The sequence below is a fragment of the Pseudomonas sp. TNT2022 ID1044 genome, assembly GCF_028656895.1.
Classification (GTDB): domain Bacteria; phylum Pseudomonadota; class Gammaproteobacteria; order Pseudomonadales; family Pseudomonadaceae; genus Aquipseudomonas; species Aquipseudomonas reinekei.
Genome location: NZ_JAMDHB010000005.1, coordinates 1 through 55980, shown reverse-complemented (window position 1 = coordinate 55980; position 55980 = coordinate 1). Strand labels below are relative to the sequence as shown.

56 protein-coding genes, 2 tRNA genes and 2 pseudogenes (1 of these 60 only partly in view) are annotated in these 55980 nt (G+C 60.1%); 36 read left to right on the top strand and 24 right to left on the bottom strand.

The genetic code is table 11. The features are described from left to right. Nucleotides 1-349, top strand: the 3' portion of a protein-coding gene (locus M5G20_RS08215) for a 1-acyl-sn-glycerol-3-phosphate acyltransferase (RefSeq protein ID WP_273918723.1). The gene continues 818 nt to the left of window position 1, outside the view; only the last 349 of its 1167 coding nucleotides appear in the window; the start codon falls outside the window, past its left edge; it ends in the stop codon at nt 347-349. 58 nt (nt 350-407) lie between these two features. On the opposite strand, the gene M5G20_RS08210 is transcribed toward M5G20_RS08215, so the two are convergent. Further along, nucleotides 408-686: a hypothetical protein gene (locus tag M5G20_RS08210; RefSeq protein ID WP_212626584.1), complete on the bottom strand. Its 279-nt coding sequence runs from the start codon at nt 684-686 to the stop codon at nt 408-410. A gap of 193 nt (nt 687-879) precedes the next feature. Here M5G20_RS08210 and M5G20_RS08205 point away from each other — a divergent pair, with 193 nt between their 5' ends. Then, complete coding sequence (locus tag M5G20_RS08205; protein WP_034149566.1) at nt 880-1086, top strand: hypothetical protein; 207 nt, start codon at nt 880-882, stop codon at nt 1084-1086. A 118-nt stretch (nt 1087-1204) separates the two neighbouring features. On the opposite strand, the gene M5G20_RS08200 is transcribed toward M5G20_RS08205, so the two are convergent. Further along, nucleotides 1205-1789 (bottom strand): YajG family lipoprotein, encoded by a 585-nt coding sequence (locus M5G20_RS08200; protein WP_056726255.1) that lies wholly within the window; start codon nt 1787-1789, stop codon nt 1205-1207. Nucleotides 1790-1993: 204 nt separating this feature from the next. Between M5G20_RS08200 and M5G20_RS08195 the strand changes: the two genes are divergently transcribed. Next, nucleotides 1994-2227: a hypothetical protein gene (locus M5G20_RS08195; protein WP_056853252.1), complete on the top strand. Its 234-nt coding sequence runs from the start codon at nt 1994-1996 to the stop codon at nt 2225-2227. Between the two features lie 737 nt (nt 2228-2964). Continuing rightward, complete coding sequence (mqo, locus tag M5G20_RS08190; protein WP_273918721.1) at nt 2965-4473, top strand: malate dehydrogenase (quinone); 1509 nt, start codon at nt 2965-2967, stop codon at nt 4471-4473. Nucleotides 4474-4647: 174 nt separating this feature from the next. Here mqo and M5G20_RS08185 read toward each other — a convergent pair whose 3' ends face one another. The 4 genes from M5G20_RS08185 to M5G20_RS08170 all read right to left on the bottom strand — a co-directional run bounded on the left by M5G20_RS08185 (nt 4648) and on the right by M5G20_RS08170 (nt 6649). Next, nucleotides 4648-4935 carry a PA4642 family protein gene (locus M5G20_RS08185; protein WP_150733894.1) on the bottom strand — a complete coding sequence of 96 codons (288 nt, stop codon included), beginning with the start codon at nt 4933-4935 and terminating at the stop codon, nt 4648-4650. A gap of 63 nt (nt 4936-4998) precedes the next feature. Beyond that, nucleotides 4999-5484, bottom strand: coding sequence for a hypothetical protein (locus tag M5G20_RS08180; RefSeq protein ID WP_273918719.1), 486 nt, complete (start codon nt 5482-5484; stop codon nt 4999-5001). A gap of 130 nt (nt 5485-5614) precedes the next feature. Beyond that, nucleotides 5615-6088, bottom strand: a complete 474-nt coding sequence (locus M5G20_RS08175; RefSeq protein ID WP_273918718.1) for a WbuC family cupin fold metalloprotein — start codon at nt 6086-6088, stop codon at nt 5615-5617. A gap of 3 nt (nt 6089-6091) precedes the next feature. Beyond that, the gene (locus M5G20_RS08170) at nt 6092-6649 is read right to left on the bottom strand and encodes a hypoxanthine-guanine phosphoribosyltransferase (protein ID WP_056853257.1); all 558 of its coding nucleotides are present in this window, start codon (nt 6647-6649) and stop codon (nt 6092-6094) included. 163 nt (nt 6650-6812) lie between these two features. On the opposite strand from M5G20_RS08170, the gene upp reads away from it, so the two are divergent. Together upp and M5G20_RS08160 are read left to right on the top strand one after the other, a co-directional pair. After that, nucleotides 6813-7451, top strand: a complete 639-nt coding sequence (gene upp / locus M5G20_RS08165) for a uracil phosphoribosyltransferase (protein ID WP_075945675.1) — start codon at nt 6813-6815, stop codon at nt 7449-7451. Nucleotides 7452-7453: 2 nt separating this feature from the next. Then, complete coding sequence (locus M5G20_RS08160; RefSeq protein WP_273918716.1) at nt 7454-8728, top strand: uracil-xanthine permease family protein; 1275 nt, start codon at nt 7454-7456, stop codon at nt 8726-8728. Between the two features lie 135 nt (nt 8729-8863). Here M5G20_RS08160 and hemH read toward each other — a convergent pair whose 3' ends face one another. Both hemH and M5G20_RS08150 read right to left on the bottom strand, forming a co-directional pair. Next, entirely contained in the window at nt 8864-9889 is a 1026-nt protein-coding gene (gene hemH, locus M5G20_RS08155; protein ID WP_273918715.1) for a ferrochelatase, read from the bottom strand. A gap of 13 nt (nt 9890-9902) precedes the next feature. Then, the gene (locus M5G20_RS08150; protein ID WP_273918714.1) at nt 9903-10805 is read right to left on the bottom strand and encodes a TIGR01777 family oxidoreductase; all 903 of its coding nucleotides are present in this window, start codon (nt 10803-10805) and stop codon (nt 9903-9905) included. A 197-nt stretch (nt 10806-11002) separates the two neighbouring features. Between M5G20_RS08150 and M5G20_RS08145 the strand changes: the two genes are divergently transcribed. From M5G20_RS08145 to M5G20_RS08090, 12 genes are all read left to right on the top strand, one after another. Then, entirely contained in the window at nt 11003-11989 is a 987-nt protein-coding gene (locus M5G20_RS08145; RefSeq protein WP_150733899.1) for an NAD(P)/FAD-dependent oxidoreductase, read from the top strand. Continuing rightward, nucleotides 11986-12201 (top strand): TIGR02450 family Trp-rich protein, encoded by a 216-nt coding sequence (locus tag M5G20_RS08140; protein ID WP_150733900.1) that lies wholly within the window; start codon nt 11986-11988, stop codon nt 12199-12201. Before M5G20_RS08145 ends, M5G20_RS08140 begins: the two co-directional genes overlap by 4 nt. A 139-nt stretch (nt 12202-12340) precedes the next feature. Beyond that, complete coding sequence (locus M5G20_RS08135) at nt 12341-13300, top strand: YbgA family protein (protein WP_273918712.1); 960 nt, start codon at nt 12341-12343, stop codon at nt 13298-13300. After that, complete coding sequence (locus M5G20_RS08130; RefSeq protein ID WP_273918711.1) at nt 13300-14241, top strand: MerR family transcriptional regulator; 942 nt, start codon at nt 13300-13302, stop codon at nt 14239-14241. Before M5G20_RS08135 ends, M5G20_RS08130 begins: the two co-directional genes overlap by 1 nt. A 34-nt stretch (nt 14242-14275) precedes the next feature. Continuing rightward, nucleotides 14276-15721, top strand: a complete 1446-nt coding sequence (gene phrB / locus M5G20_RS08125; protein WP_273918710.1) for a deoxyribodipyrimidine photo-lyase — start codon at nt 14276-14278, stop codon at nt 15719-15721. Beyond that, nucleotides 15714-16136 (top strand): nuclear transport factor 2 family protein, encoded by a 423-nt coding sequence (locus tag M5G20_RS08120; RefSeq protein ID WP_273918708.1) that lies wholly within the window; start codon nt 15714-15716, stop codon nt 16134-16136. Before phrB ends, M5G20_RS08120 begins: the two co-directional genes overlap by 8 nt. Then, entirely contained in the window at nt 16133-16915 is a 783-nt protein-coding gene (locus tag M5G20_RS08115; RefSeq protein WP_273918707.1) for an SDR family NAD(P)-dependent oxidoreductase, read from the top strand. Before M5G20_RS08120 ends, M5G20_RS08115 begins: the two co-directional genes overlap by 4 nt. After that, nucleotides 16912-18159 carry an NAD(P)/FAD-dependent oxidoreductase gene (locus M5G20_RS08110; RefSeq protein ID WP_273918706.1) on the top strand — a complete coding sequence of 416 codons (1248 nt, stop codon included), beginning with the start codon at nt 16912-16914 and terminating at the stop codon, nt 18157-18159. The genes M5G20_RS08115 and M5G20_RS08110 overlap by 4 nt, the downstream gene beginning before the upstream one ends. Next, nucleotides 18156-18971 (top strand): DUF1365 domain-containing protein, encoded by an 816-nt coding sequence (locus M5G20_RS08105; protein ID WP_273918705.1) that lies wholly within the window; start codon nt 18156-18158, stop codon nt 18969-18971. Before M5G20_RS08110 ends, M5G20_RS08105 begins: the two co-directional genes overlap by 4 nt. Further along, nucleotides 18958-20229 (top strand): SAM-dependent methyltransferase, encoded by a 1272-nt coding sequence (locus M5G20_RS08100; RefSeq protein WP_273918704.1) that lies wholly within the window; start codon nt 18958-18960, stop codon nt 20227-20229. The genes M5G20_RS08105 and M5G20_RS08100 overlap by 14 nt, the downstream gene beginning before the upstream one ends. Next, nucleotides 20222-20725, top strand: a complete 504-nt coding sequence (locus tag M5G20_RS08095) for a DUF2878 domain-containing protein (protein ID WP_273918703.1) — start codon at nt 20222-20224, stop codon at nt 20723-20725. The genes M5G20_RS08100 and M5G20_RS08095 overlap by 8 nt, the downstream gene beginning before the upstream one ends. A 52-nt stretch (nt 20726-20777) precedes the next feature. Next, complete coding sequence (locus tag M5G20_RS08090; RefSeq protein WP_075945689.1) at nt 20778-21083, top strand: YkgJ family cysteine cluster protein; 306 nt, start codon at nt 20778-20780, stop codon at nt 21081-21083. Between the two features lie 131 nt (nt 21084-21214). Here the strand turns inward: M5G20_RS08090 and M5G20_RS08085 are convergent, their stop codons facing one another. The 6 genes from M5G20_RS08085 to hemA all read right to left on the bottom strand — a co-directional run bounded on the left by M5G20_RS08085 (nt 21215) and on the right by hemA (nt 26585). Beyond that, nucleotides 21215-21733, bottom strand: a complete 519-nt coding sequence (locus M5G20_RS08085) for an acyloxyacyl hydrolase (RefSeq protein WP_273918702.1) — start codon at nt 21731-21733, stop codon at nt 21215-21217. Between the two features lie 119 nt (nt 21734-21852). Continuing rightward, nucleotides 21853-22644, bottom strand: a complete 792-nt coding sequence (gene murI, locus M5G20_RS08080; RefSeq protein WP_150733911.1) for a glutamate racemase — start codon at nt 22642-22644, stop codon at nt 21853-21855. Continuing rightward, nucleotides 22637-23392, bottom strand: coding sequence for a molybdopterin-synthase adenylyltransferase MoeB (locus M5G20_RS08075; protein ID WP_273918701.1), 756 nt, complete (start codon nt 23390-23392; stop codon nt 22637-22639). Before M5G20_RS08075 ends, murI begins: the two co-directional genes overlap by 8 nt. Further along, complete coding sequence (prmC, locus tag M5G20_RS08070) at nt 23386-24216, bottom strand: peptide chain release factor N(5)-glutamine methyltransferase (RefSeq protein WP_273918699.1); 831 nt, start codon at nt 24214-24216, stop codon at nt 23386-23388. The genes M5G20_RS08075 and prmC overlap by 7 nt, the downstream gene beginning before the upstream one ends. Beyond that, on the bottom strand, nt 24217-25299 hold the full coding sequence (gene prfA, locus M5G20_RS08065) for a peptide chain release factor 1 (RefSeq protein WP_047533169.1): 1083 nt from the start codon (nt 25297-25299) through the stop codon (nt 24217-24219). Continuing rightward, nucleotides 25296-26585 (bottom strand): glutamyl-tRNA reductase, encoded by a 1290-nt coding sequence (gene hemA / locus M5G20_RS08060; protein ID WP_075945695.1) that lies wholly within the window; start codon nt 26583-26585, stop codon nt 25296-25298. The genes prfA and hemA overlap by 4 nt, the downstream gene beginning before the upstream one ends. A gap of 265 nt (nt 26586-26850) precedes the next feature. On the opposite strand from hemA, the gene M5G20_RS08055 reads away from it, so the two are divergent. The 8 genes from M5G20_RS08055 to ychF all read left to right on the top strand — a co-directional run bounded on the left by M5G20_RS08055 (nt 26851) and on the right by ychF (nt 33770). Beyond that, nucleotides 26851-28575: a tetratricopeptide repeat protein gene (locus tag M5G20_RS08055; RefSeq protein ID WP_273918697.1), complete on the top strand. Its 1725-nt coding sequence runs from the start codon at nt 26851-26853 to the stop codon at nt 28573-28575. A 4-nt stretch (nt 28576-28579) separates the two neighbouring features. Then, complete coding sequence (lolB, locus tag M5G20_RS08050) at nt 28580-29197, top strand: lipoprotein insertase outer membrane protein LolB (protein ID WP_273918696.1); 618 nt, start codon at nt 28580-28582, stop codon at nt 29195-29197. Nucleotide 29198: 1 nt separating this feature from the next. After that, nucleotides 29199-30050 (top strand): 4-(cytidine 5'-diphospho)-2-C-methyl-D-erythritol kinase, encoded by an 852-nt coding sequence (gene ispE, locus M5G20_RS08045; RefSeq protein ID WP_150733916.1) that lies wholly within the window; start codon nt 29199-29201, stop codon nt 30048-30050. Nucleotides 30051-30086: 36 nt separating this feature from the next. Then, a tRNA-Gln gene (locus tag M5G20_RS08040) sits at nt 30087-30161 on the top strand. Between the two features lie 45 nt (nt 30162-30206). After that, on the top strand, nt 30207-31148 hold the full coding sequence (locus M5G20_RS08035; RefSeq protein WP_003171603.1) for a ribose-phosphate pyrophosphokinase: 942 nt from the start codon (nt 30207-30209) through the stop codon (nt 31146-31148). Nucleotides 31149-31290: 142 nt separating this feature from the next. Further along, nucleotides 31291-31893, top strand: coding sequence for a 50S ribosomal protein L25/general stress protein Ctc (locus M5G20_RS08030; protein WP_130903566.1), 603 nt, complete (start codon nt 31291-31293; stop codon nt 31891-31893). 169 nt (nt 31894-32062) lie between these two features. Further along, on the top strand, nt 32063-32647 hold the full coding sequence (gene pth / locus M5G20_RS08025; RefSeq protein ID WP_273918695.1) for an aminoacyl-tRNA hydrolase: 585 nt from the start codon (nt 32063-32065) through the stop codon (nt 32645-32647). Nucleotides 32648-32669: 22 nt separating this feature from the next. Next, complete coding sequence (gene ychF / locus M5G20_RS08020; protein WP_150733917.1) at nt 32670-33770, top strand: redox-regulated ATPase YchF; 1101 nt, start codon at nt 32670-32672, stop codon at nt 33768-33770. Nucleotides 33771-33922: 152 nt separating this feature from the next. On the opposite strand, the gene M5G20_RS08015 is transcribed toward ychF, so the two are convergent. Beyond that, nucleotides 33923-35140, bottom strand: a complete 1218-nt coding sequence (locus M5G20_RS08015) for an MFS transporter (protein WP_273918693.1) — start codon at nt 35138-35140, stop codon at nt 33923-33925. 331 nt (nt 35141-35471) lie between these two features. Here M5G20_RS08015 and M5G20_RS08010 point away from each other — a divergent pair, with 331 nt between their 5' ends. The 3 genes from M5G20_RS08010 to ggt all read left to right on the top strand — a co-directional run bounded on the left by M5G20_RS08010 (nt 35472) and on the right by ggt (nt 39857). Then, on the top strand, nt 35472-37529 hold the full coding sequence (locus M5G20_RS08010) for a methyl-accepting chemotaxis protein (protein WP_273918692.1): 2058 nt from the start codon (nt 35472-35474) through the stop codon (nt 37527-37529). 116 nt (nt 37530-37645) lie between these two features. Next, a tRNA-Met gene (locus M5G20_RS08005) sits at nt 37646-37722 on the top strand. Nucleotides 37723-38024: 302 nt separating this feature from the next. Next, complete coding sequence (gene ggt, locus M5G20_RS08000) at nt 38025-39857, top strand: gamma-glutamyltransferase (RefSeq protein WP_273918691.1); 1833 nt, start codon at nt 38025-38027, stop codon at nt 39855-39857. 105 nt (nt 39858-39962) lie between these two features. Here ggt and ddlA read toward each other — a convergent pair whose 3' ends face one another. The 5 genes and pseudogenes from ddlA to M5G20_RS07980 all read right to left on the bottom strand — a co-directional run bounded on the left by ddlA (nt 39963) and on the right by M5G20_RS07980 (nt 44613). Continuing rightward, nucleotides 39963-41057 (bottom strand): D-alanine--D-alanine ligase, encoded by a 1095-nt coding sequence (gene ddlA / locus M5G20_RS07995; protein WP_212626566.1) that lies wholly within the window; start codon nt 41055-41057, stop codon nt 39963-39965. Between the two features lie 120 nt (nt 41058-41177). After that, nucleotides 41178-41777 (bottom strand): flavin reductase family protein, encoded by a 600-nt coding sequence (locus tag M5G20_RS07990; RefSeq protein WP_212626565.1) that lies wholly within the window; start codon nt 41775-41777, stop codon nt 41178-41180. 76 nt (nt 41778-41853) lie between these two features. Continuing rightward, nucleotides 41854-42291, bottom strand: a pseudogene (locus M5G20_RS30270) (methyl-accepting chemotaxis protein); the annotation flags it as partial. Nucleotides 42292-42441: 150 nt separating this feature from the next. Then, nucleotides 42442-43080 (bottom strand): annotated as a pseudogene (locus tag M5G20_RS30265) (PAS domain-containing protein); the annotation flags it as partial. A 219-nt stretch (nt 43081-43299) separates the two neighbouring features. Next, on the bottom strand, nt 43300-44613 hold the full coding sequence (locus tag M5G20_RS07980) for an MFS transporter (protein ID WP_273918688.1): 1314 nt from the start codon (nt 44611-44613) through the stop codon (nt 43300-43302). A 198-nt stretch (nt 44614-44811) separates the two neighbouring features. On the opposite strand from M5G20_RS07980, the gene M5G20_RS07975 reads away from it, so the two are divergent. From M5G20_RS07975 to M5G20_RS07965, 3 genes are all read left to right on the top strand, one after another. Beyond that, nucleotides 44812-46230: a short-chain fatty acid transporter gene (locus M5G20_RS07975; protein WP_075945709.1), complete on the top strand. Its 1419-nt coding sequence runs from the start codon at nt 44812-44814 to the stop codon at nt 46228-46230. Nucleotides 46231-46491: 261 nt separating this feature from the next. Next, nucleotides 46492-46812, top strand: a complete 321-nt coding sequence (locus M5G20_RS07970) for a hypothetical protein (protein WP_273918687.1) — start codon at nt 46492-46494, stop codon at nt 46810-46812. 149 nt (nt 46813-46961) lie between these two features. Further along, nucleotides 46962-48134 (top strand): hypothetical protein, encoded by a 1173-nt coding sequence (locus M5G20_RS07965; protein WP_273918686.1) that lies wholly within the window; start codon nt 46962-46964, stop codon nt 48132-48134. 77 nt (nt 48135-48211) lie between these two features. On the opposite strand, the gene can is transcribed toward M5G20_RS07965, so the two are convergent. Further along, a complete protein-coding gene (can, locus tag M5G20_RS07960) occupies nt 48212-48856 on the bottom strand; it encodes a carbonate dehydratase (protein ID WP_273918685.1) in 645 nt (214 codons plus the stop codon). Nucleotides 48857-49025: 169 nt separating this feature from the next. Between can and M5G20_RS07955 the strand changes: the two genes are divergently transcribed. Continuing rightward, nucleotides 49026-49430, top strand: a complete 405-nt coding sequence (locus M5G20_RS07955; protein ID WP_273918683.1) for a serine kinase/phosphatase — start codon at nt 49026-49028, stop codon at nt 49428-49430. Nucleotides 49431-49494: 64 nt separating this feature from the next. On the opposite strand, the gene rimI is transcribed toward M5G20_RS07955, so the two are convergent. Both rimI and M5G20_RS07945 read right to left on the bottom strand, forming a co-directional pair. Further along, nucleotides 49495-49947 carry a ribosomal protein S18-alanine N-acetyltransferase gene (gene rimI, locus M5G20_RS07950; RefSeq protein ID WP_273918682.1) on the bottom strand — a complete coding sequence of 151 codons (453 nt, stop codon included), beginning with the start codon at nt 49945-49947 and terminating at the stop codon, nt 49495-49497. Continuing rightward, a complete protein-coding gene (locus M5G20_RS07945; protein WP_273918745.1) occupies nt 49940-50695 on the bottom strand; it encodes an energy transducer TonB in 756 nt (251 codons plus the stop codon). The genes rimI and M5G20_RS07945 overlap by 8 nt, the downstream gene beginning before the upstream one ends. A 220-nt stretch (nt 50696-50915) precedes the next feature. Between M5G20_RS07945 and mksB the strand changes: the two genes are divergently transcribed. Genes mksB through mksF form a run of 3 tightly spaced genes read left to right on the top strand, consistent with a single transcriptional unit; the run spans nt 50916 to nt 55748 of the window. Beyond that, complete coding sequence (gene mksB / locus M5G20_RS07940) at nt 50916-52196, top strand: Mks condensin complex protein MksB (RefSeq protein ID WP_191635232.1); 1281 nt, start codon at nt 50916-50918, stop codon at nt 52194-52196. Next, entirely contained in the window at nt 52186-52887 is a 702-nt protein-coding gene (mksE, locus tag M5G20_RS07935) for an Mks condensin complex protein MksE (RefSeq protein ID WP_034149629.1), read from the top strand. The genes mksB and mksE overlap by 11 nt, the downstream gene beginning before the upstream one ends. Next, entirely contained in the window at nt 52884-55748 is a 2865-nt protein-coding gene (mksF, locus tag M5G20_RS07930; protein WP_273918680.1) for an Mks condensin complex protein MksF, read from the top strand. The genes mksE and mksF overlap by 4 nt, the downstream gene beginning before the upstream one ends. 52 nt (nt 55749-55800) lie before the next feature. Here the strand turns inward: mksF and M5G20_RS07925 are convergent. After that, on the bottom strand, nt 55801-55980 hold a 180-nt coding region (locus M5G20_RS07925; protein ID WP_273918679.1), incomplete at its 5' end, for a hypothetical protein.

The following is a 55980-nucleotide window of genomic DNA, read 5'->3' as shown; positions in this document are numbered from 1 at the left end:
GGGCATCACCGGCTACAAGGGCCGGGTGCACGTGAACTTTGCCGCGCCGATCACCGAGCTGTTCGAAGACACCAAGCAATTGGCCGTCGAGATGGACAAGCAGATTCTGGGCGGTTACCGCTTGTTCCCGGTGCACTACCTGGCCTACGCGCAGTGGCAAGACGCCGACCCGCAGTTGCAGGTGCCGAGCGCCGCTGAGGTATTCGCGGCCGACGAATTGGCCAAGGCCCAGGAGCAATGGCAGCAACGCCTGGACGCTTGCCCTGCCGAGCATCGTCCGTTTCTGGTGCTGCAATATGCGACGCCGGTGCGCAATCAGTACCGGGTGAAGGCTGGGTTGCCGCTGTAAGCGGTTTCGACCGGATACAAAAACGGCGCCCAGGGCGCCGTTTTTATTGATTCGAAAATTAAACCTGCGTGCTGATCCACGACACCAGCAACGCCAGCCCCATGCAGGCGAAGCCGAAGCTGTAGAAAAACCGGTTCATGCGCAGGGTAGCCCAGTCCAGCGTGGGTTCTTCGCTGGGACGGCTCTCGCGCTGCGCTTGCAGACTGGCCTTCGCGCGCTGTTCACGACGACGGGTCGCGTGCAGCAACCAGCCGCCCGGAAAGGCGAAGAACAGCGCCAGCAGGTTGATCAATTTGGCGGGATGGGCAGTAAACAGCGTCATCAAATGCAGCGACATCACGAACCTCAAACTAAACCGGTGTGGCGAGCGCCGGACCGACGACCGCGGCGCGGATTTTACCGAAAGGCTCTGTGCCTGCACTCCCCTTTGCGATAAATAACCCGGCAAATGACCAATGGCTGTCCTGCGTCACAGCTTCGTCATCTGCATCGGCCAACATGCGCGCCTCGAAACCGACACGGACTGCGTCATGCTTCACGCCGAAAACCAGGATCGCCTCTACCTCATCGCTCACAACGACGAACAACAAACCCTCGTCGGCAGCCTCGCCTTCAATGTTCAGGACCGCCATTGGCTGGTGTATTGCGCACTCGGCGGTCACCAACATGCGGATTTGCCGGAGGCGGATTTGCTGACGGGCGTGAGCGTGCTGGACTTTTACTCCCAAGCCGCCTGAAACACCTGTCCCCTTGCCGGAGCCGGCTTGCTGGCTCCTACAGGTGTTTGCCGTGCAGAAGACATTACAAAGCCCGGGACCATTGCTGGTGCCGGGCTTTTTTACAGCGGGCGAAAGCTTACTCGCCGAGTACCTGACCTACAGTCGGGTCCTTGAACAGGCGGGTCAACGCATCGCTCAACACGTCACTGACCAGCTTGGTGTTGGTTTCCTGGTTCGGCGCCATGCCGAAACGCTGGTCCAGGGACGCACCGTAACGACCGCTATAGCGACGGTTGGCGTTCTGCACATCGGAGCGGAAGGTCGCGCCGATGGTCGCCTCGGTCACATACATGCCTTCTTTAGGCGACTGATACTTCAGCTCGGCCAGAGTCACGGTGATTTGCGGCGCGTTCGCTGCATTGGCGGTCGGGGTGAAACCCAACAGACGCACGGCGGCTTCAGCCTGAGCCTGCAGTTTCGGCAGGATTTGCGCACCCTGCACGGTAATTGCGCTGGTTTCCGGGTACAGACCGCCGCGGGTGCCCAGGGTCGGCGACGGACGACCGTCCACCACACGCACCACCACCGGCTGACCGTGGCCGACCGGCGCCAGTTGAGCCGTCAACTTGGGTTCCGGGTTCAGTTGTTGCGGGCTGTGGGCGCAGCCAACCAGCGTCAAGCTGGTCACAGTGATCAAACCGAACAACAGGCGTTGCAACATGCTCTTCTCTCCAGAATCAGGCACAAACAGGCCGGCAGTATAGCGGTGGGCCACTGCGGCTAACTAGGGTCATGCAACGATTACTGAAATCTCTGACAAACCCGCGGGACCGCGGTTCCTGTCACAGATTTTTCACCTGCCCTTCACTTGCACGTCACGCGTGGCTGCGAACGTGGTCGGTAATCACCCAAAAGGTATCTCGCCATGCGTTTTCTCGTTTCGCTGTTCGAAGCACGCCCACACCACCGCAGCTTCGCCCTGCTCGACCGCAACGGCCATTGCCAGGCTTTCAAGCAATGCAGCCTGCAGCCCATGGGCGATGGCTGGGTCGAAATCGAAGAAATCCGCCTCAACTGGCTGCACAAGCCCTTGCCTGCCAGCGCCCGCGTCATTGCCCGCCAGCCACGCTCGCGGGCACAGCAACTGCTGACCACCTGACCGAACGCCTAATAAAAGTCATTAAACACGACCAATTCCCTACGTTTCTTCGCTACAATCTCCCCCCGATTATAAGGACGTCTCCTGATCGGGCCTCGCAGCATCGTCAATGCTTCGGTTTTGGCACCCCGCACCGCCCACAGAGAGCCGCCCACACAGATCGAGTGAAGCTGGCGCGCTTGCTGTTCATCAAGCAAAACCTCCACTTTTCGCGAATCTGCAGAGCTGTCATTACGCTCGGTCACTGCTGTTTGCCCGTTTTGCCTGCCATGAACTCCCTGGCGGCAAAGCATTCGGGCACGGTGCCAGGCTGGGACAGCCCTTTTTGAGGTTCACGTCTTCAAAAGAGCGTGAAAAAAACGGGTTTTCACAACTTCACAAGAGTGTGGCGAGCAAATGAATAGTTTTGCGTCTGAACATGCACCATTAGCGTCCAGTACAGCCCAACGACACAGGACCGAGTACTCCTCGAACACCGGAGCCTGAAGCCTGTCCGCTACGGATTTGGTTGCACAAACGGATGTATCGACCATAAGTCGAATTGCCAGTCGCCCGTTGAAATGAGTTCATATGACTCTGATTAGACCCGGCAGGTAGCGTCCGTCGAAGTTGCGAAAAATTGCGAAGATTCGGACATGGCGATCCTGCCATGGGTACTTGGGGCAACACTGAGACGCCCCGTCACTCCTGGCAGCCATGCCGTCAATTTGGTGCTGCAGATTTTGGAGACGCGTTAAATGGCGCATAACGAAGCAGTCGACGTAGTACTGGTTGGGGCCGGCATCATGAGTGCCACCCTTGCAGTACTGCTCAAAGAGCTCGACCCCGCGATCAAGCTGGAAGTCGTCGAGCTGATGGATTCCGGTGCCGCGGAGAGTTCCAACCCGTGGAACAACGCCGGTACCGGTCATGCCGGCCTGTGCGAGCTGAACTACACGCCGCAGGCTGCCGATGGCTCCGTCGACATCAAGAAAGCCGTGCACATCAACACCCAGTTCGAGGTGTCGAAGCAGTTCTGGTCGTACCTGACCAAGAAAGGCACGTTCGGCTCGTGCAAATCGTTTATCAGCCCGGTGCCACACCTGAGTTTCGTGCAGGGCGAGAGCGGCGTGTCTTTCCTCAGGGAACGCTTCAATGTGCTGAGCAAGCACCACGCCTTCGCCGATATGGAATACACCGAAGACAAGGCCACAATGGCCGAGTGGATGCCGCTGATGATGCCTGGCCGCGATCCTGGCGAAACCCTCGCTGCGACCCGCGTGATCAACGGCACCGACGTCAACTTTGGCGCACTGACCAACCAACTGCTCAAGCACCTGACCAGCGCACCCGATGCCCAGGTCAAGTACTGCAAGCGCGTGACCGGTCTGAAGCGCAATAACGGTGGCTGGACTGTCAGCATCAAGGACGTCAACAGCGGCAATACCCGTGAAGTCGACGCCAGGTTCGTCTTCCTCGGCGCTGGCGGTGCGGCATTGCCGCTGCTGCAAGCTTCGGGCATTGAAGAGAGCAAAGGCTTCGGCGGCTTCCCGATCAGCGGCCAGTGGCTGCGTTGCGACAACCCGGAAGTGGTCAAGCACCACCAGGCCAAGGTCTACAGCCAGGCAGCCGTGGGTTCGCCGCCAATGTCCGTGCCGCACCTGGACACCCGTGTCGTCGACGGCAAGAAGTCCCTGCTGTTCGGACCTTACGCCGGTTTCACCACCAAGTTCCTCAAGCACGGCTCCTTCATGGACCTGCCGCTGTCGGTACGCGCCGGCAACATCGGCCCGATGCTGGCCGTGGCGAAAAACAACATGGACCTGACCAAGTACCTGGTCAGCGAAGTGATGCAGTCCATGGAGCAGCGCCTGGAATCCCTGCGTCGCTTCTACCCTGAAGCGAAAGCCGAAGACTGGCGTCTGGAAGTGGCTGGCCAACGGGTGCAGATCATCAAGAAAGACCCGAAAAAAGGCGGCATCCTGCAGTTCGGTACCGAACTGGTCGCAGCCAGGGACGGTTCCCTTGCCGCCCTGCTCGGCGCGTCGCCAGGGGCTTCGGTGACTGTTTCGATCATGCTGGAACTGATCGAAAAATGCTTCCCGAGCCAGGCCAAAGGCGAATGGGCTGCCAAACTGGCGGAGATCTTCCCGGCCCGTGAGAAAGTCCTGGAAACCGACGCTGCGCTGTATAGCAAGATCAACGCGCAGAACAACGTTGCCCTGGAACTGGTTGAAGCCAGCACCGAGACCGAAAGCTACGCTTGATTCGGCCCGCAAAAAAACGCCCCGTCCTCATTGAGGGCGGGGCGTTTTTATTGTCGCTGAAAATCTTCTGTGGCGAGGGAGCTTGCTCCCGCTGGGCTGCGCAGCGGCCCCAACATCTTGTGAGCGCTGCACACTCAAGCGGGAGCAAGCTCCCTCGCCACAGGGAAAACGTGATCAGCCGCGAGCCTTTTCGATCAGCTCGATGTAGTCCGGCGCATTACGCTGATCCTTGATCAGGGCAATGAAGTCATTGCCGTGCTCGTCTTTGCCATCGACGTCAAAACCAGCCTCGACGAAGAACGTCAGGAAACGCTCGAAATCGTCGATGCGCAGGCCACGGTAGGCCTTGATCAGTTTGTGCAGGGACGGAGAGGTCGCGTCGACCGGTTCGAAATCGAGGAACAACTTGATCTGCTCATCGCCGATCTCGTCACCAATCACTTGTTTCTTATCTTTACGCATTGCCGACTCCAGCTCGCAGACATTTCACGGGGCGGGCAGTTTACCCCTGCGCAGGCGCCGGGCTCAACGCGGACGAACAGCCCCGGTGTGCAGATCGGCCCAAACGTGACCGTTGGCGTAACTCAGAAACTGGCAATACACCGTGTCATTGCGCAGCAGATCGATCACCACCCGGTATTGCGCCAGCGGGTAATAGAGGGTGAGGGTCCTGGTTTTGTCGTCGTAGACCGGTTTTTTCAGGCTTTTGCTTTCGCCATCGAAATGGACCAGCACCTGATTAATGGTCGCGCCCTTGTTCAAGGATTTGCCCTTGAGGCGAACCAACAGCGGCGAAGTGATCGGGATCGGCTGCTGATTGGACTGGCGCTGGCTGCCGACCACCACCGAGTACTCGGTGACTTGCAACAATTGTTGCTGCTCGGGCTCGGCGTCACGCAGGGTCATGTCATCCGGCGGCAGGAACTGCCCGTGCATCGGCACCGGCGCGGCGGCCAGGGGCAGGCTGAGGATCAGCAACAGAGCGGCGCAGCTGCGAATCAAAAAGCTCATGACAGGCTCCGGAGGGCGGGTGTACGAGCGAGCTTGCTCGCGATAGTCGTCAACGATAACGCTGGGAGCCTGATACCCCCGCGGCGTTACTGCGTTCATCGCGAGCAGGCTCGCTCCTTCAGCATAGGGATCAATCGAATTGCGCGCGCATCCAGGCCTGATAATCGGCAACACCGGGCTCGCCTTCGCGCGGCGCCCAATGCGCCAGCTCACCCTCACCGACCGGACGGTACGGACCGGCCTTGCATTCGAACATCAGGCTGTCGGCTTCCAGTACCACCAAACCGTGGAACACACCAGTTGGCAGGTCTACGCCAACACAGTCCCCACCAGCCTGCAGTACGGTCTTGCTCAGCACCGCACCGGCCTCGTCAAAGATCAACACACCCAGCCGCCCCTTGAGGACCAACAGGGTTTCGGCCTTGTTTTCGCCCAAATGCCGGTGAGGCGGGATATACGTCGAAGGTTGCAACCCCACCGCCATGCGATGGCAAGCGTCTTCCATCTGATGGAAATTGTGGTGCTGGCGCCCACGAGGATTGGCCGCCGCTTTCCCGGCCAGCTCGGCAAACAAGGTCTGATCCAGAAAGCGAGGCGTATCCATTTCTTACATTCCTTTAACGGCAAAAATCCCGTTGGCATTGCGCCAGTAGCCTTTGTAGTCCATGCCATAACCGAAGATGTACCGGTCGATGCACGGCAGACCGACGAAATCGGCTTTCAGGTCCGGGCGGGCCTTGCGGTCGTGGTCTTTGTCGATCAGCACGGCGGTGTGCACTTTGCGCGCGCCGGCGTGTTTGCAGAAGTCGATGATCGCGCCCAGGGTGTGACCTTCATCGAGGATGTCGTCGATGATCAGCACGTCACGGTCGATGAACGACACTTCCGGCTTGGCTTTCCAGAACAGCTCGCCGCCGCTGGTTTCGTTGCGATAACGGGTGGCGTGCAGGTAGGACGCTTCCAGCGGGAACTGCAGATGAGTCAGCAGCTTGCCGGCGAAAATCAGCCCGCCGTTCATCACACAGAACACCACCGGGTTGCTGTCCGCCAGTTCTTCGTTGATGTGCGCACCGACGCGGGCGATAGCCGCCTCGACTTCAGCTTCGGTGTACAGGCAGTCAGCCTCTCGCATGATTTGACGGATATGCTCGAGATCAGCGGACATGGTGCTCTCCAAGGGGGTAGCGGACAGGAAAAGCGGGCAAAGGTACGCATCCCGCACGGCCAGATCAAGCGTTTGTGGACTAACGTACTGTATGTCTATAGGACAACACCCTCGGATAGATTAATCTAGGCCGGTTTTTTTGCCCGCCGCCGGAGCCTTTCCCATGCCCATCCTCGAGATCCGCCACCCGCTGATCCGTCATAAACTTGGCCTGATGCGCCGTGCAGACATCAGCACCAAGAATTTCCGTGAGCTCGCTCAGGAAGTCGGTGCCCTGCTGACCTATGAAGCCACCAAAGACCTGCCGCTGGAAACCTACGATATCGAAGGTTGGTGCGGCACTGTGTCGGTCGAGAAAATCGCCGGCAAGAAAATTACGGTAGTCCCGATCCTGCGTGCCGGCATCGGCATGCTCGAAGGCGTGCTGAGCCTGATCCCGGGCGCCAAAGTCAGCGCCGTGGGCGTGGCCCGCAACGAAGAAACCCTGCAGGCCCACACCTACCTGGAAAAACTGGTTCCGGAAATCGACGAACGCCTGGCGATGATCATCGACCCGATGCTCGCCACCGGCAGCTCCATGGTTGCCACCATCGATCTGCTGAAAAAGGCCGGCTGCCGCGACATCCGTGCCATGGTGCTGGTTGCTGCCCCCGAGGGTATCGCGGCGGTAGAGAAGGCTCACCCGGACGTGATCATCTACACCGCCTCCATTGATCAAAAATTGAACGAACACGGTTACATCATCCCGGGCCTGGGCGATGCTGGCGACAAGATCTTCGGCACCAAGCAGAAGGACGCGTGAGCATGCAGCAAGAGTTCAACGATCCGCTCTGGCGCACGGTGCTGTCCGGCGCGCAGATGCTGTTCGTGGCGTTCGGCGCCCTGGTGTTGATGCCGCTGATTACCGGTCTTGACCCGAACGTGGCGCTGTTTACCGCTGGCCTGGGGACGATCCTGTTCCAGATCGTCACCGGGCGTCAGGTGCCGGTGTTCCTGGCATCGAGCTTTGCGTTTATCACCCCGATCATTCTCGCCAAGGGCCAATTCGGCCTCGCGGCGACCATGGGCGGCGTGATGGCGGCGGGCTTCGTCTATACCTTCCTCGGCCTGGCCGTGAAGATCAAAGGCACCGGCTTCATCGATCGCCTGCTGCCACCGGTGGTGATTGGCCCGGTGATCATCTCCATCGGCCTGGCCATGGCGCCGATTGCCGCCAACATGGCAATGGGCAAGGCTGGCGACGGTAGCGAGCTGATTCATTACCAGACCGCCATGCTGATCTCGATGCCGGCCTTGCTGACCACCCTGATCGTCGCTGTGTTCGGTAAAGGCATTTTCCGCCTGGTGCCGATCATTTCCGGCGTGCTGGTCGGTTTTGGCATGGCGTTCTACTTCGGCGTGGTCGACACGGCGAAGATTGCCGCTGCACCGTGGTTCGCCATCCCGAATTTCACCGCGCCGGAATTCAACTGGCAGGCGATTCTGTTCATTGTTCCGGTGGCCCTGGCCCCGGCCATTGAGCACATCGGCGGCGTGATTGCCGTGGGTAGCGTGACCGGTCGCGATTACCTGAAGAAACCCGGCCTGCACCGCACTCTGCTCGGTGACGGCGTTGCCACCACCGCAGCCGGCCTGTTCGGCGGCCCACCCAACACCACGTACGCCGAAGTCACTGGCGCGGTGATGCTGACCAAGAACTACAACCCGAAAATCATGACCTGGGCGGCGATCTTCGCCATCAGCCTGGCGTTCGTCGGCAAGTTCGGCGCGTTGCTGCAAAGCATTCCGGTGCCGGTAATGGGCGGGATTCTGTGCCTGCTGTTCGGTTCGATTGCGGCGGTGGGCATGAACACGCTGATTCGCCACAAGATTGACTTGGGCGAAGCGCGCAATCTGGTGATTGTGTCGGTGACCCTGGTGTTCGGGATTGGCGGTGTGTTGGTGGGTACCGGCACCGGTCCGGACGACTTCGGCCTCAAAGGCATCGCGCTGTGCGCGGTGGTGGCGATTGCGCTGAACCTGATCCTGCCGGGCAATGACAGCTGGAAGCACAAGAAGGCGGATGAGCCGCTGCTGTAAAGGGTGATCCCCTGTGACGAGGGAGCTTGCTCCCGCCGGGTCGCGAAGCGGCCCCAAAATTCTCGCAGTCAATGAAGATTTTGTGAGTGCGGTGCACTCAAGCGGGAGCGAACTCCCCCGCCACAGGTTGTATGCCTACAGGGCCAGAGGCGCCCTTTCACACAATGTGTTCAACGCTTTCGCCCACTGCGGGTCATCATTGAGACACGGCACCAGCACCAACTCCTCCCCTCCCGCTTCGCGGAACTGCTCCTTGCCGCGATCACCAATCTCTTCCAGCGTCTCGATGCAATCGGCCACGAACGCCGGGCACATCACCAACATCTTCTTCACACCCGACCTGGCCAACTCGTCAAGACGCACTTCGGTGTAGGGCTCGATCCATTTGGCGCGCCCCAGGCGCGACTGGAACGACACCGACCACTTGCCGTCCGGCAGGCCCATGCGCTTGGCAAACTCGGATGCCGTGCGCAGGCATTGAGCCCGGTAGCAGGTGGCCAATACCTGCGGCGAAGCATTCTTGCAGCAATCCTCGTTTTTGAAACAATGCTGGCCGCTCGGGTCAAGCTTCGTCAGGTGGCGCTCCGGCAAACCATGGAAACTCAGCAACAGATGATCGTAATCCTGTTGCAGATAGGGTTTGGCCGTGGCCACCAGCGCGTCGAGATATTCCGGCTGATCGTAGAACGGCTGGAGCACTGACAGCTGCACATCAAGCTTTTTCTCGCGCACGACGCGCCGGGCTTCTTCGATCACCGTGGTGGTGGTGCTGTCGGCGAACTGTGGATAAAGCGGCGCGAGCGTGATCCGTTTTTGCCCTTGTGCCGCCAGACGCGTCAGCATCGACTCGATGGACGGCTCGCCGTAACGCATCGCCAACTCGACCGGACCGTGGCGCCACTGGGACGTCATCGCCTGCTGCAAGCGACGGCTGAGCACCACCAGCGGCGAGCCCTCGTCCCACCAGATCGAAGCGTAGGCATGGGCCGACTGCTCGGGGCGCTTGATCAGGATCAGCGACACCAGCAAACGCCGCACCGGCCATGGCAGGTCGATCACGTAAGGGTCCATCAGAAACTGATTGAGGTAACGGCGTACGTCCGCCACCGAAGTGGAGGCCGGTGAGCCCAGATTGACCAGAAGCAACGCGTGATCGGTCATGCAACGTCCTATTTCAGAGGCGGCTGGAGAGATCTTCCAGGGCCGCGCGCAAATCAGTGAACTGGAATGTGAAACCCGCTTCGAGCAAACGCGCCGGTGTGGCGCGCTGGCCGCCCAGCAATATCAACGACAACTCGCCCAGGCCGACCTTCAATGCAAAGGCCGGCATCGGCATGAACGCCGGGCGATGCAACACGCTGCCCAGGGTCTTGGCAAATTCGCGATTACGCACCGGCTTCGGTGCGCAGGCATTATATGGACCGTTGGCCTCATTGCGATGCAGAAGAAAATCAATCAAGGCGATTTGATCGTTGATATGAATCCATGGCATCCATTGCCGACCGTTGCCGATCGGTCCACCCAGCCCGAGTTTGAACGGCAGCAGCAGGCGCGACAAAAAGCCGCCCTCGGCTGACAACACCAACCCGGTGCGAACGAGGATCACCCGAATCCCCAAGGCCTCTGCACGCTGCGCGGTTTCTTCCCAGGCGATGCACAGCTGACTGGCAAAGTCATCGATCACCGGCGGCGAGTCCTCGCCGAGCTCCCGCTCACCACCGTCGCCGTACCAACCGACCGCCGAGCCTGAAATCAGCACAGCCGGCTTCTGCTCACGGCTTTCGAGCCAGGCAAGCAACGTTTCCGTCAGGGTGATGCGGCTGCTCCACAACAAGGCTTTGCGTTTGTGGGTCCAGAGCCGATCGGCAATCGGCGCCCCGGCAAGATTGATAATTGCATCCACCGGTTCCTGCCCGATGTCCTCGAGTCGAGCGACACCACGCACCTGGGCACCGCATATTTTTGCGACTTTCGCAGGCGTCCGGCTCCAGACCGTCAGGCGATGACCCTGACTCAACCAGTATCGACAAAGCTGACGTCCTATCAAACCAGTACCGCCGGTCAGCAATATGTGCATGACTTCTTCCTCGCGTGGCGTTTTACCGTGATGACTAGTCTATTTTTATAAGCAAGGGATCTTTGATATCGGGCAGGCTCTGTGTTTAACAATAGGCCAAGCTGTCAGAACGAGAACGCTAAAAGTTATACCAAAAAACAATATTGTACAGGTTTAAACCCCGGCGTAGTCTGTACAGAAAGGTAAACGAGGCCCTTATGACTGTACCTATCGCAATCATCGGCACCGGCATCGCCGGACTCTCAGCCGCCCAAGCCCTGACTGAGCTGGGCTATGTCGTGCAACTTTTTGATAAAAGCCGCGGCAGTGGCGGACGCATGTCGAGCAAGCGCAGTGATGCAGGCGCGCTGGACATGGGCGCGCAATATTTCACTGCCCGCGACCGCCGCTTCGTCACGGAAGTGCAGCGCTGGCAAGCCAATGGCTGGGTGGCCGAGTGGACGCCACAGCTGTACACCTTCCATGGCGGCCAGCTCAATCTGTCACCGGACGAGCAGACCCGCTGGGTCGGCACGCCCCGCATGAGCGCCATCACCCGGGCATTGCTCGGCGACCTCGAAGTGCATTTCGCCTGCCGGATCACCGAGGTCTATCGCGGCGAAGAACACTGGCACTTGCAGGATGCCGAAGGTTTCACCCACGGCCCCTTCAGCCACGTGGTGATCGCCACGCCGGCACCGCAAGCGACGGCACTGCTGGCCTCCGCGCCGAAGCTCGCGGGTGCCGCCGCCGGCGTCAAAATGGACCCTACCTGGGCCATCGCCCTGGCGTTCGAAACACCGCTGGAAACGCCCATGGAAGGCTGTTTCGTGCAGGACAGCCCGCTCGACTGGCTGGCCCGCAACCGCAGCAAACCCGGGCGCGACAACACGCTCGACACTTGGGTGTTACACGCCACCAGCACCTGGAGCCGTCAGCACATCGACCTGCCGAAAGAAGCGGTGATTGAGCAATTGCACGGTGCGTTCGCTGAACTGCTGCACGACTCCATGCCCGCACCGACCTTCAGCCTGGCCCACCGCTGGCTCTACGCCCGCCCCGCCAGCAGTCACGAATGGGGCACGCTGGCCGATGCCGATCTGGGCTTGTATGCCTGTGGCGACTGGTGCCTGTCCGGACGCGTCGAAGGGGCCTGGCTCAGCGGCCAGGAAGCCGCCCGCCGCCTGCATGAGCACCTGCAGTGAACCGCATCAACCCAAACAAATTGCTGCTGTCGAAATGGACAGCAGCCCACCCGCAAAATCGCGAAAAACATTTTCTGGTGACCGAGCTGTTCCGAGACGATGAAGGAACGGTGCTGGAGATCGAGTTGCAAGCGGTGCTGACCCGGCGCAGCGAGCGGTGCACGTGGCAGACTCTTTCCGATCAGGATCACTGGACGTTCGGCTGGCTGTAGGCGCTGTGGAGGCTGCTTCTACCAGGGAACGCAAAAAAAACTTATACATATAATTTGACTTGTACAGCTTCGAATCTATGATGAACCCATGTTGTACAGATAAAAATATCTGTACAGGTTTTTGATTCGAGGTATTCCGATGCCCCTGCCCTTCACCAAACCGAAAATCGCCATCAGCGCCTGTCTGATGGGTACCGAGGTGCGCTACAACGGCGGGCACAAGGAGTCGCGACTGTGCAGCCGCACCCTCACTGATTACTTCGATTTCGTCGAGGTCTGCCCGGAAGTCGCGATCGGCCTGGGCATTCCTCGCGAGCCCATTCGGCTGGTGGGCGACCCGGTTCAGCCAGAGGCCGTCGGCACGATCGACCGCGAGATCAACGTCACCCGGCCGCTGGCCGAGTACGGACGAAAAATGGCGGCGGAACTCGACGACATTTGCGGCTACATCTTCATGCAAAAATCCCCGTCCTGCGGCCTGGAGCGTGTAAAGGTCTATCACGCCAACGGTGCACCAGTGGACGGCGGTGGCCGGGGGATCTATGCCCAGGCTTTTTGCGCGCAGCATCCGGACTTGCCGGTGGAAGAAGACGGGCGACTCAACGATCCGGTACTGCGCGAGAACTTCCTCACCCGCGTCTTCGCCTACAGCGCCTGGCAGCAATTGCTCAAAGAAGGCCTGAGTCGCCGAGGCTTGACCGAGTTTCACTCGCGCTACAAGTACCTGCTGATGGCCCACAACCCGGTGCAGTACAAAGCCCTGGGCAATCTGCTGGGCAACATGGGCAAGACCGATCCTCGAACACTCGGCCCGCAGTACTTCAGTGAATTGATGGCGGCGCTGAAAAAGTGTGCAACCCGGCGCACCCACACCAACGTGCTGCAGCACCTCAGCGGTTACCTGAAAAAAAACCTCAGCACCGATGACAAGCAGGAAGTGCAGCATGTGATTGGCCAGTACCGGCACGGCATCGTGCCGCTGGTGGTGCCGCTGACACTGCTCAAGCATCACTTTCGGCAATATCCGGACCCGTACATCGCGCAACAGGTTTACCTGCAACCGCATCCGGAAAATCTCAGCCTGCGAAACGCAATCTAATGAAAGAATTACTCGACAGCAGCGCCAGCGAGGACTTGGGGGCCGACTTCAAAAAGGCCCTCGATGAAGGCTGGCTGCCGATTCGCGAAGTAGCCCGGATGACCGGCGTCAACGCCGTGACCTTACGCGCCTGGGAACGGCGCTACGGCCTGATCGTTCCGCAACGTACGCCCAAGGGGCATCGACTGTTTTCCGGCGATCACGTGCAGCGCATCCAGACGATCCTTACCTGGCTCAACCGCGGCGTGGCCGTCAGCCAGGTCAAGCAACTGCTCGATACCCCGCAAGCCTTAAGCCAGCCGGTGGAGAACGACTGGCAACGGCTGCGCCAGACCTTGCTGATCGCGGTCACCAGGCTGACCGAGCGCCCGCTGGATGACACCGTCAACCAGGCCATGGCGCTCTACCCGCCGCGAACCTTGTGCGAACAATTGTTGCTGCCGCTGCTGGCGGAACTGGAGCAACGCTGGCAAGGCCAGTTCGGCGCGCAGATGGAACGGGTATTTTTTTATTCGTGGTTGCGCAGCAAATTCGGTGCGCGCATCTACCATAACAACCGTCAGTTACACACCCCGCCCTTGCTGTTGATCAACCACTCGGACCGGCCACTGGAGCCTCACCTGTGGCTCACGGCCTGGCTGGTCAGCAGCGCCGATTGCCCGGTGGAGGTGTTCGACTGGCCGCTGCCTGTCGGTGAGCTCGCCGTCGCAGTGGATTACCTGCAACCCCGGGGCGTAGTGCTGTATTCCAGCAATGCCATAAACCTGTCGCAGTTGCCGAAACTTTTGAACAACGTCAATTGCCCAAAAATGATCGTCGGACCAACGGTGTGCATTCACCATGCCGAGTTGTCCGTAACCACTTCAGAAATCGCCGATTTGTACCTGGCCGAAGATCCATTGTCGGCACACCAGGCGCTGGTTCAGTGCGGGCTCATTTAATAGTGCTTCTTTAATGATTTGTACGGACGACACCATGCAATTGATCTGGCTGCGCAGCGACTTGCGCCTACATGACAACACCGCCCTCTCAGCCGCCGCTGCGGTTGGCCCGTGCGTGGCGGTGTATCTGCTGAGCCCGGAGCAATGGCAGGAACACGACGATGCGCCGTGCAAAGTGGATTTTTGGTTACGTAATCTCAATGAGCTGAGCGTGGCGCTCGGTCAATTGAACATTCCCTTGCTGATCCGCACGGCTGCGCGCTGGGATGAAGCACCGCAGGTGCTGCTCGATCTTTGCCGGCACTTCAACATCCAGGCCGTGCACGTCAACGAGGAATACGGCATCCACGAAACCGACCGGGACGCTGCCGTTGCCGAAGCCCTGGCAGAACAAGGCATCGGATTCCACAGTTATCTGGATCAATTGCTGTTCAAACCGGGCAGCATCCTGACCAAAACCGGCACGTACTTTCAGGTGTTCAGTCAGTTCCGCAAGGTCTGCTACGAACGCCTGCACCGCGCCCTGCCGCGACTGGTCAGCACGCCAATGCCACAGGCACCGCTGGAAATCCCGAGCGATCCGATTCCCGCCAGTGTCAACGGATTCGAGACACCGGCCGCCAGCCTTCGGGCGTTGTGGCCCGCCGGCGAAACCGAGGCCCGGCGCCGGCTCGAGACCTTCGCCGACGCGCAGATCGACTACTACCAGAGCGAGCGCGATTTTCCGGCCAAACCCGGCACCAGCCAGCTCTCGGCTTATCTCGCTGCCGGCGTGATTTCACCGCGCCAATGCCTGCACACCGCACTGCAAAGCAATCAGGGCGAGTTCGAAAGCGGCAAGGTCGGGGCCGTCACCTGGATCAACGAGCTGCTGTGGCGCGAATTCTATAAACACATTCTGGTGGGCTACCCGAGGGTCTCCCGTCACCGTGCCTTCCGCCCGGAAACCGAAGCCCTCGCCTGGCGCCATGCGCCCGAAGAGCTCGCGGCCTGGCAGGAGGCCCGCACCGGAGTGCCAATCATTGATGCCGCCATGCGCCAACTGCTGGAAACCGGCTGGATGCACAACCGCCTGCGCATGGTGGTGGCGATGTTCCTGACCAAGAATCTGCTGATTGACTGGCGTGAGGGTGAGCGCTTTTTCATGCGTCACCTGATCGATGGCGACCTCGCCGCCAACAATGGTGGCTGGCAATGGAGTTCGTCCACGGGCACCGACTCCGCACCGTATTTCCGGATATTCAACCCGTTGAGCCAGTCGGAAAAGTTCGACGCCGAAGGCGTGTTCATCAAGCACTGGCTGCCGGAACTGTCCGGGCTGAACAAAAAAGAGCTGCACAACCCGGCACACCTCGGTGGATTGTTCGGCGTGGCCAACTATCCGTCTCCGATTGTCGACCTGAACACGTCACGGGCACGCGCCCTGGCGGCGTTCAAGAACCTGCCGACACGGCAGAACACCGGAGGCCTGCATGAGTAGTTTCCTGCAACAGTTTGCCCGGCAGTTTGCAGAGCTGGATAAAGACAACCTGCGTCGCCTCGATGACCTTTATACCCAGGACGTGCGTTTTACCGATCCCTTGCACGAAGTCCAGGGCCTTGGGCAATTGCACAGTTACTTCGCCGAGCTGTATTCCAACGTCAGTGAGCTGCGTTTCGATTTTCATGGTTTCGACCAGATCGCCGAAGGTGAAGGTTATCTGCGCTGGGTCATGAGCTACCGCCATCCGCGCCTTGCCGGTGGCCAGATAATTCGGGTCGACGGCTGCTCACATTTGCGTTGGCGCGACAAAGTTTATTGCCACCGGGATTACTTCGATGCCGGGGCGTTGCTTTATGAACATCTACCCGTGTTGGGTCGGGCCATTGCCTGGCTGAAAAGGAGAATGGGATGAGTCTTGCACCTCCACGACGATACTGGCTGACCGGCGCCAGCAGCGGAATTGGCGCTGCGCTGGCCGAGGAAATCCTCAAAACCGGCGCGCACCTGGCTGTCAGTTCACGATCACTGGCGCCGCTGAAAGCCTTGTCCCAACGTTATCCGGGACAAGTACTGGTAGTGGCAGGCGACCTGACCAACAGCCAGACCGTACGGGAAATCGGAGAACAGATTGCCGAGCAATGGGGTTCTCTGGACACGGTGATTCTCAACGCAGGCACCTGTGAGTACGTGGACTCCCAGCAGTTCGACGCCTCGATCGTCGAGCACGTGGTACGTACCAATCTGCTCGCCAGCAGCTATTGCATCGAAGCCGCCCTGCCACTGTTACGCAAAGGCGTCGCCCCGCACCTGGTGGGGGTGGCCAGTTCGGTGACCTACCTGCCGCTGCCACGGGCGGAAGCCTACGGCGCTTCGAAAGCCGGTTTGCGGTACCTGTTCGAGTCCCTGCGCATCGACCTGTCGCCGGAAGGTATTGAAGTCACCGTGGTCAGCCCGGGGTTCGTCGATACACCCTTGACGGCAAAAAACGACTTCCCCATGCCCCTGAGCTGGCCGGCGGAAAAAGCCGCACGGCACATCTTCGCCAAGCTCAGGAATCGGCCGCTGGAGATTGCGTTTCCGGGGATGTTCATGGCGGCCATGTGGCCAATGTCGAAATTGCCCGCCCGCATGAAACTGGCGATCGGTAAACGTATGGTGCGCAGCAACCCGCCGATCAAGGATCAGCCGTGAAAATTGCCATTATCGGCAGCGGCATCTCAGGCTTGACCTGCGCCTATCTGCTCAATCGTAGACACGAGATCACCCTGTTTGAGGCCAATGATCGTCTTGGCGGGCATACGCACACTGAAAACGTGACGGTCGATGGTCAGCGTTATGCGGTGGATACCGGGTTTATCGTTTTCAATGACTGGACCTACCCCAACTTCATTCGCCTGCTCGGCCAGCTGGGTGTGGGTTTCAAACCCACGCAAATGAGCTTTTCGGTCACCGACCCCGACAGCGGTCTCGAGTACAACGGCAATAACTTCAACAGCCTTTTCGCCCAGCGAAGCAATCTGCTGTCGCCGGGATTCTGGGGCATGCTGCGCGATATTCTGCGCTTCAACAAAGAAGCCCTGCGCGACCTCGAACAACAACGGATCAAACCCGACACCACCCTCAACGACTATCTGCAGGCCGGCCGCTACGGCGAGCGTTTCATCCTGCATTACATCGTGCCCATGGGTTCGGCGATCTGGTCGATGCCAATGGCCGACATGCTGGCTTTCCCATTGCAATCGTTTGTGCGGTTCTTCAAGAACCATGGCCTGCTATCTGTCAGCAATCGCCCGCAATGGCAGGTGATCGAGGGTGGTTCAGAGGCCTATGTCGCGCCGATGACGGCTGGCTTTGGCAACAACATTCGCCTCAACTGCCCGGTAACGCGGGTCGAGCGCGACGCAGCGGGCGTCGTTATCCACAGCGCCGGGGTCAGCGAGCGTTTCGACAAGGTGGTGTTCGCCTGCCACAGCGACCAGGCCTTGAAACTGTTGGCCGCACCGAGCGCTGCCGAACAATCGATCCTCGGTGCCCTGCCCTACGCCGACAACGAAGTTGTGCTGCACACCGACACACGCCTGTTGCCTGAACGAAAACTTGCATGGGCCAGCTGGAATTTCCGCCTGGCGGGCTCCGGCCATACACATGCCGCCGTGACCTACGACATGAACATCCTGCAAGGCATCCAGAGCGATACAACGTTCTGTGTCAGCCTCAACCAGAGCGCGGCCATCGATCCTGCCAAAGTGCTCGCCCGATTCACCTATGCCCACCCGCAATTCAGCTTGACGTCGGTGGCCGCCCAGGCGCGCTGGGAAGAGCTGAACGGTGCGCAACATACCTACTTCTGCGGCGCCTACTGGGCCAACGGGTTCCATGAGGACGGTGTTGTCAGCGCCTTGCGCGTTGCCGGTTCGTTTGGAGAAACCCTGTGAACAGCGCACTTTATAGCGGCTGGATCGCCCATCGGCGTTTCAGCCCGCGGGCTCACCAGTTCCGTTACCGCATCGGCCTGTTGTACCTGGACCTCGACGAACAGCAAGCCGTGTTCGGCTTGTCGCGCCTTTCAGGCTTGAGCCGCTTCGCTCCGTTTTCGTTTCGAGAAACCGATTACCTGAAGTCTTTCACCGGCCGAGGCATACGCCTGATCGACGCCGTGCGACAACAGGTAGGCGAGGCCATCGGGCATGTGCCGCAAGGCTCGATCTGCCTGCTGACCCAGCCCCGCAGCTGGGGCCTGTCGTTCAACCCGGTGAGTTTTTTCTATTGCCATGAGGCCGACGGCCAACTGGCGGCGATCGTCTGCGAAGTCAGCAACACCCCTTGGCGCGAGCGCTACCACTACGTGTTGCCCGCCAAGGCACCCGAAGATTTATCGGATTTCCATCAACACTTCTCTGTGCCCAAAGCCTTTCATGTCTCGCCGTTTTTACCGCGTGATATCCAGTACCGCATGAGCTTCAGCCCGGTCGCGAAACGGATCGGTGTGCACATGGCCGACTGGCAGGGCGAAGAAAAACTTTTCGATGCCACGCTCAGGCTCAAACGCGAACCCCTTGATCGCGCCAGCCTGCACCGTTACTTGCGGCGCTTCCCGTGGATGACCGCGAAAACCGCGCTGGCAATTTATTGGCAAGCCCTGCGCCTGTTGCTCAAGCGCTTGCCGCTGTTTGCTCATCAGGCTGCCGATGGCAGCTTTCAGACCGCCACCGTTGCCCCCAAGGACCGCCGCCATGAAATCCTCTAGCCTCACGCTCAAAGCCAGTCTGTTCGGCACCCATGGCTTGAGCGGATCGTTGCTGCGCCGAGGCGTGCTTCGGCAACTGGCGCAGCTCAAACACGGTCAATTGGTATTGATCGAAGACGGGGAACGGCATGCGTTCGGCAGCGCCGGCAGCCCGCTGGTGGGGGAAGTCCATATCCTCAACGCGGCCGTCTGGGGACTGGTGGCCAGCAAGGGTTCGATTGGCGCAGCCGAGGCGTTCATTCATGGGTACTGGAGCTCACCGGATTTGACCGCGGTGGTCCGGGTGTTCGTCAGCAACCTTGAGGTGCTCGATGCCCTCGAAGGCGGCCTGGCAAAACTGGGTCGGCCACTGATCCAGGGCCTGCACTGGCTGAATCGCAATACACGCAAGGGCTCGCAGAAAAACATCGCCGCGCACTACGATCTGGGTAACGAGCTGTTCGAACAGTTTCTCGACCCGACCATGATGTATTCGGCCGCACAATTCCTGCGTGCCGACGACAGCCTTGAGCAGGCGCAACTGAACAAACTGGAGCGCATTTGCCAGAAGCTCGCGCTGAAACCCACGGACCACCTGCTGGAAATCGGCACCGGCTGGGGCAGCATGGCGCTGTACGCCGCGCAGAAATACGGTTGCAAAGTCACCACCACCACGCTCTCCAAAGAGCAGTACGCTTTCACCGCAAAACGCATTGAAGCGCTGGGGCTGCAAGACCAGGTCACGTTGTTGCTCAAGGACTACCGCGATCTCACCGGTCAATACGACAAGCTGGTCTCCATCGAGATGATCGAAGCGGTCGGCCATCGCTTCCTGCCGACGTACTTCAAGCAGTGTGCGCACCTGCTCAAGAGCAACGGCCTGATGCTGTTGCAGGCCATCACCATCCGCGAACAGCGCTACGAACAGGCCAAGGACAACGTCGACTTTATCCAGCGCTACATCTTCCCCGGCGGCGCACTGCCCTGCGTCCAGAAAATGCTCGAGATTGTCGGTCGCGACACCGACATGAACCTGCTGCACATGGAGGATTTCGGCTTGCACTACGCCCGGACCTTGCGCTTGTGGCACGAGAACTTTCGTGGCGCCCAGAGCCGCTTGAGCGAATTGGGCTACGACGATTACTTCCTGCGGCTGTGGGAATATTACCTGTGCTACTGCGAAGGCGGCTTCCTCGAGCGCACCATCGGTACCGCGCAATTGCTCCTGGCCAAGCCTTCAGCAATCACCGCGCCCCTGCTCGGCCGTCTCGATGCTTGAACGCCTGGCCAACGCATTGTTATTCCAGCTCGGCTGGTTTGCGTGCGTGATGGGTGGCAACAGCCTGTGGTTGCTGGTGGCGCTGGCGGCGCTGGTGATTCATCTGCTGTGGATAAGCAGTTGGGGGCGAGAAGGTCGACTGATCCTCGCTGTGGTGGTGCTTGGCACCGCTGTGGACAGTTTTCTGCGTTGGCTGGGCGTGTTCGAATTCAAGGACCTTTCACCCTTGATTCCACTGTGGCTGATGTTGCTCTGGGCATTGCTGGCAACCACGTTGCGCCACTGCCTTCACTGGAGCGCCAGTCCGATGTGGCGGGCGAGCCTGCTGGGCGCGGTGGGCGGGCCGCTGTCGTATTACGCCGGAGGACAATTGGCCGGGGTGCGATTCCCCTTCGGCGTGTTACCAACCCTGATCGGCCTCGGCCTGCTCTGGGCGCTGTTGTTTCCGCTCCTGCATGTGATGGCCGCCCGTCTCAAACCTGCCGTCGACGACTAGCGTCCGTCAGCGCTTTCACACAGCACCGAGCCACTGCCTTACACTGCGCGCCATGAAAACCATCCCTCACACGCAAATCGCCACGCCCGCGGTGACCTGCTCGACCTGCGCCGCCTGTTGCTGCCAGCTCGAAGTCATGTTGATCACCGACACCGGCGTGCCCGAACGGTATATCGACACCGATGACTGGGGTGGGGAAGTCATGTTGCGCCTGGATGACGGCTGGTGCGCCGCGCTGGATCGCAACACGATGATGTGCACCATCTACGAAAAACGCCCGCTGATCTGCCGGGAGTTCGAGATGGGGGCACCGGAGTGCATTGAGGAACGCCAGGGAATTTCGACGGCGTATCGCTGAAGTTGAAGCCACCTTGCCCCCCTGTGGCAGCGAGCTTGCTCGCGATAGCGGTTTCAGATTCAACATTGATGTTGGCTGACAGACCGTTATCGCGAGCAAGTTCGCTACTACATGGGTTGTGCGTGTCGAGCTTACAACGGCATTGTGTAATGCAAGGCGTAACTCTCTATACCATTGTTAGGACTGCTGATCCCGGCGTTGGAATAGTGCGTTGCCCGAACGCCGACCTCATGCCCACCGGCAAAGCGCAGGCCGACACCGAAACGGTCCTCGAACTGAAACGAACTACCGAGATCGTTGTTTTCGATTTCAGTGTCGGAGAACAACGCCACGCCAACCCCGAGTTCGACGTACGGCTTGACGTTCTCGCCGGCAAACTCGTAAACAAGCACGGGAGAGAACGACAGGCTGTTATTGCTGGACGTCTTGTCGCCTTCCCAATAGGTGTAGGCACCGCTCCAGTAACCGGTCAGTCGACCCACGTCGCTCTGCCACCAACTCTTGTCCCAGTCGAATTGCATGCCCAGGCGATAAGTCATGGTCGACTCGCCGGTCTGGCCGACCGCGAACTCCACGCCTGCAGCCTGCGCAGTGTAACTTTGCCCCATTAGTGCGGCCGCAATCGCGGCCAAGCAGAATAGTCGCTTCATAGAAACATCCTTTTCCGAACGATTTCGTTTGGTTTTTTTGTTGCTCGACGCACACAGCTATAGAAGTCGACGGTTAAACAGAAGTTCACCCCAATTGGAGGAATTACTCCAATTCCCGCTTACCCCTCAAAGCTTCGCACAACCCCAGCGGTATTCCACAGTATTGGCAGAATATTTGCGAAATGTTCTGTATTGGCGCTGGTCCAGAACTGTGCGGCGCGCGCTGGTCCGTCCGCCAGCAATTCACGTTCGGCCAGCAGACGCTGAAGTTGACGTGCGACGGCGGCACCGGTGTCGATCAGACTGATGTCATCCGGAATCATCTCCCTCAGCAGCGGCTTGAGAAACGGATAATGAGTGCATCCCAGAATGATGGTATCTGCGCCTTCGGCGAGCAGTGGCCGGACATAGCGTTCCAGCAGCAGGCGCAACGCGGGACTGTGGAGATCGCCGTTCTCGATCAACTCCACCAATCCCGGGCAAGGTTGGGTGATCACCCGAACATCGGTGGCGAAACGGTCGAGCAACGCGGCGAACTTGGCGCTCTGCAAGGTACCGGTCGTGGCCAGCACCCCGACCACGCCACTGCGGGTGGCGGCGGCAGCCGGTTTGACCGCCGGTTCCATACCGACGATGGGCCACTGCGGATAATCGCGGCGCAGGTCGGCAACCCCGGCAACCGTTGCAGTGTTACAGGCCAGCACCAGGGCCTTGGCGCCCTGGCGTTGAAAGAACCCAGCCATGACGCTGCAGCGCTGGCGGATGAATTCCGGGGTCTTCTCACCGTAAGGGATATTCCCGCAATCGGCGACGTACAACAGCGTTTCGTCAGGCAGCAAACGCTGGATCTCGGCCAGCACCGAAAGCCCACCGACGCCGGAGTCGAACACGCCGATGGGCGCTTCACGCATGCCTTGGCCCACAGACGCTGCAGCCCGGATCGCGCTTGACCCGCAACTCACGGAAGCGTGAGCCCAAGGCATCAATCAACAACAGGCGCCCTACCAGCGGTTCACCGAAACCCGCCAGCAACTTCAGCGCTTCGAGGGCTTGCAGGCTGCCGACCAGGCCCACCAACGGACCGACCACGCCGGCTTCGCTGCAGGTCAATTCGGCTTCGCTGCCGTGCCCGTATAAACAGTGGTAGCACGGACTTTCCGGGCGGCGCGGGTCGAACACCGATAACTGCCCTTCCAGACGAATCGCCGCGCCGCTGACAAGGGGTTTGGCGCCAGCCACACAAGCGGCGTTGACCGCTTCACGGGTGGAGAAATTGTCGGAACAGTCCAGAACCAGATCCACACCGGCCACGGCTGCGGCCAGTGAGTCTTCGTCCAGCGCCGCGCGATGGGCGACCAGCTGAATCTCGGGGTTGATGGCCGTCAGGCGCTTGATCGCCGAATCGACCTTGCTCATGCCGACGCTGTCGGTGTCATGGATGATCTGGCGTTGCAGGTTGGTCAGATCGACGGTGTCGAAGTCCGCCAGGTGCATTTCACCCACACCCGCTGCCGCCAGATACAGCGCCACCGGCGCACCGAGACCGCCGAGGCCGACGATCAGTACGCGACTGTCCTTCAAGCGCAACTGACCGTCGATATCGATGTGCTGCAACAGAATCTGCCGGCTGTAGCGCAGCAATTCCTGATCATTCAGCATGGCAGGCGTCCCAGACTGATGCGTTGATGACCGCCCAGATCAGTGCGGCTATGGACTTCTTCAAAATTGCGGGTCAGCAGCAGATCGCGCACCGCCTCGGCCTGATCGTAACCGTGTTCGAGCATCAGCCAGCCACCCGCCTCCAGATAATCCGGGGCCTGGGCGACGATCAAGCGCAAATCGTCGAGCCCATCGACGCCCGCGACCAGGGCACTGGCCGGTTCGAAACGTACATCGCCTTCCACCAGGTGCGGATCGGCGGCAGCGATGTAGGGCGGGTTACTGATGATCAACTGATAACGATGGCCCGCCAGCGCACTGAACCAGTGACTGCTGAGCACCGTAGCGTTGTTCAGGTGCAGGCGCTGGCGGTTGCGCTCGGCGAGGGCAACGGCTTCCAGCACACGGTCCACGGCTGTGACTTTCCACGCCGGACGTTCGCTGGCCAGGGCCAGTGCGATGGCACCACTGCCGGTGCCCAGGTCCAGGACTTTTGCCGGTGTGGCGGGCAGCAGTTCTAGTGCGGCTTCCACCAACAGCTCGGTATCCGGACGCGGGATCAACGTGTGCGCAGCGACTTCCAGATCAAGCTTCCAGAAACCTTGCTGCCCCAGAATATAGGCCACCGGCTCACCGCCACGACGGCGCTGCAAATACTCGGCGAAAGTCAGTGCCGCTTCGCTCGGCACGATGCGTTCCGGCCAGGTGTGCAAGAAGCTGCGGGACTTGCCCAATGCCGCTGCCAGCAACAATTCGGCATCCAGACGCGCCGTAGGCGAGTCGGGCAAATCGGCGGCGCGCAACAAGCTGGCAATGATCGTCATTTACTCACCTATCGCCGCGAGTTGATCAGCCTGGTACTCGGCCAGCAACGGCTCGATCACCGCATCGACGCCACCGGCGAGGATTTCGTCGAGGGAATACAGCGTCAGGTTGACCCGATGGTCGGTGACCCGGCCCTGGGCAAAGTTGTAGGTGCGGATGCGTTCGGAGCGATCACCGGAACCGACCAGCAATTTGCGCTCGCTGGCGATGGCATTCGCGGCGGCGCTGGTCTGCTGGTCGTTGAGTTTGGCCGACAGCCAGGACATCGCACGGGCACGGTTCTTGTGCTGCGAACGCTCTTCCTGGCACTCCACGACGATGCCGGACGGCAAGTGGGTGATGCGAATCGCCGAATCGGTTTTGTTGACGTGCTGACCACCGGCACCGGAGGAACGGTACGTGTCGATCCGCAAATCCGCCGGATTGATCTCGATCGCTTCCTGCTCGTCCGGCTCGGGCAACACCGCCACGGTGCAGGCCGAGGTGTGGATGCGGCCCTGGGACTCGGTCGCCGGAACCCGTTGCACGCGGTGCGCGCCGGATTCGAACTTCAGCTTGCCGTAGACGTTGTCGCCTTCAACCCGGGCGATGACTTCTTTATAGCCGCCGTGTTCACCCTCGTTTTCCGAGAGGATCTCCACCCGCCAGCCGCGACGCTCGGCGTAACGCGAATACATGCGGAACAGGTCGCCGGAGAAAATCGCCGCCTCGTCGCCGCCGGTGCCGGCACGGATTTCGAGAAACACGTTGCGCCCGTCGTTCGGGTCCTTGGGCAACAGCATGCGTTGCAGGCTGGCTTCCAGCTCGACCAGGCGTTCCTTGGCTTCGCGGACTTCTTCCACGGCCATTTCACGCATGTCCGGGTCGCTGTCCTTGAGCAGTGCCTGGGCACCTTCGAGGTCGCCTTGCACTTTGAGCAACTGTTTATAGGTTTCGACGATCGGCTCGACTTCCGCGTATTCCTTGGAATAGGTGCGGAATTTGTTCTGATCGGAAATGACCTCGCCGTCGCCAAGCAGGGCGGTCAATTCCTCGAAACGGTCCTGGAGGATGTCCAGCTTATTGAGCAGTGACGCTTTCATTGCGGTTTCTTATCCGAAAAGCTTTCCGATGAGCCCTCATTGAGGGCAAAGAGTTCCTGGGCCATCGCCAGCGCATCGAGGCGACCTTCGGCAGAGAGCTTTTTCAACTGCACGCTGGGTGCATGCAAGAGTTTGTTGGTCAGGCCACGCGCCAGTTGCACCAGCACTTCTTCGGCGCTGCCACCGTTGGCCAGCAGGCGCTGGGCTTTTTGCAATTCTTCGTCGCGCAGGCGTTCGCTCTGTTGACGATAGGCCTTGAGCACGTCGACCGCCGCCAATTCGCGCAGGCGGACCATGAAATCTTCGGCACCGACCGAGACCATCTCTTCCGCGGCCTGGGCTGCACCCTGACGGCTCTTGAGGTTTTCGGCGACGACTTCGTGGAGATCGTCGACGCTATAGAGATACACGTCGTCCAATTCGCCGACTTCTGGCTCGATATCCCGCGGAACGGCGATGTCCACCATGAAAATCGGCTTGTGCTTACGCAGCTTCAGGGCGCTTTCCACGGCGCCCTTGCCGAGAATCGGCAACTGGCTGGCGGTGGAACTGATGACGATGTCGCTGCGCACCAGTTCTGCCGGGATGTCCGACAGCAGCACCGCGTGAGCGCCGAACTGCTCGGCCAGAATGCTCGCGCGCTCGAGGGTGCGGTTGGCGACCACGATGCGCTTGACCCCCAGGTCATGCAGATGGCGGGCGACCAGGGTGATGGTCTCGCCGGCGCCGATCAACAGGGCCTGGCTGCGTTGCAAGTCGCTGAAAATCTGCTTCGCCAGGCTGACCGCGGCAAACGCCACGGACACCGGGTTCTCACCGATGGCGGTGTCGGTGCGCACTTGCTTGGCCGCATTGAACGTGGCCTGGAACAAGCGCCCGAGCAACGGCCCGATGGTGCCGGCCTCGCGCGCCACGGCATAGGCCGATTTCATTTGCCCGAGAATCTGTGGCTCGCCCAACACCAGCGAGTCGAGCCCGGACGCCACGCGCATCATGTGACGAACTGCCGCATCATCTTCGTGTACATAACTGCTCGCACGCAGCTCATCGAGGCTCAAATGATGATAATCGGCCAACCAGCGCAGCACGATATCCGCCGACAGGTGATCCTGTTCTATATAGAGTTCACTGCGATTGCAGGTGGAGAGGATCGCAGCTTCGCGGCTGTCGGTGAGTCGGCAGAGCTGCTGCAAGGCCTCAACCAGCTGCTCAGGGGTAAAGGCCACGCGCTCGCGGACGTCTACTGAAGCAGTCTTGTGGTTAATACCGAGTGCAAGGAAGGCCATTCAAAGTCGCTGATGGTGACGTGAAGCCGGCAATTGTCCTACTTCGACAGATCGAGAACAACTACTCGATATCTATCATCGTGGTAGATGACGTCCGAACTTGCGAGCGTTTCTCGTTTACACAAGTATCGATCCGTACACCGCACTTGTAGGAGCCGGCTCCTACAGAGGGAAGGTGCGCATGCGAATATATCGGGCCGGTTATGTTTGGCCCAAGGCTTGTGTCATGATGATCCGACTGCAGGTTAGTCGTCCTTCTTCCTATATGAATAGATCTTCCGCGTTGCTCCTCGCTTTTGTCTTCCTCAGCGGCTGCCAGGCCTTGGCCCCCGTGTCGCCGGACGGTACGTCTGCGGTCGAAGAAAGCACTCCGGCAGCTGAAAAGCCCAAGGTTTACAGCTCATTCAGCGAAGACACGGTCTTTAGCCTGCTGAGCGCCGAACTGGCCGGCCAGCGCAATCGCTTCGATATTGCGCTGGACAACTATGTAACCCAGGCCATCAACACTCAGGATCCGGGTATTTCCGAACGGGCCTTTCGCATCGCCGAATACCTGGGCGCCGATCAGGCCGCCCTGGATACCGCGCTGATCTGGGCGAAAAACGCCCCGGACGACCTTGAAGCGCAACGCGCCGCGGCCATACAACTGGCTCGCGCCGGGCGTTATGACGACTCCATGGCCTATATGGAGAAAGTCCTGCAGGGTAAGGGCGACACTCATTTCGATTTCCTCGCGCTGTCTGCGGCCGATACCGACCAGGACACCCGCAACGGTCTGATGCAGAGTTTCGACCGTTTGCTGCAACGCCACCCGAACAACGGCCAGCTGATTTTCGGCAAGGCCCTGCTGATGCAACAGGACGGCGACGCCAAAGGCGCGCTGGCCCTGCTGGAAGACAACCCGCCGGACGACGGTGAAATTGCCCCGATTCTGCTGCGCGCGCGTCTGCTGCAAAGCCTCGACCGCGGCGATGAAGCATTGCCACTGCTGCAAAAAAGCATCAAGAAGTACCCGGACGACAAGCGCCTGCGCCTGACGTATGCACGCATGCTGGTTGAACAGGACCGCATGGACGATGCCAAGACCGAGTTTTCGAGCCTGGTCCAGCAATACCCGGATGACGACGAACTGCGTTACTCGCTGGCACTGGTTTGTCTCGAAGCCAAGGCCTGGGACGAAGCGAAAGGCTACCTGGAAGAGCTGATCGCACGGGACAGCCACGTCGACTCGGCGCATTTGAACCTGGGCCGCATCGCCGAAGAACGCAATGACCCGCAAGGCGCGCTGATCGAATACGGCAAGGTTGGGCCGGGCAACGACTACCTGCCGGCACAGTTGCGCCAGGCCGACATCCTGATCAACAACGGCAAGACCGCCGAAGCCCAGCGCAAGCTCGCCGCTGAACGCGACGAGCAACCGGACTACGCGATCCAGCTGTACCTGATCGAAGCCGAAACCCTGTCCGCCAACAACCAGCCCGACAAGGCCTGGGCCGCACTGCAACAAGCGCTGCAAAAATACCCGGACGACCTCAACCTGCTTTACACCCGGGCCATGCAGGCGGAAAAACGCAATGACCTGGCGCAGATGGAAAAAGACCTGCGCCTGATCATCAAGCGCGACCCGGACAACGCCATGGCGTTGAACGCCCTCGGTTACACCCTGTCCGATCGCACGACACGCTACGTCGAGGCCAAGGCCTTGATCGAGCAGGCACACCAGATCAACCCGGAAGATCCTGCGGTACTCGACAGCCTCGGCTGGGTGAATTACCGCATGGGCAACCTCGACGAAGCCGAACGCCTGCTGCGTCAGGCCCTGGAACGCTTTCCGGACCAGGAAGTCGCCGCGCACCTGGGCGAAGTCCTGTGGGCCAATGGCAAGCAACGCGAAGCCCGGCAGATCTGGAGCAAATTCCTCAAGGCACAGCCCGACAGCCCAATCCTGCGCAGCACCATCAAGCGCCTGACCGGATCAGAGACTCTTTAAGATTATGTTTTTGCGCCACATCATTGTTTTCAGCTTCATCGCCCTGCTCGCCGGTTGCGCGGGTTTCGGCGCCCGCGAATCGGTCGAGGGTCACGGCAACCCCGCGCAATGGCGCGAGCACAAACAACAATTGACCGCCCTCGACGGCTGGCAGATCGACGGCAAGATCGGCATTCGCGCACCCAAGGATTCGGGCAGCGGCACGCTGTTCTGGTTGCAGCGCCAGGAGTATTACGACATCCGCCTTTCCGGCCCACTGGGTCGCGGCGCGGCTCGCCTGACCGGACGCCCGGGCAAGGTGTCCCTGGAAGTCGCCAATCAGGGACGCTACGAAGCCCCCTCTCCGGATGCATTGCTTGAAGAGCAACTGGGCTGGAAATTGCCGGTCGCCAACCTCGCATGGTGGGTCCGCGGGCTTCCGGCTCCGGACACTAAAAGCCGACTGACGCTGGACGGCGACAGCCGCCTGGCCAATCTCGAACAGGACGGCTGGCAGGTGGAGTACACCACCTATACCGAACAAAATGGCTACTGGCTGCCCGAGCGAATCAAACTCCACGGTACCGACCTGGATGTCACGCTGGTGATCAAGGCCTGGCAACCTCGCAAGCTGGGGCAATGACATGCCGGCCAATCGCCTGACTTTGCCCTCGCCTGCCAAACTCAATTTGATGCTGCACATTCTGGGTCGCCGTGAAGATGGTTATCACGAATTGCAGACCATGTTTCAGTTCCTCGACTACGGCGACGAAATCACCTTCGCCGTTCGCGATGACGGTGTCATTTGCCTGCACACCGAGTTCGAGGGCGTCCCCCACGACAGCAACCTGATCGTCAAGGCCGCGAAAAAACTGCAAGAACAATCCGGCTGCAAGCTGGGCATCGATATCTGGATCGACAAGATTTTGCCCATGGGTGGCGGAATTGGCGGCGGCAGCTCGAATGCCGCGACCACCCTGCTCGGTCTGAACCATCTCTGGCAACTGGGCTGGGATGAAGACCGCCTGGCCGCGCTGGGCCTGACGCTGGGGGCCGACGTCCCGGTTTTCGTGCGCGGGCACGCGGCTTTCGCCGAGGGTGTCGGGGAGAAACTGACCCCTGTCGACCCGGAAGAACCGTGGTATGTCGTGCTCGTTCCGCAAGTCTCTGTTAGTACGGCAGAAATTTTTTCCGATCCGTTGTTGACACGTAACACGCCGCCCATTAAAGTGCGCCCCGTTCCCAAGGGAAACAGTCGTAATGACTGCTTGCCGGTGGTAACAAGGCGTTATCCAGAGGTACGTAACGCTTTGAATTTGTTAGGTAAATTTACCGAAGCAAAACTCACCGGAACTGGAAGTTGTGTGTTTGGGGGCTTCCCAAGCAAAGCTGAAGCTGATAAAGTCTCGGCCCTTCTTACAGAGACCCTTACAGGGTTTGTAGCAAAAGGAAGCAACGTTTCGATGTTGCATCGCAAGCTGCAAAGTCTGCTCTAAAGGAACCGAGTACTGGGTACTCGTTGCAACAGATACAGGGGCGTCGCCAAGCGGTAAGGCAGCAGGTTTTGATCCTGCCATGCGTTGGTTCGAATCCAGCCGCCCCTGCCATTTTCTATACTCATCCAGGTTACCCTCAGCCTCTAGGTACTGCGCGTGTCCAAGATGATGGTCTTTACGGGGAATGCTAACCCCGATCTGGCTCGGCGTGTCGTACGTCAGCTGCATATCCCTCTCGGTGACATCTCTGTCGGTAAATTCTCCGACGGCGAAATTACAGCCGAGATCAATGAAAACGTTCGCGGTAAAGACGTTTTCATTATTCAGCCGACTTGCGCTCCGACTAACGATAACCTGATGGAACTGGTAGTGATGGCTGATGCCTTCCGCCGCTCCTCGGCTACTCGTATCACTGCTGTTATTCCTTACTTTGGTTATGCCCGTCAGGATCGCCGTCCGCGTTCCGCACGTGTGGCTATCAGCGCGAAAGTCGTTGCTGACATGCTTACCGTAGTCGGCATCGACCGTGTTCTCACGGTTGATCTGCATGCTGACCAAATCCAGGGTTTCTTCGATATTCCGGTAGATAACATCTACGGCTCCCCGGTTCTGGTGGATGACATTGAAGATCAGCGCTTCGAAAACCTGATGATCGTGTCCCCGGACATTGGTGGCGTCGTGCGTGCACGTGCCGTTGCCAAATCCCTGGGCGTGGATCTCGGGATCATCGACAAACGCCGTGAGAAAGCCAATCACTCTGAAGTGATGCATATCATCGGTGATGTCGAAGGGCGTACCTGTATTCTGGTCGATGACATGGTCGATACCGCCGGCACCCTGTGCCACGCGGCCAAGGCCTTGAAAGAGCATGGCGCAGCCAAGGTTTTCGCCTACTGCACGCACCCTGTGCTGTCGGGTCGGGCAATCGAAAACATTGAAAATTCCGTGCTGGACGAGCTGGTGGTGACTAACACCATCCCGCTGTCCGCTGCTGCACAAGCCTGTGCGCGTATCCGTCAACTGGATATCGCACCGGTAGTTGCCGAGGCGGTCCGCCGCATCAGCAATGAAGAATCGATCAGCGCGATGTTCCGCTAAGGGCCCTGCCCTTCTCGAAATGTCTCGTTGACGAAAAGCGCCCCGCCCCGGCATTCCTGTCGGGGCGGGGCTTTTTTGCCCATATCGCCTTTAGCGCTGGTCGCAAACGCTGGGGCGAATGTGGTTATTTTGGAGATACAACATGAACGATTTTACTCTGAATGCTGAAGTGCGTTCCGACCTGGGGAAAGGTGCGAGCCGCCGCCTGCGTCGTCTCGCAAGCCTGGTTCCAGCTGTAGTTTACGGTGGCGACAAAGCCCCTGAATCCATCAGCATGCTGGCCAAAGAAGTTGCCAAACTGCTCGAAAACGAAGCGGCTTACAGCCACATCATCGAGCTGAACGTTGGTGGCACCAAGCAGAACGTCGTGATCAAAGCCCTGCAGCGTCACCCGGCCAAAGGCCACGTGATGCACGCTGACTTCGTACGCGTAGTCGCCGGCCAGAAACTGACCGCTATCGTTCCAGTGCACTTCATCAACGAAGAAGCACCGACCAAGAAAGGCGGCGAAATCTCGCACGTTACTTCGGAAATCGAAGTTTCCTGCCTGCCGAAAGACCTGCCTGAATTCATCGAAGTCGACCTGGCTAACGCCGAAATCGGTTCGATCATTCACCTGTCGGACCTCAAAGCCCCTAAAGGCGTTGAGTTCGTAGCTCTGGCACACGGCGATGACAAGGCTGTTGCCAACGTCCACGCTCCACGTGTTGCTCCAGAAGCTACCGAAGAAGGCGCAGCAGAGTAATTTCACTCTGTTCGCCGGAGTGACCGGAAACATCGCGGACTAGAACGTAGCGAGAAAGCGGGCGAGAACGCGGAGTTTACATCATGGTAAATGAGCAATTTTCGTCCACTTTCGCCGCTCTCCCTGATTGCGGCGATGTTATCCACCACTCCAAGGAAGGGCCCCTATCGTGACTGCCATCAAACTGATCGTTGGCCTGGGAAATCCAGGCGCTGAATACGAACAGACCCGGCATAACGCAGGGGCCCTTTTTGTTGAGCGCATCGCGAACGCACAAGGCGTAACGCTTGTGGCGGACCGCAAATATTTCGGCCTGACCGGACGCTATTCGCATCAGGGTCAGGATGTTCGTCTGCTGATTCCCACCACGTACATGAACCGCAGCGGCCAAGCCGTCGCGGCCCTTGCCGGTTTCTTCCGCATCAAGCCTGAAGAAATCCTCGTGGCGCATGACGAACTTGACCTGCCTCCGGGCGTCGCCAAGCTCAAACAGGGCGGCGGCCATGGCGGTCACAACGGGTTGCGCGACATCATTGCGCAATTGGGCAATCAGAATACCTTTCACCGCCTGCGGCTTGGCATTGGCCACCCAGGCGTTGCCAGTATGGTTTCAAACTTCGTCCTGGGTCGTGCGCCACGCGCCGAACAGGAAAAACTCGATGCCAGCATCGACTTTGCCCTCGGCGTGCTGCCGGATATCCTCGCCGGTGAATGGAACCGCGCGATGAAAAACCTGCACAGCCAGAAGGCCTGACTTTTACCCGAGGGGAAACACCATGGGATTCAATTGCGGCATCGTCGGCCTGCCTAACGTCGGCAAGTCCACCCTGTTCAACGCCCTGACCAAATCCGGTATCGCGGCCGAGAACTTCCCCTTCTGCACCATCGAGCCCAACAGCGGTATCGTGCCGATGCCGGACCCGCGCCTGGAAGCCTTGGCGGCCATCGTCAATCCCAAGCGCATCCTGCCGACCACCATGGAATTCGTCGACATCGCGGGCCTGGTGGCCGGCGCGTCGAAAGGTGAAGGTCTGGGCAACAAGTTCCTGGCCAACATCCGTGAAACCGATGCCATCGCTCACGTGGTCCGCTGCTTCGAAGACGAGAACGTGATTCACGTCTCCAACAGCGTCGACCCGAAACGCGACATCGAAATCATCGACCTGGAACTGATCTTCGCCGACCTCGACAGCTGCGAGAAGCAACTGCAGAAAGTCGCGCGTAACGCCAAGGGTGGTGACAAGGACGCCGTGGTCCAGAAAGGCCTGCTGGAGCAACTGATCGCTCACTTCACCGAAGGCAAGCCCGCGCGCAGCCTGATGAAGAACATGAGCACCGACGAAAAAGCGGTGATCAAGGGCTTCCACCTGCTGACCACCAAGCCGGTCATGTACATCGCCAACGTCGCTGAAGACGGTTTCGAGAACAACCCGCACCTGGACGTGGTCAAGGCCATCGCTGAAGAAGAAGGCGCCATGGTCGTTCCGGTTTGCAACAAGATCGAAGCGGAAATCGCCGAGCTCGACGACGGTGAAGAGAAAGACATGTTCCTCGAAGCCCTGGGCCTCGAAGAGCCTGGCCTGAACCGCGTGATCCGCGCCGGCTACGAAATGCTGCACCTGCAGACCTATTTCACTGCTGGCGTCGAAGAAGTCCGCGCCTGGACCGTCCGCGTCGGTGCCACCGCGCCGCAAGCTGCTGGCGTGATCCACACCGACTTCGAAAAAGGCTTCATCCGCGCCGAAGTGATCGCCTACAACGACTTCATCCAGTACAAGGGCGAAGCCGGCACCAAGGAAGCCGGGAAGTGGCGTCTGGAAGGCAAGGACTACATCGTCAAGGACGGCGACGTGATGCACTTCCGCTTCAACGTCTAAGCCTTACGCTCAACAAAAAGCCGCGTTTGATACGCGGCTTTTTTGTGCGCGAAATTCCTGCTGGAACCGGATTGCTGGCGATCCAGACCACGCGGTGCATCAGGTGTACCGCGTTATCGTTCATCGCCAGCAAGCCGGCTCCTACAGGTGGATCAGACTTTTTTTGCCCTGGGCAAGAAGATCGCCAGCACACCCAGCAGCGGCAAAAACGAACACAGGAAGTACACGTACTCAATCCCGTGAATATCCGCCAGATGCCCCAGCAACGCTGCGCCAATCCCGCCGAAACCGAACATCAGACCGAAGAACACCCCGGCGATCATCCCGACATTGCCTGGCACCAACTCCTGGGCATACACCACGATGGCCGAGAACGCCGAGGCCAGAATGAAGCCGATAACCACGCTGAGAACAGTGGTCCAGAACAGGTCGACATGCGGCAACAGCAGCGTGAACGGCGCCACGCCGAGGATCGAGAACCAGATCACAGCCTTACGCCCGATCTTGTCGCCAATCGGCCCACCAAAGAAGGTCCCCGCCGCCACCGCACCGAGAAACAGGAACAGATGCAGTTGCGAACTGGCCACTGACAGGTCGAACTTCTCGATCAGGTAGAACGTGAAGTAACTGGTGAGGCTGGACATGTAGAAGTACTTGGAGAACACCAGCAACCCAAGCACCACCAGCGCACTGGTCACTCGCCCCTTGGACAACCCGTGAGTCGCGGCCTGGCCTTGCTTGAGCTTGAACAGGTTCAGGTGATTGGCGTACCAGCGACTGATCCGGTACAACACAAACAACGCAAACACTGCGAAAAGGCCGAACCAGGCCACGTTGCCTTGTCCGTAAGGAATGATGATCGCCGCCGCCAGCAACGGCCCGAACGCCGACCCCGCATTGCCGCCCACCTGAAAGGTCGATTGCGCCAGTCCGAAGCGCCCGCCCGAGGCCAGGCGCGCCACACGAGAAGCTTCAGGGTGGAAGGTCGAGGAGCCAATGCCGATCAGCCCCGCCGCCAACAGGATCATCGCGAAGCTACTGACCACCGACATCATCACAATCCCGACCAGCGTGCAGACAGTGCCCGCTGGCAACAACCACGGTTTGGGATGGCGGTCGGTGTGATAGCCGACCCAAGGCTGCAGCAGCGACGCCGTCAGCTGAAACGTCAGGGTGATCAAGCCGACCTGGGTAAACGTCAGGCCATAGTTGGCCTTGAGCAACGGGTAAATCGACGGCAGTACCGACTGAATCAGGTCGTTGATCAAGTGCGCCAGCGCCACCGCGCCAATGATGCGCATGACCAGCGGGCTGCTTTGCGAAGGAGCGGATGCCGGCATGGAACCGGTCTGGGCATTGCTGATTGCCATGGGAGTTTCCAAACAACGAAGGGGGGCGCGTGCAAGTGCGTCAATGTGCCATTTTTCGGTGCAAGAGCGCCATCCCCTTAGCCTGCTAACGACTTCGATTTTCATCGGCGAACAGGTGATAGCGCTGTGCCATGGTCTGAATCTTGCCTTCATTCTCCGCTTCAACGCGGCCTCCTTACAAAGGGGGCCGAGAATGGGAAGTTTCGCCACAGAATCGGCCTACAGAGCTGGCAATGGTGAACTTTCGAGGCCTTTTAAACGGGCACCGGTCGTGGTCGCACAGACTTCGTCGCACACCAATGGTGCGGGGTGTCCAAAGGAGTCATGGGGCATGCAGGCTTTTTTATCACCGGGGATCGGACTGCTGGGGCGTTTCGGGTTCGCACGTAAATTCCAGCTGTTGTTTCTGCTGTTTATCCTGCCGCTGGCTGGCAGCCTGTGGATGATCGGTCAGGACTACCGCGACAAACTGAGTTTGATCTCTGGCGAACGTGCCGGGGTTCGTCAACTTCTCGCCCTTGATGCACTGGACAACCTGCTTTCCGCCCAGCGTGACCGTGCGGCCCGGTGGCGTGCAACGGAAACCAATCGCCAACCGACACCTGCAACGCTAGCCGCCATGGCTGCCTTCGATGCCATCCAGCCCGCTGTTGCCCAAGCCGCTTCGGACCTGGGCAACGCGCTGCAAAAAGACGAAGCCAAGGACGAAACCCTGGCCCGCTATCAAGCCCTGCAAACCGCTCTGAACGGCCTCGACTCGAAAAGCTTGAGCAGCGTCGGTTGGTGGCCGGATGGTTACGATCGCTTCACCAACGCCTTGAGTGCCCTGCAAGCGTTGCGCGAGCAGATCGCCATGGACAACCGCCTGACATTGGCACCGTGGCTGGAAACGTACTTGCTGACACAGATTTCCACCCAGCACGCGCCGGACCTGATCGAACGCGTCGGGCGCCTGGCAGCGGTAGGTCAGGCGTCCGTGGTGTCCGGGCAGTTCACCTTGCAAAGTCGTCTGCAATTGCGTGATCTGCGCAGCCGCATTGGTGATGCCAGGGAGCAACTGGTAAAAACTGCAGGACTGCTCGAAGCCCGTTTACCCAGCGCCCTGCAAACCTGGGCGGGCCAATACCATGACAGCCTCAAGCAGCTCGATTCAGGCCTCAAGGTCCTGGATGACGGGGTGTTCGGCGGCAGCATCAACCTCAAGCCCGAAGACTTCGAGCGCAGCCTGGACGCACTGCTGTCCAACCTCGCCGCGTTGCGCCAGCAATCGCTGGAATCGCTGGATCAGCGTCTGAATTACTACCATGACTCGGCGATCCGCCAGTTCATCGTCGTGGCGAGCGTGTTCGGCTGCCTGCTGCTGGCGGCGTTGTACCTGTTTATTTGTTTGCAGGCGTCGATCCGCCGTAGCGCCAGTGGCATCACCCTGCTCGCCGAAGCCTTGCGCGATGGCAACCTGAGCCTGCAAGCGCCGGTTCAAGGCCGGGATGAATTGGCAGCCATCAGCACAGCCCTGAATGTGGCCGTGGTGCAATTACGCACCAGTTTGCTCGGCGTGGATCACGAAACCCTGCAATTGAGCAACGCAGTGCAAACCCTTAATCACCACTCCAGCGATGCTTTGGGCGAAGTCGAAGCCCAACAGCTGCAGATCAGTCAGATCGCCGCCGCGGCCACGCAGTTGGCGGCGACCTCTCAAGGGGTGGCCCAAAGCTGCGAACAGGCCTCAGGCAGCGCTCAGCAGACCCAGCGCATTGCCGCCGACAGCAGTCGCGACAGCCAGCGCACGACGGCCAGTATTCAGCAGCTCAATCAGCGTCTGAATGACACCGCTGCGGCGCTCGGCCGGGTCAGTGAGCAAGGGCAACAGATCCAATTGGTGGTCGACACCATTCGCGGCGTCGCCGAGCAAACCAACCTGCTGGCGCTCAACGCCGCCATCGAGGCCGCCCGTGCCGGCGAGCAGGGTCGCGGTTTTGCGGTGGTGGCCGACGAAGTGCGCAGCCTGTCGCAACGCACGCAGTCCTCGACCGCGCAAATCGCCGGGACCGTCGACAGCCTGCGCAGCACGGTGAACGAAGCCGTCAGCCTGATGGAAGCAGCCTGTGGTCAGGCGCAATCCGATGCCTTGGCCGTCACCGGTCTGGGCGAGCGCCTGGGGGAAATTGCCAGCGCGGTACAAGGCGTCACCGACACCCTGGCGCAGATCGCGACGGCGGTTGAGGAACAGGCCAGTACCGCCGATGAGGTCAGCGGCAATATCCAGCAAGTCGATCAGGCCGCGGTCCGATTACTCGAAGGCGCCCGTGCGGTGAACCAGGCTGCCGACACCTTGAGCCATGGCAGCAGGGCCTTGAGCGACAATACCGGCAGATTTCAGCTCAATTGATGCCCTCCCCTGAGCCGTTTTTTCGGCTCAGGAGGATAAGCGGTTGAAAGCGTAGAGAAATATTTTAGATTTGTGCTTGACGCATCCCCGTTACCGGTGAATAATGCGCGCCACTTGGCTACATAGCTCAGTTGGTTAGAGCATAGCATTCATAATGCTGGGGTCCGGGGTTCAAGTCCCTGTGTAGCCACCAAGTACTAAAAACGGCTTACCGAAAGGTAAGCCGTTTTTTTATGCCTCGAGAAAAATGCGCTGCGGTTAAAGGAATCCCGGAACCGCGGACGCTCGTCGATCAGACCCGAACTGTCGGCAATGCCGACAACGCCCGCTCCCAGATCTGCCACGCCCGCAACCAGACCATCGCCTGCCAATCGTTGTCGGCAGGACCCATTGATGAAGGGCAAGGCCGCCTTTGCCGTGGGACGCGGTTTGCGTCGCCGTCAGACGGCCGATACAGTCCCCCGATACATTTATTTCACGGATGGAGTGCCCCGCGTGATCTCAGCCTTCCACTTGAGCCGCCATCGTGCGTCAGCCACCGCGCTGATTGTTGCTGCGTTAACCCTCGGCGCCTGTAACAACGCGTCGGTACCGACCTTGCCGCCCGCACCGGAAAGCGCTTCCGGTTTTCGCACCGATCTGCAGACCCGTCACGCCTCAAAACACATGGCTGCCGCCGCCAATCCGCTGGCCGCCGAAGCCGGGCGGGAGATGTTGCGACGTGGCGGTTCGGCCATCGACGCGGCGATAGCGATGCAAGCGGTGTTGACGCTGGTTGAACCGCAATCGTCAGGCATTGGCGGTGGAGCGCTGATTGTGCTGTGGGATGGTAAACAGGTACGCACCTACGATGGCCGCGAAACGGCACCGGCTGGCGCTACCGAGAAGCTTTTCCTGCAAGCCGATGGCCAACCGATGCCTTTCACTCAGGCCCAGATTGGCGGTCGCTCGGTCGGCACGCCGGGGGTGCTACGAGCGCTGGAACTGGCCCATCACAAACATGGGCGCCTGCCATGGGCGCAACTGTTCGAACCAGCGATCAAACTGGCCGAGCAAGGCTTTGCCATTTCGCCACGGTTGCACGGGTTGATCGCCTGGGATTCGGCCATGGCTCGTTCACCGGAGATGAAGGCTTACTTTCTCAATCCCGATGGCAGCCCGAAAGCCAGTGGCACCCTGCTGAAAAATCCACCTTTGGCAGCATTGTTCCAACGCATCGCCAAGGAAGGTCCGGACGCGTTGTACAAAGGCCCGGTCGCGCAGGAAATCGTGACCAAGGTCCAAGGCCACGCCAACCCCGGGAGCCTGTCGCTGAACGACCTCGCCAGCTACAGCGCCAAGGAACGCGCGCCCCTGTGCAGTGACTACAAACGCTGGCAGGTGTGCGGCATGCCACCGCCATCATCGGGCGGGATCGCCGTGGCGCAGATCCTCGGCACGCTGCAAGCCCTGGAGACCCGCGACAAACGCTTTGCCCTCGCCCCGATGAAACCGGTGAAGAGCAGCGCCCCTGCCGGCATCGAACCCAGCCCTGAAGCCGTACACCTGATCTCCGAAGCCGAGCGCCTGGCCTACGCCGACCGCGCGCAATACGTGGCCGACACCGACTTTGTGCCGGTGCCCGTCAAAGGCCTGATCGACCCCGCGTACCTGGCCAGCCGCGCCGCCAGGATCGGCGATCGCAGCATGGGTACCGCCAAACCTGGCACCCCACCGGGCATTCAGGTGACCTTCGCGCCGGACCGTTCGCCTCTGCGCATTTCTACATCGCAAGTCGTTGCCGTCGATGATGAGGGCGGCGCCGTGTCGATGACCACCACCATCGAATCGGCCTTTGGCTCGCATGTGATGGTTCAGGGCTTTCTGCTCAACAACGAGATGACCGACTTTTCGTTCATCCCCGAAGAGAATGGCCAGAAAGTCGCCAACCGCGTTGAACCGGGCAAACGCCCGCGTTCCTCCATGGCCCCGACGCTGATCTTCGATCGCCAGAGCGGCGAATTCCTCGCCAGCATCGGCTCCCCCGGCGGTTCGCAGATCATCGAGTACGTCGCCAAATCCACCATCGGCCTGCTCGACTGGAACCTCGACCCGCAAACTGCTATCAACCTGCCCAACTTCGGCAGCCGCAACGGCCCGACCGAACTGGAACGCGGACAATTCAGCCCGATGCTGATCCAGGCGCTGAAGGACAAAGGTCACAGCGTGAACGAGATCGACATGACCAGCGGCACCCAGGCGATTGTTCGGGTCAAGGATGCGCAAGGCAACGCATCACTGGCAGGCGGCGCCGACCCTCGGCGGGAGGGGGAAGCGTTGGGGGATTGACGGGTACGACGTAGAAACGGAAAAGGGCTTACCTTCGGGTAAGCCCTTTTTTACTGGACGCAAAGCCACTCGACGACCTCGCCTGATCATCCATATCGCAACCACTCAACGACTGATTTTCAGCGCCCGTCGAGCCTGGTGTTTTTCCATCGCCAGTTCGATCAGCCGCGTAACCAGTTCACGGTAGGTCATGCCTGCGGCCTGCCAGAGTTTCGGGTACATGCTGATACGGGTGAAACCGGGCAGCGAATTGATTTCGTTGATCAGCACTTCGCCACTGTCGGTCAGGAACACGTCGACCCGCGCCAGCCCGGAACAGCCCAGCACATGAAAAGCCTCGACCGCCATGCCCCGAATGCGCTCGCTGGCCTCGACGCTGATATCCGCCGGGACCACCACTTGCGCGGCCGTGTCGTCGATGTACTTGCTGTCGTAGGAATAAAAACCGCTGCGCACCACGATCTCGCCGCAACCACTGGCGATCGCCTGTTCGTTGCCGAGTACCGCGCATTCGATTTCGCGGCCGCTGACCGCCGATTCGATCAGCACCTTCTCATCAAAGCCCAAGGCCAGCTCGACCGCCGCCACATACTCGGCTTCGCTGGTCACTTTGCTCACGCCTACGGAAGAACCCTGGTTCGCAGGTTTGACGAACAGCGGCAGACCGAGTTTTGCCGATACTTGCGCGAATCCGCTGCGTGCGGCGGTCGTACGCGTCAGGGTCACGAACGGCGTGACCGCCAGCCCGGCATCACGCAGCAGGCGCTTGCTGATGTCCTTGTCCATGCACACCGCCGAACCCAGCACATCGGAACCCACAAACGGCAAATCAGCCATGCGCAACAGACCTTGCAGGCAACCATCTTCACCGAGGGTGCCGTGGACGATCGGGAAGATCACATCGACATGCCCCAGCAGCTCCTGACTGGAAGTTTCCACCAGTTGCTGGCTGGCCTTGCCCGGCACAACCGCCAGTTCGCGATTGGACTGATTGAGCGCAATCAGCGCCGGATTCTCCTGGTTCAGCAGAAAATCCGACGGATCGTTGAGGTGCCAGTGCCCTTGCTTGTCGATGCCGATCAGCACCGGTTCGAAGCGCGAACGGTCCAGCGCATCGACGATGTTTTTCGCCGATTGCAGCGACACTTCATGTTCGGCCGAACGCCCGCCGAAAATAATCCCTACACGCAGCTTGCTCATTCCTATCACCTCAACGATTGGTCACCAGGTGCGCACCGAACAACAGATAGAAACGCCCCGCAAAACGGCCCAGCCTTTGCGGGAACGGAAAAAGTGCAGGGCATCGGTCCAGGTGTCACCTTACGGTTGCAAGGTCTTACCGTCCACCGGATCGCCGATGGTCAAAAAGTGCCCGCCGGCAACGTGGTGCAGCGTGCGCAACGCATCATGGGCTTCAAAGTGCCAACGTCCATCACTGAACACGCGCTCGTCAGCCTGGGCGGCAATCACTTCGGCCAGGAACAGGTCGTATTGTTGATGGTTGTCGGGCTCCGGCATCAAGCGGCACTCCAGCCAGGCGACACAGCCTTCGAGCATCGGCGCATCGATCAGCTCGGCAGCGAAGGTCGACAAGCCGTAGGTCTGGAACTTGTCACGCCCCTGCTCCCGGGTCAGCGCCAGGCCGGAGGTCGAGCCGACGGTTTGCACGATATCGGCCTGCGCCGCGCAAGGAACGTTGAGGACGAAGGTGCCCGAGGCTTCGAGCAGTTGGCGGGTCCAGGTGGACTTGTCGAGGACCACGGCAATTTTCGGCGGCTCGAAATCCAGTGGCATGGCCCAGGCCGCCGCCATGATGTTGCGCTGCCCGCCATGGGCGGCGCTGACCAGCACGGTCGGCCCGTGGTTGAGCAAACGATAAGCTTTGGGCAACGGGACCGGACGGCGGTGGGAAACGCTCATGGACATCTGCTCCTTGAGGGGAAAGAGCCGATTGTAGCGATATCCCTCGGGACGAGAATCCTTTAACGGCCAGGCATCACGTCGACAACTGATTGGCAAACTGCCCCACTGCGTTGACGACCTTCTGCGCACCGTCCTGGATCTCGACAATCACCGTGCCCGCTTCCGCCGCCAGTGCCAGGCCTTGCTCTGCCTGGAGCTTGCCGTCGGTCATCAGGGCCACGGCGTTGCGCGCCATGTCCTGATTCTGACGCACGACCAGCACGATCTCATCGGTGGCCTGGCTGGTGCGCGAAGCCAATTGTCGTACCTCGTCTGCCACCACGGCAAAACCTCGGCCCTGCTCACCGGCACGGGCCGCTTCGATGGCGGCGTTGAGCGCCAGCAGGTTGGTCTGCTCGGCAATGCCGCTGATGGTCTTGACGATGGTGCCGATCACCAGCGACTGCTCGTTCAAGGCTTCGATGCCATCACCGGCGGTTTGCATGTGCTTGGCGAGCTCGCGCATCACGTCTACCGCCTGTGTCACCACGGCCGTACCGCGCTGCGCGCTCTGGTCGGTTTGCTGCGACGTGCTGTAGGCAATGTTCGCCGCTTCGGCGACGGCTTGTTCCTGGTTGACCTGATCGGTAATCACCGTGGCGAACTTCACCACTTTGTAGAGTTTGTTGTTGGCATCAACCACCGGGTTGTAGGACGCCTCCAGCCAGACCGCACGACCGTGGCTGTCGACACGCCTGAAACGCTCGGCCACGTACTCACCCGCATTCAGGCGGCGCCAGAAGTTCTGGTATTCGGCGCTGTTGTACTCTTCCGGCTGACAGAACATACGGTGATGTTTGCCCTTGATCTGCGCCAGGCTGTAACCCATCCCCGAGAGAAAACGATCGTTAGCATTGAGCACGTTGCCATTGAGGTCGAATTCGATCACCGCCGTCGAGCGCACCAAGGCACCGATCAGGTTTTCATGTTCGCGGGAGGCCTCGATGGTGCGGGTCAGGTCGCTGGAGAAAATCGAGAAGTGCATGACCCGCCCGTCCGCCGAGCGAACCGGTTGCAGGATCGAACGCAACCACGCTTCCTGACCGGTCCCGCGCAACAAACGCACAGTGCCGGCAAAGTGTTCGCCGCGATTGAGGGCATTACTGAAACGGCGCTGGAACTCGTCATTCTTCACATGATCCGGGGCGATATCGTCAATGTGCCGGCCGATCAGCTCGTTGCTCTTGTAGTGCATCTCGCTCAGAAAGTTCTGGTTCACCGACTGAACCCGGCCATCCGTATCAAGGGTCAGCACCAGCATCTCGCTTTCCAGACTTTCCTTCACTTGCCGAAGGCTGGAGAGTTCTTCACGAAGAGCCGACAGCTCCTGCTTCAAGCGTTTATTGAACATGGGATGCACCGAGGGTCTGGGAACAAAGCGATATGCAGCCTAACCATCGGCCAAGCGGATTTTTTCTGAAGAGCCCCTCAGCTTCGTCCTACAAAAAAAACCTGTAGGCGCCGTCGCGGCGACTTCTGTTCAGGCAACGCTGGCGGCCGAACAACCGGAATATTTCGGCATGCGTGTACCAAAATACGCCGCGCTGCACACGCCCACGGCGCCCATCACCGCACAGAAAATCACGCAGATCCATGGGCTCCACGGCATCAGCCCGATCAACAACAGCGGTGTGATACTCGCCCAGGCTGCGTAGGCAATGTTGTAGGTGAAGGAAATGCCCGAGACACGAACCCGCGCCGGAAACAGGCTGACCATGACCGACGGCACCGCACCGACCACCCCGCACCCAAGGCCGGCCACGGCGTAGGCCAGACCGATCCAGTCACCGCCGCTGATCAGGCAGCCGTACAGCACGCCGATGCCCAGGGGCAGCAGCAGGCTGTATAACATCACCGTACGCCAGGCCCCCATGCGGTCGACCAGCCACCCGGCGAGCACGCAGCCGATGTTCAGGAAGACGATGCCCAATGCACTCAAGGCGAAGGTATGACTGGCGGTCATGCCGAAGGTTTTCTGCATCATGGTCGGGGTGATGACCACGAACACCACCACTGCCGAGGTCAGCACGCAGGTGAGGATCATCGCCGGCAGCATCGCCAGCCGATGTTCGCGCAGGACCGCCCGCAGCGGCAGCTCGACGGTTTCTTCGCGCCGCGCCTGCATGGCCATGAACACCGGGGTTTCGCTGAGCCAGCGACGCAACCAGACACCGATCACGCCAAACACGCCCCCTAGCAGGAACGGGTAACGCCAGGCGTAATCGAGGATTTCTGCCGGGGTAAACGCCTGTGCCAAAAACGTCGCGGTCAAAGCGCCAAGCAGATAGCCAAAGGTCAGCCCCGCCTGCAAAAAGCCCAAGGCATAGCCGCGATGGCCGACCGGCGCGTGCTCGGCGACGAACACCCACGCGCTCGGCACCTCGCCGCCCACGGCCGCGCCCTGGAGAACCCGCAAAGCCAACAGCAGCAGTGGTGCGAAGTAACCGATTTGCGCGTAGGTCGGCATGATCCCGATCAGCAGGCACGGCAGCGCCATCATCAGGATGCTCAGGCTGAAAACCTTTTTGCGCCCGAGCCGGTCGGCGAAATGCGCCATCAGGATCCCGCCCAGAGGCCGTGCCAGATAACCGGTGACGAAGATCCCGAAGCTTTGCAGCAGGCGCAGCCACGCGGGCATTTCCGGTGGGAAGAACAGCTGGCTCAAGGTCAGCGCGAAAAACACGAAAATGATGAAATCGTAGATTTCCAGCGCCCCGCCGAGGGCCGCGAGACCCAGGGTCTTGTAGTCCGAGCGGCTGAACGGCGCCGGGCGCGAATCGGTGTTGGCAGTCATAAAGAACTCTGGCACAGGCAAAAACCAAGGCGCCCATGGTCTACGCAAACGCGCCGGCGGACAACCCGTTAGACCAAAGTCCCATAGCCGCAAAACATCCCCGCAAAAAACCTTCGGTTGAATTAATGTTGGCGTCTGTCGAGACGGGCTCCAGTCGCCCCGCAGACCACAACAAACATAAAAATTCGAGGTACTCCCGTGGCCGCTGATATCGAAGATACCCGCTCCGCCCGCTTTGCCCTGCGCTGTTCAAGTTTTGCCGAACGCTGGTTCCCCGACTCCTGGGTGTTCGCCGCCCTGGCGGTAATTATTGTGGCCCTGGCCACCATGGCCATGGGCGCCAAGCCCACCGACGCCGCCATGGCCTTCGGTGACGGCTTCTGGAGCCTGATCCCGTTTACGATGCAGATGGCCTTCGTGGTGATCGGCGGTTACGTCGTCGCCAGCTCACCACCCGCCGTGAAGTTGATCGACCGCTTGGCGAAACTGCCGAAAAACGGCCGCTCCGCCGTGGCATGGGTTGCGCTGATCTCCATGGTCGCCTCGCTGCTCAACTGGGGCCTGTCGCTGGTTTTCGGCGGTTTGCTGGTGCGCGCCCTCGCCCGTCGTACCGATCTGAAAATGGATTATCGCGCTGCAGGTGCAGCCGCGTATCTGGGACTCGGCGCGGTTTGGGCGCTGGGTCTGTCGTCGTCGGCGGCACAATTGCAAGCCAACCCGGCCAGCCTGCCGCCGTCGATTCTGTCGATCACCGGGGTGATTCCGTTCACCCAGACGATCTTTCTCTGGCAGTCGGGTGTGATGTTGCTGGCCCTGATCGTCATTTCGCTGATCATTGCCTACGCCACCGCCCCTGGCCCGAACACCGCCCGCGATGCCAAGGCCTGCGGCGTTGACCCGAGTTTCAATCTGCCGCCCCTGCAGCCACGCACCCGTCCCGGCGAATGGCTGGAGCACAGCCCGCTGCTGACCATTCTGCTGGTGCTGCTGGCCGCCGGATGGCTGTTCCATGAGTTCTCGACCAAACCGGCGATCAGTGCGATTTCCGGACTGAACACCTACAACTTCCTGTTCATCATGCTCGGTGCCCTGCTGCACTGGCGCCCCCGCAGCTTCCTCGACGCCGTGTCCCGTGCGGTGCCGACCACCACGGGCGTGCTGATCCAGTTCCCGCTGTACGGTTCGATTGCCGCGCTGATGACCACGGTCAAAGGTGCCGACGCGCAGACCCTGGCCCACCACATCTCGACGTTCTTCGTCAGCATCGCTTCCCACGACACCTATGCGCTGTTGATGGGTGTGTATTCGGCGATTCTCGGCTTCTTCATTCCATCCGGCGGCGGCAAGTGGATCATCGAAGCGCCGTACGTGATGCAAGTGGCTAACGACCTCAACTACCACCTGGGCTGGGCCGTGCAGATCTACAACGCCGCCGAAGCCCTGCCGAACCTGATCAACCCGTTCTACATGCTGCCGCTGCTGGGCGTGCTCGGGTTGAAGGCGCGAGACCTGATCGGTTTCTCGTTCGTGCAATTGCTGGTGCATACACCGCTGGTGCTGTTGCTGCTCTGGGCACTGGGAACGACGCTGGCGTATACACCGCCAGTGATGCCGTAACGGTAGGGGCCGGCTTGCTGGCGATCGATGCGCCGCGGTTAACCAGACCGCCCGCGTCATCGTTAACGACCACCGCCAGCAAGCAGGCTCCTACAGAAGTACGCCATCCAGTCAAACAAAGCTGACAATCTCGAAGACCCCTTCTTACAAAACGCGTGGCGTTGTCCCACTCAATACGGGTGCAAGTCCTGACTCTTGCCGCCTGCCGTGTTGAATTAACCTGTCCCGGAGAATCAATCATCAAACCCCAAGGAAGATCCGATGACACCCATATCCAAAACACTGGAAGAGTTGATCAATGACATTTACCAGGACGGCAACGTCTCGGTAGTCGAGTACCGGACACTGCGAGACGATGCCGATCGCCGCATGGACGCGGTCGTTCGCGAGTTTGGCCAGCACAACAATGTGACGGCCTTTCAGAAAGCAATGGATGTCGCCATGCAGCTTTTGCAAACCGCCGTGATCGATGCCAAAAAAGCCGGCCTGACCGACACCGGTGAGGCGATCGTCAAGGACGCGGTCACGGCACAAGTCGAATACCTGCGGGCCGGCAGCCAATTGGCGCTGCGTCTGCTGTGATTGCCTGATCTTTAACCAGCCCGCAAATCACACGTTGCGGGCTGGATTGCACTTCTCCGAAAAAATGCCTGAGTCCTACTTTTCTGCTTCATTGTGTTGATCCAGTATGGCTGTATCCGTAACGGGACCACGCTGAAAAGGATCTGAGCATGCTAAAACTTGCAGGACTTACCCTCGCGGCTCTCACTCTGAGTGCCACAGCCCATGCCGATATCAACCTGAAGTTGGGCAGCACCGAACGCGTTACCCGCCTTTTTGCCTACCCCAACAACTGCAACGTGATCTGTTTTCGCAACTGGACGCTTGAGCAAACCGTTGAGCATTACCTGACCCAAAGCGTTCAACGCGACGGCTATAGCGACGCGAAGGTGCTGGTCAAAACCGACAACCATCAGCTCTATGCCGAAATCACCGGCGTACCCAAAAGTTATGAAAAGCCCTTGGCCGCGCTGCTCGACGCCGGGGACCTGGCCTACAACGGCGCCAGCAAACTGAACGCCGACGGCAAGTGGGCCTACAACTGGTACTTGTTCCTGCCACTGGGCATGGCACTGGAAAATCGCAGAAGCGTCGAACTGCTGCACTTCCCGCCAGACTATTCGTTGACCCAGGCTCAGGATTACCTGCGGTCTGCCACCACTGATCGCTGGGCCACGCTGCTGACGGTCAACGGCGTCCCTGCCGAACAAACGCCGGGCTACCAGACCATCATCGATATTGCTCCGATTGCTGCACCGTCCAACGCCGGCAAGGACCTTGAGGGTGTCTATAGCTACTTCAAGGAGTACCAGACCACGATGGTCAGGCAGGTCAGCCTGAACGCCAGCGGCGATGCCCTGCCGATGGTTGCCTTCGGCACACCGGTGCGTAACTGGATCAAGGAGCAATACGGGCCGACGGTGAATGTGTTGAGCCTGGTCTACATCAGCCCGAACGAGGGGGTGAAAGTCCCCGTGCTGGGAGCCAACCATCCGAGCTACATTTGGTACGCCGCTGATCCGGCGAATTACACGGGCACCGATGCCAAGGCCAAGGCCGATACGGCGGGACTGAAAGTCATGGGGCAGGATTTGAGTGCGGCGTGCTGGCAGGCCGCGATGGGACGCGAATCCAACACCAATCCTGATGTTGAGCTCAAAAGCTGCACGCAAACCTGGCAAGTGGCGCAGAAAGATAAAACCTGTGAACTGTTCTACACCTCGGTCCGTAACCTGACGCCTCCACAAGCCGTGGGCAAATGCGCGTCGGCAACGATCCAGGCCCAACTCAAACAGCTCAAGGCGCCCGCGCCAGCGACGGCACTTCCCGCTCCAGCGCTATAAACCGATGCCAGCCCACGGCCAGCGCCGACGACCAGATGCTTGCCACACTGGCGTCGGCAATGGCCCCGCTGAAAGGCTTACAGCGGTTCGAACGGACGCAGGCGATACTGCGGCGGCAACTGCTCGAAACCACTGATGGTGGTATTCAGGCTTTTCCAGCGACCGTCCTTGATGCCATAGATGCAACCGTGAATCGACAGGCTCTGCCCGCGATGCCAGGCATTTTGCACAATGCTGGTGTGCCCGACGTTGGCCACTTGCTGGATCACATTCAGCTCGCAGAGACGGTCGACCCGCTCTTCCTCAGTCGGCAACACCGCCAGTTCTTCGCGCTTTTCGTAATACAAATCACGAATCGAACGCAGCCAGCCGTCGATCAGGCCGAACTGACGATCCTGCATCGCGGCGCGCACACCACCGCAGCCGTAGTGGCCGGTCACCAGGATGTGTTTGACCTTGAGCACGTCCACCGCGTACTGAATCACCGACAGGCAGTTGAGGTCGGTGTGCAGCACCACGTTGGCCACGTTGCGGTGGACGAACAGATCACCCGGCAGCATGCCGACAATCTCGTTGGCCGGCACCCGTGCGTCGGAGCAGCCAATCCACAGGAACTCTGGAGTCTGTTGGCGCGCCAGCTTGGCGAAGAAGTCAGGATCTTCTTTGGTGATCGCATCAGCCCAGCGCTCGTTGTTATCAATCAGATCTTGTAATTCGTTCATGCTTTGAAGCCTCAAGAATGGTGCGCAGCTTTGACTGACAACCGTCCGTCGGGGTCACGCGCGAAATGCAGTTGCTTTCCTGATACCTGGACACAGGGCTCCATGCCGGTTGAATTCTCGGTAACCCAATGGGTCCACCCTAGTAAGGCCCACAGTATGAGGAATTGCCATGACTGAATCACGACGTCCTTACGATGCGGTGCAACCGGAACCCATCGATGACAACGAAGACCGCATGGGTTCGATGAATGAGCTGGATTTCAAAGACGACGAACCCAGCGCAAGAATCGGTGACGAGCTGCCCGACAATGAGCGCGAACTACTGATGCCACGCCAGCGCGTCCGCGAAGCCGGCATGACCGGCGCCTCGACGGATGATCACGAACCCACCGACGACGACATGAGCCCGGAAACCCTGATCCGCGAAGACGGCGCTCGGGATGCCCGCGAAGTCGGCACAGGGGATCAGGCCGATTGGGACCTGAGCATTGTCGATGAAGACGACATTGGCGGCGGCAACGGGCCGGATGAGGCGGAAATGGCGCGGCGCGATCCCCTGGACCGCAAGCGCTGATTTTTTGTGGCAAGGGAGCGTCTCGGCGCCCAGCGGGAGCAAGCTCCCTCGCCACAATGGTCATTCAGTCCACCAATGTACAGGCCATCACTACCGCGTCTTCGCGCCCACCTACCGCCGGGTAGTAATCCCGTCGACGGCCAATCTCATTGAAGCCATAACGCTCGTACAGCTTGAACGCGGCGGTATTGCTGTCGCGAACCTCCAGGAAACATTCTCGAGCTTCAGCCTTGTAGGCAATCGACATCAGATGCTCCAGCAGCGTCAACCCCAGGCCACGGCCCTGGTTTTCCGGTTTGACCGTGATGTTCAGCAGATGCGCCTCGTCGAGGATGATCTGCACCACACCGTGGCCAACCTGTTGCTGCCCCTCAAACATCAGCCAGATCTGGTACTTGCCCAGCCCATCCAGGAAAATCCCGCGGGTCCAGGGATGGCTGTAGGCCGCGTATTCAATCTTCAGAACGGTTTCCAGGTCCGCCTCGGTCATCGGGCGGAACGATACAGCGTCAGTCATTCGATTCTTTCCAACGCGCCATCAGCCGACGCATGGCTTGCCAGACATCAGCCTTACGCTGTGGCTCTTCCATTAATAATTCCAGGCCAGGCACCGCCCAGGCCGAGCCCAGGCCTTCGACCTGCAGTTCCCGATTGAAGGACTCGGCATCCGCCTCACCGGCAAAACGCACCGCAGGCAGGCCGATCAGCCACACGCAGACGCACGGTGCGTCTTCGAGCCTGGCCGAGAGAAAACCCTGAACGAAATCGCGGGCCGCTTCCGGGCCCTGGTCCATCGTGCCGCGCACCAGCAATGGCCAGCGCACCGGCTCACCGACGATCTGCGGGCTGTCCGGCAGACCGGCGGCGCGCAGCATGTCCTTGAGCAACAGATAAGCGGGATCCCGGGCCTGAAACGCCTCGCCTGTGGGTAACTCGACCAGCAGCAGGCAGCGCCCGGCCCGCAGCAACTGCAGGGCGAAACGCGGTGGCGGCACAAGCGGTGCCTTGACCACGACCGGTGCCTCTACCGCCTCGTCCACCGGGATGGCTCCGGTGCGGGTGCTCGCCAGCGATGGCCGTGGCACCTCGATCTTTGTCCGTTCCGCCGGTTTGACTACCGGCGTCACGGGCGCCACAGGCGCTTCAGCCACGGCAGCCGGGGCCACAGCCGCAACGCCAAGTGGCTCGGGCATCTCCAGCAGCTCGGGCCGCGACGGCGCGGCGAAAGGCAATTCGGTGCGCGGCAGCCAGCTGACCACCTGCATGGCGTTCAAATAAGCGCGACGGCGGGACTCAATAAGCAAAGGTCGGCCACTTGTGGATAACTAAAGTGCGCTGATTCTACCGCCGTTCGCTCAAGATCGCCTGCTGTTGATCGATTGACTTCACCCATAGAAAAAACGACAGCCTGTCCCGAGAGTGAATCGCATTGCCTCCGATGCAGTACAATCGCCGCTTTTAATCGCCAACCAGCCGGCCATTCCGATGATCGAACCCAAGCGCGTCTTGCGCGCCCTCGCTGAACACTGGGCACTTCTGGAGCCACTGTGCGAGCACTTCGACCAAGGCACACTGAGCCTCAACGAACTGCGTTCACAGTTGGCCGCCCAGCAACTCGACAGTACGCCGCAGGACATCACCAGCCTGCTGGACGTGTGGATTCGCCTCGATATTCTGGTTCCCGTGGCGAAAAGCCCGAACCGTTTCGAGCTCAATGCGCAAATTCACGACTTCCTCGCCTATCTGCGCCGCGAACACCGTCTGGGCCTGTGCCTGGAGATCGAAGCCTATCTGCGCCACCTCGAGCGTCTGGCCGGTTATATCCAGGACGCCTTCGATATCCGCGATGGCCATGACCTTGCTCGTCAACTGCGTCTGCTCGACATGCGCGTGCGTGACGTGCTGAAAAAACTCGATAACGACGAACAGGCACTGGTGGCCGTCGCCGAGCGGGCGAAAACCAGCGACCGGCAGATACCGCTGCGTCAGCGTTACGCGGAAGTGCTGGCGACCTGGGACGAATACGTCGAGCCGATGATTGATCTGGTGAACGCCGACGGCGCCTTCGAACAAGGCGTGCGCAAGGTCGAAACCGTGCTGCTGAAGATGCTCAGCGAACAGCAACGCCTCGGCCACCTGGTCGACGACGACATGCTATTGCGTACCCACGCGCGCATCCTCGAAATGCAAACCAGCGCCCAGTTGACCCTGCGTCACGCCCGCGAACTGCTGCTGCCGCTGCGTGAAGAAGCGCGCCGGCACAACGCGGTGACCCGTGGGGCGGCGTTGGCCCTTTCGATGATCCGACGCAAGGGCATCGACGCCGTGCCGCAAGCGGCCATGCCGATGTTCACCCGTCCGCAGAGCACCTTTCTCGGCAGCGCCAGTCAGGTCGAGGCCTACGTGTACGCCCTGGCCCGTTTCGAGCCGAAACCCGCGCGCTTCCCCAAGGCACACAAGACCCACAAGGGCGGCGATGCTCCACGCGCGCCGCGCACGGTCCGCGAAATGCTCGACCGCTGCGAAGACGCCCTGCCGATGCCGGACCTGATGACCTGGCTGCTGGAGCAGGAACCCGACGGCGCCACGGACGAATTGCTGTACTGGTTCTCGCGCCTGTCCCGGGAAAAACGCTTCAAGCGTGAGCGCCTGGAACGTCGCGACTACTTCACACACGAGCATCAGGTCAGCCTGCGCTCCTTCGCCCTGCTCTCGGCCGGCGACACCGCCGCCGAGGATTCTGCGAGCACTCCTTATGCATCTTGATCTATCCGAACTGTCCCATCTGGCGCCGATCTTTCGCGAGCTGTTCAAGGGTTATCACGTCAGCCGCCGCGATCCGGAGCTGTACGCGCAGTTGTCGAACTTTCAGGACCAGTACCGCACGCTGTTCAAGGCCTTGGGCTTTGAACTGGTCTGCGACACCCGTGGTTTCTACTACTTCGTGCCGGACCTCGCGGCGGCGGCGGTGAACAAGACTGCCCAGCGTCTGGCACTGTTCACCTTCATCCTCGTCGAGCACCTGGCCGATCAGGGCCGCGACCCGATTGCCGTGCTCGATGGCGGCAGCCTCGGTCGCGATGAACTGCCGTCGCTGCTGGAAAAGTACCGCGACCTGTTCATCCAGGCCGAAGTGCAGACCCAGGACGAGCTCGAAGAAAAAATCATGCGTCGCATGACCCAACTCGGTTTCGCCAGCGAAGAAAACGGCGTCTACCGTTTCCTGCCGCCGATGCACCGATTCCTCGACGTCTGCCTGTCTGTTCAACAAGACCGCGATCTGGCAGCCAGCCTGCACAGCGTATTGCCACTGCCCGTGCCGGTGCTGATCGACGAAGACAGCGACGAAAAACTGCTGCAGACCGACGACCCACTGGACCTCAGTGAGTTCGAAGGCGAAAGCGAAGAAGACGCCCTGGCCCGCGCCATTGCCGAAGAACAGGAGCTCGACGCATGAGCAAGGAACGTTACGGCATCCGCCGCTTTGCCCTTTTGAACACCGCCGGCTACAGCCTCGGCCTGTTCCCGCTGGAAGAGCCGTTGTCGGTCTACGGCGCGAACAACCTCGGTAAATCCGCTTCGATTAATGCGTTGCAGTTCCCGATTCTGGCGCGCATGTCGGACATGAGTTTCGGCAAATACAGCCTGGAACAATCCCGGCGTTTCTACTTCGCCTCGGACACCAGCTACATCCTCGTAGAAGTCTCGCTGCCCCACGGCCCACACGTGATCGGCGTGGTCGGGCGCGGTCCGGGCGGTGGTTTCGGTCATCAGTTCTTTGCCTACGCCGGCAAACTTGATCTGGCTCATTACCAGAAGAACGACACCTGTCTGCGCCAGAAGGAACTGTTCACCAACCTTGAGCGCGAAGGCCTGAAAGCCTATGAGCTCAAGCCTGACGAACTGCGTCGTCTGCTGGTCGGCGGCCACACGTCGATTCCGCTGGACCTGACACTGATCCCGCTGCGCTCCACCAGCGAACAGAGCCTGAAGACCTTCCGCGCGCTGTTCATCAACCTGCTGCACATGCGTGAAATCACCGCGGCCAAGCTCAAGCAACTGTTCCTCGACGCCTTCGAACACAGCCTGCGTTCCGGTAGCGTCGATTACATTGCCGCGTGCGAAGAAGCCTTCCGCGATGTACGACGGATGGAACAGGACTACAACTCGCTGGTCGCCGCCGGTCCACTCGTCGAAGCCCTGGCCAATGGCGTGAAACAGCGCGACATCCTGCGCGGCAAGCTGCACCGGATTTCGCCATTGCTCGATTCCCTGCTGGGCACCTGGTCGGACTACGCCAGTGCACGCAAGGAAGAGCTGACCATTCAGGCCGAGCACTACCGCAACGAACAGGACGCCCTGCAAAACGATCAGCGCGGTGGCACCCAGGAACTGATGCGCCTGGAGCGGGAAATCACCGGCATCCAGCGCTGGCTCGGCGAACTGGCGGTGCTCAAGCATCGCTTTGCCCTGGTCGATGACGTCAAGGTGCTGGAGCAACAACTGCTCGCGGCCAAGGACGCTCACGACGAACTGGCCGGTGCGCTGGCGCAGTCCCGTCAGTTCAGCGCCGAAGACCTGGAAGAACGCCTGCGGGATCTGGAAAAACGCCTGAAGTCGGTTAAGCAGCAACTCGATCACGCCGACAACAACAGCTACGCCCGCCTGCGCGAAGAGTTCTCGCAACAGGACGTCGAGCGCCTGATGCGCCTGTTCAACAGCGCGCTGTTCAGCCTGCCGCTTGGCGAGCACGGCATCACCCTTGACGAGAACGGCGACTGGGTGAAATCCGTGGAGCTGATCCTCGACGGTTTCAAAGGCGAGCGTTTCGAGGTGCCGGGGCTGTCCATCGACATCTCGCACATCGAGCCGCCAGCCCTGCAAGCGCTGGCCGACCGTGCCGCGCTGCGTGATCAGAAAGAGCGTCTGGAAAAAGAGCTCAAGCAACTGAAAACCCAGCAAGCCGTGGCCGCCGACCGCGCCGCGAGCAAGACCCAGACCGAAGCGCTGTACCAGCAGGTGCTGGATGCGCAAAAGGCCCTGGAAGATTTCCGCCGCACCCAGACCCTGAGCGCGGAAGAAGGCGACAAGCTCGAGCAACTGGCGCAGATGGAAGCCGCGCAGGACGAACTCAAGCGCTCCAGCGATGCGTTCACCGAGCGCGTCCAGCAACTGTCGGCCAAGCTGCAACTGGTCGGCCGCCAGATCGGCGACATGGAAGCCAAGCAACGCACCCTCGACGACGCCCTGCGCCGTCGCCAGTTACTACCAGCGGACCTGCCGTTCGGCACGCCATTCATGGACCCGATCGACGATTCCATGGACAACCTGCTGCCGTTGCTCAACGACTATCAGGACAGCTGGCAAGGCCTGTTGCGCGCCGATGGACAGATCGAGGCGTTGTACGCGCAGGTGCGCCTCAAGGGCGTGGCCAAGTTCGACAGCGAAGACGACATGGAGCGCCGCCTGTCACTGCTGATCAACGCTTACGCGCACCGTACCGACGAAGCGCTGACGCTGGGCAAGGCCCGTCGTGCCGCTGTGACCGACATCGCCCGGACCTTGCGCAACATCCGCAGCGACTATGACAGCCTCGAACATCAACTCGCGCTGTTCAACCGCGAGATCAACAAGCGTCAGGTGTCCAACCTGCAGAGTTTCCGCATCGTGCTCGCGCCGAACAAGGAAGCGCTCAAACACATCGACCAGATCATCCACAGTGCAGGTCAATACGAAGAAGGCGAAACCCTGTCGGTGTTCGACCTCAGCCAGAGTGCGGAGCAGGACAACAAGAACGAAGAGGCCAAGGAGTACCTTGCTCGGTTAGTCGCCGCGAACCACAACCAGCTCGGTCTGAAAGACTTGTTCGAACTGGCGTTCGAGATCACCAAGGTCAATGGTCAACCGGTCATCCACACCGACATCGACGGCGCCGCCTCCAATGGCACCACCATGACCATCAAGGCGCTGACCAACATGTACTTGTTGCTGCACTTGATGGACCGCGACCTGGCCGGACGTGTGCGCTTGCCGTACTACCTCGACGAGGCAGCAGATATCGACGAGAAGAACCAGGCTGCCTTGCTGGAAACCAGCCTGCAATTGGGTTTCGTGCCGATCCTGGCGAGTGTGAAGCCGCAGGTCTGCGCCAGTGTCGCCATCGACCTGGAAGGCGGCAGCGGCCCGGCCGGCATTTACATCGACGAGGCGGACTGGAAGTACATCCGTCGCCACGATCAGGTGAAGGCGACGCTCAACGAACAGGCGGATGAACCGGAGATGGATGCGGTATACGGATCCGTACGTACGGTGGTGTGAGAGGACGGCGGATGTAAATCCGCCTCCTACTCGATCCATCAACAAAGCCGGATCAAACCGCATCCATCTCCGGTTCATCCGCCTGTTCGTTGAGCGTCGCCTTCACCTGATCGTGGCGACGGATGTACTTCCAGTCCGCCTCGTCGATGTAAATGCCGGCCGGGCCGCTGCCGCCTTCCAGGTCGATGGCGACACTGGCGCAGACCTGCGGCTTCACACTCGCCAGGATCGG

Coding starts and splice junctions, on each gene's coding strand:
- upp (WP_075945675.1), top strand. CDS start 6,813: ATGCCCATCCTCGAGATCCGCCACCCGCTGATCCGTCATAAACTTGGC.
- M5G20_RS08135 (WP_273918712.1), top strand. CDS start 12,341: ATGCCCCTGCCCTTCACCAAACCGAAAATCGCCATCAGCGCCTGTCTG.
- M5G20_RS08145 (WP_150733899.1), top strand. CDS start 11,003: ATGACTGTACCTATCGCAATCATCGGCACCGGCATCGCCGGACTCTCA.
- M5G20_RS08150 (WP_273918714.1), bottom strand. CDS start 10,805: ATGCACATATTGCTGACCGGCGGTACTGGTTTGATAGGACGTCAGCTT.
- M5G20_RS07965 (WP_273918686.1), top strand. CDS start 46,962: ATGCTAAAACTTGCAGGACTTACCCTCGCGGCTCTCACTCTGAGTGCC.
- M5G20_RS08115 (WP_273918707.1), top strand. CDS start 16,133: ATGAGTCTTGCACCTCCACGACGATACTGGCTGACCGGCGCCAGCAGC.
- M5G20_RS08055 (WP_273918697.1), top strand. CDS start 26,851: ATGAATAGATCTTCCGCGTTGCTCCTCGCTTTTGTCTTCCTCAGCGGC.
- M5G20_RS08160 (WP_273918716.1), top strand. CDS start 7,454: ATGCAGCAAGAGTTCAACGATCCGCTCTGGCGCACGGTGCTGTCCGGC.
- ispE (WP_150733916.1), top strand. CDS start 29,199: ATGCCGGCCAATCGCCTGACTTTGCCCTCGCCTGCCAAACTCAATTTG.
- M5G20_RS08175 (WP_273918718.1), bottom strand. CDS start 6,088: ATGGATACGCCTCGCTTTCTGGATCAGACCTTGTTTGCCGAGCTGGCC.
- can (WP_273918685.1), bottom strand. CDS start 48,856: ATGAACGAATTACAAGATCTGATTGATAACAACGAGCGCTGGGCTGAT.
- mqo (WP_273918721.1), top strand. CDS start 2,965: ATGGCGCATAACGAAGCAGTCGACGTAGTACTGGTTGGGGCCGGCATC.
- lolB (WP_273918696.1), top strand. CDS start 28,580: ATGTTTTTGCGCCACATCATTGTTTTCAGCTTCATCGCCCTGCTCGCC.
- M5G20_RS08090 (WP_075945689.1), top strand. CDS start 20,778: ATGAAAACCATCCCTCACACGCAAATCGCCACGCCCGCGGTGACCTGC.
- M5G20_RS08210 (WP_212626584.1), bottom strand. CDS start 686: ATGTCGCTGCATTTGATGACGCTGTTTACTGCCCATCCCGCCAAATTG.
- M5G20_RS07955 (WP_273918683.1), top strand. CDS start 49,026: ATGACTGAATCACGACGTCCTTACGATGCGGTGCAACCGGAACCCATC.
- M5G20_RS07945 (WP_273918745.1), bottom strand. CDS start 50,695: ATGCAGGTGGTCAGCTGGCTGCCGCGCACCGAATTGCCTTTCGCCGCG.
- M5G20_RS08205 (WP_034149566.1), top strand. CDS start 880: ATGCTTCACGCCGAAAACCAGGATCGCCTCTACCTCATCGCTCACAAC.
- M5G20_RS08015 (WP_273918693.1), bottom strand. CDS start 35,140: ATGGCAATCAGCAATGCCCAGACCGGTTCCATGCCGGCATCCGCTCCT.
- M5G20_RS08100 (WP_273918704.1), top strand. CDS start 18,958: ATGAAATCCTCTAGCCTCACGCTCAAAGCCAGTCTGTTCGGCACCCAT.
- M5G20_RS08170 (WP_056853257.1), bottom strand. CDS start 6,649: ATGTCCGCTGATCTCGAGCATATCCGTCAAATCATGCGAGAGGCTGAC.
- ddlA (WP_212626566.1), bottom strand. CDS start 41,057: ATGAGCAAGCTGCGTGTAGGGATTATTTTCGGCGGGCGTTCGGCCGAA.
- phrB (WP_273918710.1), top strand. CDS start 14,276: ATGCAATTGATCTGGCTGCGCAGCGACTTGCGCCTACATGACAACACC.
- M5G20_RS07970 (WP_273918687.1), top strand. CDS start 46,492: ATGACACCCATATCCAAAACACTGGAAGAGTTGATCAATGACATTTAC.
- ychF (WP_150733917.1), top strand. CDS start 32,670: ATGGGATTCAATTGCGGCATCGTCGGCCTGCCTAACGTCGGCAAGTCC.
- M5G20_RS08095 (WP_273918703.1), top strand. CDS start 20,222: ATGCTTGAACGCCTGGCCAACGCATTGTTATTCCAGCTCGGCTGGTTT.
- M5G20_RS08200 (WP_056726255.1), bottom strand. CDS start 1,789: ATGTTGCAACGCCTGTTGTTCGGTTTGATCACTGTGACCAGCTTGACG.
- M5G20_RS08075 (WP_273918701.1), bottom strand. CDS start 23,392: ATGCTGAATGATCAGGAATTGCTGCGCTACAGCCGGCAGATTCTGTTG.
- hemA (WP_075945695.1), bottom strand. CDS start 26,585: ATGGCCTTCCTTGCACTCGGTATTAACCACAAGACTGCTTCAGTAGAC.
- M5G20_RS08120 (WP_273918708.1), top strand. CDS start 15,714: ATGAGTAGTTTCCTGCAACAGTTTGCCCGGCAGTTTGCAGAGCTGGAT.
- M5G20_RS08180 (WP_273918719.1), bottom strand. CDS start 5,484: ATGAGCTTTTTGATTCGCAGCTGCGCCGCTCTGTTGCTGATCCTCAGC.
- mksE (WP_034149629.1), top strand. CDS start 52,186: ATGCATCTTGATCTATCCGAACTGTCCCATCTGGCGCCGATCTTTCGC.
- M5G20_RS08085 (WP_273918702.1), bottom strand. CDS start 21,733: ATGAAGCGACTATTCTGCTTGGCCGCGATTGCGGCCGCACTAATGGGG.
- hemH (WP_273918715.1), bottom strand. CDS start 9,889: ATGACCGATCACGCGTTGCTTCTGGTCAATCTGGGCTCACCGGCCTCC.
- M5G20_RS08010 (WP_273918692.1), top strand. CDS start 35,472: ATGCAGGCTTTTTTATCACCGGGGATCGGACTGCTGGGGCGTTTCGGG.
- M5G20_RS08195 (WP_056853252.1), top strand. CDS start 1,994: ATGCGTTTTCTCGTTTCGCTGTTCGAAGCACGCCCACACCACCGCAGC.
- mksF (WP_273918680.1), top strand. CDS start 52,884: ATGAGCAAGGAACGTTACGGCATCCGCCGCTTTGCCCTTTTGAACACC.
- mksB (WP_191635232.1), top strand. CDS start 50,916: ATGATCGAACCCAAGCGCGTCTTGCGCGCCCTCGCTGAACACTGGGCA.
- M5G20_RS07990 (WP_212626565.1), bottom strand. CDS start 41,777: ATGAGCGTTTCCCACCGCCGTCCGGTCCCGTTGCCCAAAGCTTATCGT.
- M5G20_RS08185 (WP_150733894.1), bottom strand. CDS start 4,935: ATGCGTAAAGATAAGAAACAAGTGATTGGTGACGAGATCGGCGATGAG.
- prfA (WP_047533169.1), bottom strand. CDS start 25,299: ATGAAAGCGTCACTGCTCAATAAGCTGGACATCCTCCAGGACCGTTTC.
- M5G20_RS07980 (WP_273918688.1), bottom strand. CDS start 44,613: ATGACTGCCAACACCGATTCGCGCCCGGCGCCGTTCAGCCGCTCGGAC.
- rimI (WP_273918682.1), bottom strand. CDS start 49,947: ATGACTGACGCTGTATCGTTCCGCCCGATGACCGAGGCGGACCTGGAA.
- murI (WP_150733911.1), bottom strand. CDS start 22,644: ATGCGTGAAGCGCCCATCGGCGTGTTCGACTCCGGCGTCGGTGGGCTT.
- M5G20_RS08030 (WP_130903566.1), top strand. CDS start 31,291: ATGAACGATTTTACTCTGAATGCTGAAGTGCGTTCCGACCTGGGGAAA.
- M5G20_RS08130 (WP_273918711.1), top strand. CDS start 13,300: ATGAAAGAATTACTCGACAGCAGCGCCAGCGAGGACTTGGGGGCCGAC.
- prmC (WP_273918699.1), bottom strand. CDS start 24,216: ATGACGATCATTGCCAGCTTGTTGCGCGCCGCCGATTTGCCCGACTCG.